Here is a 55,076-nt window from a genome sequence, read left to right as displayed (position 1 = left end):
GCGGCATGGCCAGCATGTCAAAAGCCTCCTCTACGGCCAGGAGATCAACCCCGAGACCTACGCCGTCTGCAAAGCTGACATGCTGCTTAAGGGTGAAGGCGAATCCGCCGAGCACATCGTGGGTGGCGCCGAGTGGTCCACACTGGCGCACGATGCCTTTCCGGCGCAAGAGTTCGATTTCATGCTCGCGAACCCGCCGTATGGGAAGAGCTGGAAGAAAGACCTCGAAGCCATGGGCGGCAAGGACGGCATGCGCGACCCGCGCTTCAAGGTGATGCATGAAGGCGAAGAGCTCTCGCTCGTCACCCGCTCCAGCGATGGACAGATGTTGTTTCTGGCCAACATGGCCGCCAAGATGAACCGCAAGTCGGCCTTGGGCAGCCGCATTGCAGAGGTCCACAACGGGTCGTCTCTCTTCACCGGTGATGCAGGCCAAGGCGAGAGCAACATCCGCCGCTGGATCATCGAGAACGACTGGCTCGAAGCCATCGTCGCGCTGCCACTCAATCTGTTTTACAACACCGGCATCGCCACCTATGTGTGGGTGCTGTCCAACCGCAAGCCAGCGCACCGCCGGGGCTTTGTGCAGCTCATAGATGCGAGCCAGTGGTTTAAGCCGCTGCGCAAGAATCTGGGCAAGAAAAATTGCGAGTTGTCGGCGGAGGACATCGAGCGCATCAGTCGCACCTTCCTGGAATTCAAGCCAACGCCCGAGTCCAAGATATTCCCCAATGCGGGCTTCGGCTACTGGAAGGTGACCGTCGAGCGCCCGTTGCGGCTGCACAGCCGACTCTCGCTGAAAACCATCGAGAGCTTGCGGTTTGCTTCGGGCGATGAGGACATCCGCGCGGCGCTGGTCGACGAATTCGGCGACGCGCTGTTCACCAGCTTTGCCACGGTTTCGGCTGCGCTGGACAAGCGCCTGGCCGAATGGGGCAACGACGACGATGGCGATGACGAAGAAGGCGCGACCTCCAGTACAAAGAAGGGCTTGCCCGAGAAGAAGCGCAAGAAGCTGCTCGACCCCAAGACATGGGAACGCGATGCACGGCTGGTCGACACGGCCATGCAGTTGCGGCAATCTTTGGGTGACGCGCTGTTCGAAGACCACAACGTGTTTCGCATCCGCGTGGACGAAGCGCTGGCCGCCGCGGCCATCCGCTTGCCTGCCGCCGAGCTCAAGCTCATCCTCAAGACGTTGAGCTGGCGTGTCGAGACAGCACCGCCTGTCATCGCCAAACTGCACAAGCCGGGCAAGGGTAGCAAGATCAAGGCCGATCCGATCCACGGCTTGTTCGAGACCCAGTTGGGCGGCAAGCCGTTCGTGGTCGAGTACGAACCCGACAGCGATCTGCGCGACACCGAGCAGGTGCCGCTGCTCGAAGAGGGCGGCATCGAGGCCTTCATTCGCCGCGAAGTGCTGCCCTATACGCCGGATGCCTGGGTCAACAACAACGCCACCAAGATCGGCTACGAGGTGAGCTTTACTCGGCACTTCTACGAGCCCAAGCCATTGCGCACGCTGGCAGAGATCAGCGCCGACATCCTGGCCATCGAGAAAGAAGCCGAAGGCCTGCTCGACGGTCTGCTGGTGGTTGGTTCCGAGGCATGAGCAAGACCGTCAGACCAGCGCGCCGTGCAACAGCGACGACCGCGGAGGCGGCCTTCGGCGAAGTCGTCCAATTGATCCAGGGGGCGCGGCAGCGCGTGACCAGGGCAGCCAATGCCGAAGTGATCGAGCTCTATTGGCGTATCGGACAGTACCTGCATCAGCGCATTGAAGCCGACGGCTGGGCCAAGGGGACCGTGGCCCAGCTCGCCACCTACATCGCTCAACGCGAGCCGGGCCGACGCGGCTTCTCGGCCCAGAACCTCTGGCGCATGCGACAGTTTTTTCAGGCCTATCCGCCAGACTCAAAACTCTCAACGCTGTTGAGAGAAATTCCGTGGTCTTCGCACCTGCACATCCTCAGTCGCACCAAGCGCGAGGAGGAGCGCGAGTTTTACCTGCGCATGACGGCGCAGCAAGCCTGGCAGGTGCGCGAGGTGGCGAGGCAGATCGACAGCGGCCTGTTCGAGCGCGCCGTGCTCCACCCGCCCAAAGTCTCAACGGCATTGAGAGAAATGCAGCCGCAGGCCGCGCAGCACTTCAAGGACGCCTACCTGCTGGACTTCCTGGCCTTGCCCGATCCTCACTCCGAGGCCGAGCTCCACCGCAGCCTGTTGACGAATCTGGGCCGCTTTCTCACCGAGTTGGGGCGGGACTTCTGTTACATCGGCAGCGAGTACCCAGTGCAAGTGGGCGGCCAGGACTTTGCGCTGGACCTGCTGTTCTTCCACCGCGGCCTGAACTGCCTGGTGGCTATCGAGTTAAAGGTCACCGCCTTCGAGCCCGAGCACCTGGGCAAACTGAACTTCTATCTGGAAGCATTGGACCGTGATGTGAAGAAGCCGCACGAGAACCCGGCCATCGGCCTGTTGCTGTGCGCCAGCAAGGACAGCGAGGTAGTGGAATACGCGCTGAGCCGCACGCTCTCGCCTGCGCTGGTGGCGCAGTATCAAATGCAGTTGCCGGACAAGCAGATGCTGGCAGCGAAGCTGCATGAGTTTTATGCACTGAGTGCGCCGGGATTTAAGGCTACTGGGCCAACGGAGCGCAACAAGAAAGATCAAGCAAAGTGATTTCCGATCTAAAGCCCTACGCAGCGTACAAAGACTCAGGCTTGTCGTGGCTTGGGCAGGTGCCAGAACACTGGGGCGTTCGACCGGCATTCGGGGCTTTCACACCCATCCACGAGCACAACCGCGGCATGAAAGAGAAGACGGTTCTCTCCCTCAGCTATGGTCGCATCGTGATCAAACGCCAGGAGAAGCTTCATGGATTGGTACCCGAGTCCTTTGAGACTTATCAGGTAGTCAATCCTGGCGACATCATTCTGCGAACAACTGATCTTCAAAACGACCACACCAGCTTGCGAGTCGGCATAGTTAGCGACCGAGGGATTATCACATCGGCCTATCTCGCACTGCGTGCCGCGAGAGACGTGGTGCCCGAGTTTGGCTTCCAATTCCTTACCGTCTGGGACTCCACCAAGGCAATCTATGGTTACGGATCAGGACTGCGACAGAGCCTGAACTTCTCGCATTTCAAGCGCATGCCTGTTGTTGTTCCACCTCCAGACGAGCAAGCCGCTATTGTGCGTTTCCTAAAAAATGCAAACGCCCGAATGGAGCGGGCAATTCTGGCGAAGCGCAAGGTAATTGCTCTGCTTGATGAACAGAAGCAGTCCGTCATTCACCGCGCGGTTACGCGAGGAATGAATCCGCGCGCCGCGCTGAAGCCGTCCTGCATTCCAGACTTGGGCGAAGTTCCAGCACACTGGGACACGCCACTCAACCAGCGAGTTTTTAAGGAGTTGATCAGACCGCACAACGGCGCTCAAGAGACACAACTATCACTTTCTCAGCGCGATGGTTTGATTCCGACAAAGGACATGCAAGAACGCTCGCTTCAGACGGCTTCATTCGATAACTGGAAGGTGGCACACCCAGGGGACTTGGTGCTGAATCGCTTTAAGGCACACCTCGGCGTCTTCTTTGCAGCCACGATGCGCGGTATCGTCTCGTTTCACTATGGTGTTTTTGCTCCACGGAAAAAGCTTCACACGAAGTATTTCGAACTGTTGTTTCACACCTATCCTTACCGAGCACTTTACGCAGGTAGATCAAATGGGATGACAGTTGGACTTCAGAATCTCTCGAACCAAAATTTTTATGGCGTACGTGTCGTTGTACCTCCCATCGACGAGCAGATTGAAATAGCAAAACACGTAAGTCAAGAGACCGAGACGATCAAGCAAGCCACGTTGCGGCTGGAACGGGAAATTGAACTTTTACGCGAATATCGCACCCGCCTCATCGCCGACGTGGTCACCGGCAAATTCGACGTCCGCGAAGCCGCAGCACGATTGCCCGACGAAGCGTTAGTCGACGAGGCAGACGACGACACCGACCTGAGCGAAGAAACTGACATCGCAGAGGAAGAGGCCATCTCATGACCACCGACACCAGTGAGAATGGCCTCGAAACCCTCATCGTGCGGCACATGACCGGAACGGACGGTCTGGCCGTGGCGCCCAATTTGGTCGCCGAGCCTCGGGCACGCTACGGCGGCACAGGCTATCTCGCTGGCAGTTCCAAGGACTATGACCGCGCCCACGCGCTGGACGTGCCACAGCTTTTCGCCTTCCTTCGCGCCACCCAGCCCGAGAGCTTCAAGAAGTTGGCTATGGCCAATGCCCACGACGCACAGGACATCAACCGCTTGAAGTTTCTCGCGCGGCTTTCTGCCGAGGTGGGCAAGCGAGGTGCGGTAGACGTGCTGCGCAAGGGCGTGTCCCACGGGCCGGTGCATGTCGATCTTTTCTACGGCACGCCCTCCCCCGGCAACGCCAAGGCGGCGGCGCTGCATGCCCTCAATCGCTTCACCGTCACGCGCCAGTTGACGTACAGCATGGACGAGACACGTCGCTCGCTGGACCTGGGCCTGTTTATCAACGGCCTGCCCATCGCCACCTTCGAGCTCAAGAACAGCCTGACCAAGCAGACGGTACAAGACGCCGTAGAGCAGTACAAGCGCGACCGCGATCCGCGCGAGCGCCTGTTCGAGTTCGGCCGTTGCGTGGTGCATTTCGCAGTGGACGATGCCGAGGTGCGCATGTGCACCGAACTGCGCGGCAAGGCCTCATGGTTCCTGCCCTTCAACAAGGGCTACCAGGACGGAGCCGGCAACCCGCCCAACCCCGACGGCTTGAAGACCGATTACCTCTGGAAAGAAGTGCTCACGCCAAGAGGGCTGACCAACATCCTGGAGAACTACGCCCAGATCGTTGAAGAAAAAGACCCACGCACCGGCCGTAAGAAACGCCGTCAGGTGTGGCCGCGCTACCACCAACTGGGTGTGGTGCGCCAGGCGCTGGACCATGTGAGCGCACACGGCACGGGCCAGCGTTACCTCATCCAGCACTCGGCGGGCAGCGGCAAATCGAACTCCATCGCATGGCTCTCGCACCAACTCATCAGCGTGCAGCGCGGCACCGAAGGCCAGCGCAAGCATGTATTCGATTCGGTCATCGTCATCACCGACCGACGCATCCTGGACGAACAGATCCAGACCACCATCAAGCAGTTCATGCAGGTGGGCGCCACGGTGGGCCATGCGCAGCATTCGGGCGACCTGCGCCGTTACATCGAGCAGGGTAAGAAGATCATCGTCAGCACGGTGCAGAAATTCCCGTTCATCCTCGACGAGATCGCGGCCGTGGGTGACAAGCGTTTTGCCATCGTCATCGACGAGGCGCACTCCAGCCAGGGCGGCAAGACCTCGGCAGCCATGAGTCAGGCCCTCGCCGACGAGGCCACCCCGGCCGATGGTGACGGCGGCACCGACCCGGAAGACACGGTGAACGCAGCACTAGAAAAGCGCATGGCCGCGCGCAAGATGCTCACCAACGCGAGCTACTTCGCCTTTACCGCCACGCCGAAGAACAAGACATTGGAGATGTTCGGTACGCCGCTGCCGCCGGATTCCGAGGGCAAGGTCAAGCACCGCCCCTTCCACGCCTACACGATGAAGCAGGCGGTGCAGGAGGGCTTCATCCTTGACGTGCTCAAGCACTTCACGCCGGTTGAGAGCTACTACAAGCTCATCAAGAAGACCGACGACGATCCCGAGTTCGACACCAAAAAAGCCAAGAAGAAGCTGCGCCGCTACGTGGAAAGCCACGACCACGCGATCCGGTTGAAGACTGAGATCATGGTCGACCACTTCCACGAGCAGGTGCTGGCTGCGTCCAAAATCGGTGGCCAGGCGCGGGCGATGGTAGTGAGCAGCGGCATTGCGCGTGCCGTCCAGTACTTCCACGCCTTCAAAGCCTATCTGGCCGAACGCAAGAGCCCTTATCAGGCCATCGTGGCCTTCTCTGGCGAGCATGAACACGATGGCGAGAAAGTCACCGAGTCCTCACTGAACGGCTTTCCCAGCCGCGATATCGCAGACAAGGTGCAGACCGATCCCTATCGCTTTCTGATCTGCGCCGACAAGTTCCAGACAGGCTATGACGAGCCGCTGCTGCACACCATGTACGTGGACAAGGCACTCTCGGGCATTAAAGCAGTGCAAACGCTGTCGCGCCTGAATCGCTCCCATCCGCAGAAATACGACTGCTTCGTGCTCGATTTCCAGAACAATGGTGAGACGGTCACGATCGCCTTCCAAGACTACTACCGCACCACGCTATTGTCAGAAGAAACCGATCCGAACAAGCTGCATGACCTGAAAGCCGACTTGGACAAGGCGCAGGTCTATGCACCGGACCAGATTGCGCAAGTGGTGACGATGTTCCTCGGCGGCGCAGAGCGCGACAAGCTCGACCCGCCGCTCGATGCCTGCGTGGCCGTTTACCTAGACCGGCTCGACGAAGATGGACAAGTCGCCTTCAAGGGCAAGGCCAAGGTGTTCTGCCGCACCTACGCATTTCTCTCGTCGGTCATCCCGTACAGCAATGCGCAATGGGAGGCGCTGTCCATCTTTCTCGATCTGCTGGTGCCAAAGCTGCCCGCGCCAATAGAAGAAGACCTGGCCAAGGGCATCCTCGAAGCCATTGATATGGACAGCTACCGGGTCGAGCGCAAAGCGGTGATGAAGATCGCATTGGTGGATCAAGAGGCCATGATCGCGCCCGTCCCCACCGACTCGGCAGGCCACAAGGCTGAACTGGAGCTTGAAAGGCTGAGCAACATTCTCAAACGGTTCAACGAGCAGTTCGGAACGGCCTTCACGGACTCGGACCGCATCCTTCGGCACATCCGGGACGACATCGCGCCAAAGGTTGCGGCCGACCCTGCCTTCCAGAACGCCAAGGCCAATACCCCCCATACCGCCAGGCTTGCCCATGACCAGGCACTCGCCAAGGCAACACAGGGCTCGATCAAGGACTACACACAGTTCTACAAGCAATTCGTGGAGAACGACGAATTCAAACGCTTCGTTGGGGACATGGTGTTCGCACTGACGAACTCGGGGACGGCCGGCGCATCTCCGCCTATGCACAGAGCTTGAGTAGAAATCACATTCAAGCTGGTACACCGCTTTCGGGGCTTCTGGCTACTGGCACTGCAGTTGGGCACACCCCTAGCTGGAGGACAAGGTCGACGAGTAAGCGGCGCACACCGAAGTCGCGCCAGCGGGTGTGCGGGTGCAGGACCTCGGCTACCGATAAGGGTCATGCGGCAAGTGGGAGTGGCTCTACTTCCGCTGCGCTGCCCCCGGAGAACCGTAGCACCGCGATTTAGAGCTCGATCAACCCGAAACGGAGATCGGACCGATGAAGAAGCGATACACCGAGGAACAGATCATTGGGTTCCTGCGCGAGGCGGACGCGGGATTGCCCATCAAGGAGCTTTGCAGGAAGCATGGCTTCAGCGAGGCGAGCTACTACGGCTGGAAGGCCAAGTTCGGCGGCATGAACGTCTCGGACGCACAGCGACTGAAGGCGCTCGAGGCTGAGAACGGCAAGCTCAAACGCCTGCTGGCCAACTCGATGCTCGAAGTCGACGCGATGCGCGAGGTGTTGAAGGGAAAATAGTGGCCGTGGCGGCACGACGCGAGGTCGTGCGGCAGTTGCAGGGGTTGGGCCTGAGCGAGCGCCAGGCACTGAAGCTGATGGGCATGAGCCCCAGCACCCTGCGCTACCGCCCTTGCGGCGACGGCAACGCCGACCTGCGAGAGCGCCTGAAGGAGCTCGCGGGCCAGCATCGCCGCCACGGCTACCGAATGCTGCACAGCCGGCTGCGTATCGACGGCTGGATGATCAACGTCAAGCGCACGTACCGGGTCTACCGTGAGGAAGGCCTGATGGTGCGCAAGCGCCGACGCAAGAAGCTGCCGGTGCCCGAGCGCCAGCCGCTCGTGCGTCCGATGCAACCCAACGAGGTGTGGAGCATGGACTTCGTGTTCGATGAACTGGCCAGCGGCCGACGCGTGAAGACGCTGACGGTCGTGGACGACTGCAGCAAAGAGGCCGTGCAGATCGCAGTCGACACCTCGATCCCGGCGCTGTACGCCACGCGGGTGCTCGACCAGGTCAAGGCAGAGCGCGTGCGTATTTCGGCGAACGTGACCGCTCATTTCGGTCCATCGTGACCGGCACGCCGAGGGGTGAATTCGGCGTCATTTCGGCAACGTGACCACGCGTTTCGGTGATCGTGACCGCCCAGGTCGATGGCGGTGCTGCGCAGGGGCAGAGTTTAGGGGTGGTCAGGTTCGCTCAGATCATTGGCTGGCCTCCTGAACTGCCTTTGTTGACTTGGCTGCTGCCCGCGCGGCCTTGCCGGTGCGACGCGACTCGCCCTCGAGATTGAAGCGCCGGCAGCTTTGCATCAATCGGTCGAGGATGGCGTCGGCGATCGTGGCGTCGCCCAGCCAGGCGTGCCAATGCTCGATGGGCAACTGGTGCGTGATGATCGTCGCGCGGTGGCCCACCCGGTCATCAATGACCTCCAGCAGGTCACCCCGGGTGACACTGTCCATCGGACCCGTCCCCCAATCGTCCAGGATCAACACGTCGACCTTGGCAAGCTGCTCGAGCCAACGTCGGAAGGTGCCTGCGCCGTGGAGGATGCGAAGCTCCTCGGCCAGACGTGGCACCCTCAGGTACAGCGCCGAGTGTCCCTGGCGACAGGCGTACTGGGCCAGCGCGCAGGCCAGCCACGTCTTGCCCAGCCCTGTGGCGCCGGCGAAGGTCAGCGTCTCGCCCCGCTCGATCCAGGTCGACAGTGCGACGCCCATCAAGGTGGACCTGTCGATGCCGCGCACCGCCTCGAAGCTGGCGTCCTCCAAGGTGGCCGTGGGGTACTTCAGCTGGGCACGCTGCAGCAGCCGAGCCCGCTTGCGGTCGCCTCGGGCGTAGACCTCGCGCTCGACCAGCAGGGCCAGTCGCTCGTCGAACGACAGGTTCAGGCAGTCGGCCTGTTCTTGCTGCTGCTGCAAGGCGTCGGCGAAGCCCTGCAGCTTGAGCGCGCGCAGTTGGGTCAGGGTGGCGTTGTTGAGCATGGCGTGTGGGTGCAATGGATTGGATGGGTTCATGGTGGGCTCTGGGCTGGTGAGGTCGGTCGTCCTCACTGGTAGTAGCCGGGTCCGCGCAGGTTGGCGTGCGTCGGACTGGTCCATTCGGCTTCGGCATCCAGCGGCACCTGGTCACGGTTGTTGGCCAGCAGGTCGCGCACATGGCGGTAGCGGAAGGCGCCCAGAGCGAGGGCCCGTTCGCAGGCCGCCTCCAGCCGTGCCTCGCCATATCGGCGCGACAGGTTCAGCAGTCCCAGGCAGGAGCGGTAGCCGTGTTCGGGATGCTTGTAGGTCTGCAGCAGCCGGGTGATGAGTTCGCCGCATGCCATGCCGATGCGTTGGCCCCAATCGATCAGCCGCTGAGGCGTCCACTCCAGGTGGGCGCGGTGGGCAGCAGGCATGTGGGCCTCCACCGTGGTGTAGCCGCCGCGGCGCTCGTTGCGAGCGTGGGCGGCCACGCGCTGGCCACGCAGCAGCAACTCCACGCCGTGGCGGGTGAGGCGCGCCTCCAGGGCCTGGCCGACGAGCGCATGCGGCACGCTGTAGCGGTGGCCCTCCAGCTCGACGTGGTAGTCGATGTGGACCTTCACCGTCTTGAAGCGGGCAAGCTCATAGGGTTGGCGCGGCAGCGACATCAGTGTCGGCGCATCCAGTTCGGCGAACACGCTGGCGCGGCTGCCGGGCAGCTTCTGGAACGGCCGGTCGTTCACGCTCGATAGCAGTTCGGTGATGGCTGCATCGACCTGGGCGACGGTGTCGAAGCGATGGTGGCGCAGCCGGGCCAGCGCCCAACGGGTGACGACTTGCACTGAAGACTCGGCGGTGGCCTTATCCCTGGGGGTTCGTGGGCGGGCAGCAAGCACCGAGGTACCGTAGTAGCGGGCGAAGTCGAGCACGGTGTCGTTGGCGCGTGGTTCGTAGCGGTCGGGCGAGGCGATGACCGCGCGTGCGTTGTCCGGCACGATCAACTGCGGCACACCTCCGTAGAAGTGCAGCGCACGCACCATGCAGTCGATCCAGTCGTCCAGGCGCTGGGCCGGGGTTGCGCAGGCGAAGACGTAACTGGAGGCGGCCATGGCCGAGACGAACACCTGGGCGCGGGCGCCGTCACTCAGTGGCACGGTGGGGCCGGCGAAGTCGATGAACAGCTTCTCGCCGGCGCGCCGGTGTTGGCGCATGGAGCGCTTGAGCGTGCGGGCGAACTCCTTGTAGTGCTCGCAGAACTGCGTGTAGCGCCAGGTGTGGCCATCGGGATGGGCGGCCACGTACTCCTGCCACAGCAGCATGAGCGTCATGCCCTTGCGGTCGAGCTCCCGATGAATGCGGCCCCAGTCGGGTTCGACGAAGGGCTGCGAGGTGGCGGCCCGGGGAAGAAGCGCGCTCGAGAGTTGCCGCTCGTTCCAGTGCTGCACGGTCTCCCAGTCCAGGCCGGCGACTGTGGCCAGGCTGACGTACTTGGCGACGACGCCTTTGGAGACCTTGAGGGTGGTGGCGATCTGCTCGTAAGAGAGCTGGGCGTGCCACTTCAGGCGGATGACATCCTTGATCATTGGTAGAGACATTCGTTGCTTGGGCATCCCGCTCCTTCGACGGCAAAGCCGCCGAGGCTACGGTGCCCAGGGGTTGAGTTCTCTACGCAGCGCCGCCGACGCCCGGGCGCCTCCTCAGGAAGGCTCCAGACCGGCGGTCATGAACGCCGAAACGGGCGGTCACGATGCCGAAACGGCCAGTCACGATGGTCTGAAACGCGGACCGGTCACGATGCGCCGGAATGACCGGTCACGATGCCGAAATCGGCGGTCACGATGCCCCGAAATACGCAAGCGCGGACTGCCCAAGGTGATCCGCACCGACAACGGTCCCGAGTTCGCGGGCCGAACGATGCAGACCTGGGCCGCAAAGAACGGCGTCGAGCTGCGCTTCATCCAACCGGGCAAGCCCGTGCAGAACGCCTACATCGAGAGCTTCAACAGTCGCTTCCGAGATGAGTGCCTGTCGCAGCACTGGTTCGCCAGCCTGAGTCACATGCGCAGCATCGTCGACAGCTGGCGTGACGACTACAACCACCACCGACCGCACAGCACCCTCGGGTACGTGCCGCCGGCCTTGTTCGCCGCGCGGTGCCGCCAGCTCGCTGGCGGCACCGCGCAAACCACCGCATCAACTACGATGCAAACCCTCGACCTCTAGATCAAAGTGCTACGAAAGCCGGGGGCAGCGCAAGATCCCAACAGCTCACGAATTAGGGTCCGGGCCGTAGCCCGGAACCCGTGGCCTGTGATCTGCTCCTTTGTGTCGTATCCCAGCGTGCGCAGCGCACTGTTGATGGTGTTGTCGCTCATGTAGCGCGTCTTTTCGGAACGCTTCGACATGCTTCGGAAGATCGGCCCACTCGGACCGGTCAGCGGATGGATGTCGCGCAGGATTTCGACCGCCTGCGTCGGTAGCGGCACGAGGTGAGCCGGCGTACGTACATCGCGCTTCTTCCACTCCCGCAGCTTCATCTTCTCGGGTGGGCAACGCCATAGCGCTTGGTCGAGATCCACATCTTCCCAGTGCGCCAGCCGCAACTGACCTGGCCGCTGGAACAGCAAGGGCGAGAGCTGCAAGGCCGCCCCGTGTGATCACGTTACCGTTGTAGGCACGCATGTCTCGAAGCAACTGGCCAAGCTTCTGCGGATCCGTGATGGCTGCATAGTGGCGCGTGCGAGGTGGCGGCAGACCGGCCGTACGGCTGTTCACGAAGTTCTTTGCCGGCTCCAAAGCCCCCACATCGACGGCGTACTGGAACACGTGCTGTACGGCCTCGCGAACGCGCTGCGCCGTCTCCAAATTGCCGCGCTCCTTGATGCGGTGAAGGCATCGGACCACCTCGGTCAGCAAGACGGCGTCCATGGCCAGCGCACCGATCCAAGGGAAGATGTGCAACTCTAGGTGGCGCATCACCTTCTCCGCATAGCCGGCGGACCATGTGCGGTCTTTCCACGCCTGCGCGTGCCATGCACGGGCAGTCCGTTCAAAGGTATTGAGGCGGGCAACGCGAACACGCTCTCCCTCCACCCGTCGCGCCTCGCGGGGATCGACACCCTCGGCGCGCTTCTCGGCCTCGGCACGCGCCTTCCTGCGCGCAGCGGCAAGCGTCACGACCGGGTAGTGCCCGATGCTGAGCTTGGCCTCCTTGCCATGCCGCTTGTAGCGATAAACCCACGCCTTGCCGGTAAGGCGCACGCGAAGGTAGAGACCGTCGCCGTCCGCCAGCAAATATTCCTTGTCCCGCGGCGCTGCCGCCTTGATCAGAAGCTCGTTGAGTTGCCCCATGGTGTACCCAAAATCGACTGCGATTGAAAAGCAGTCTGGGGTACACCGTGGGGTACGCGCAAGAACGGGACTTTGTGAGATTCGGTGATGCCGCTTGAGCCGCCTTTTTGAGGCTAAGTCCTTGATGTATAAGGGCTTTTGAGCTGACTTGGGATCTACCGAGAAAGAAAAATGGTGGCTGGGGCGGAATCGAACCACCGACACCCTTCAGCCGTCACCATAGGTAAGGGAGCGTTGCAGCAGTCAAGCATTCGTTACAAGCGCGCTTTGACAGCCAAGTCAGCCACAGAGACGCCGATGCCGGCCGCAATGTGCACAACGGTCATGACACCCGGATTCTGCAATCCTCTCTCAATGCTGCTCATGTAAGAGCGGTCCACCTTGCTTCTGTACGCAAGTTCTTCCTGCGAGATGCCACGCGCCTTCCGCAACGACTTGATCGCTGCGCCAAGTGCTAGCAGCGACGGGTCGAGCGCGTATTTGGGCGAGGCAATCGGCATAGACAAAATGCTCGCTTTATGTGTACGATTGCACCACGGACAATCTTCCACATACGCTGAAATCCGCTACTGCTCGCGATAGCCGATCTATGGGTGCACACGAGTACGAATCCGACGACAGATGACCTACCGGTATGCCCCTTCTCCACTCCCTACCGCCAAGCCGCTGCGGTTTCCAGTGTCGCTCCGCGAACAAAATGCGCGACCACTTTCGACCCCGCGCGCTACGCGCAGCGCGCCGGCGTCACGCATCGGATCCCAAGTGCGCACCTTGCGTCTGGCCTCAGGAACTTCCGCCGGCAAACTAGCGGAAACTGCCGGCGTCTCCCGCTCCATGCTCTCGCGAATCGAACATGGCCTAACTTCCCCTTCGGTGGAAACGCTCGACCGCATCGCGTCAGGCCTTGGGGTACCCGTCTCGCGTTTCTTCGCAGATCAACCCGGGCGCACGGACTTCTCGTACGTGCCTGCGGGCCGCGGCATACAGGTGCAGCGCCTTGGCGCCGTCACCGACCACCACTACGAACTCCTCGGGCACCTGCTCTCGGGCAACCTGTTCGTGGAGCCATACCTGGTCACGCTGTTGCCGGGCGCAAAGCCATACGCCGCCTTCCAGCATCCAGGTCTCAAGTTCCTCTACGTGCTCTCGGGCCGAGTGACTTACCGCTATGGAGAAAAGAGCCTCTCCCTGGGCCCAGGGGACTCACTGCTTTTCCAGGCCGCCGCACTCCATGGCATTGAGGCCATCGAAGCCGAACCCGTCAGCTACCTGTCCGTCGTATTCACATTGCGCAATTGATAAATCGACTGCAGACGACCGTGCCACCAAGATCCGGTGCCGCGCTGCTATCGGCAAAGCACTTTCCCTGCTCATCCGGGAAGGAAAGTTGCTGCGCGTCGCACTTGGAACCTATGTCGCACCGGGCGAGGCCGCTTTGGGATCCGCACTCCTTCCCCGTGGCACTCACCCTGCATGGCCTCCACTTCTCACCGGGATCCAAGCGAGAGCCCTATGCTGGCGAGCCTGCAAGACCACCGGGTCATCCAGATTGAAATGTGCATCACTTGATCACAAGTAATGCATATATTAAACTGTTCCTCTTGAACCAGTCAGACCACATCCTCGAACTGGCCCGGCACCTGCGCGTGCTGCGGGCTGCGGATGTGCGCGAGCGCGGCTGGTCGCCACAGCTTCTGATTCGCCTGCACCAGACTGGCAAGCTGCAACGGTTCGCCCGCGGCCTGTACGGGCTGCCCGATGCCGAAGTCACAGAGCACCAGACCCTCATCGAGGTATGCCAACGCGTGCCAAAGGCCGTGCTGTGCCTGCTGAGCGCACTCCGATTCCACGAGATCGGCACCCAGTTGCCCCGCGAAGTCTGGGTTGCACTGCCCGAGGCAACGCAGACCCCAAGGCTGGGCTACCCGGCGCTGCGGGTCACTCGCCTGCGTGGCGCCGCTTACAGCGACGGTGTCCAGACCGTGACCGAGCACGGCGCGCCCATCCGGGTGTACAGCCCTGCCAAGACGGTGACCGACTGCTTCAAGTTCCGCAACAAGATCGGCCTGGACGTGGCGCTGGAAGCACTGAAGGATGCCTGGCACAGCCGCAAGGTCACGATGGCTGAACTGAGTCACTTCGCCAAGGCCAATCGCGTCGAACGTGTCATGCAACCCTACCTCGAGGCGGTGACGCAATGACCGGCAACCTCTCCGCATCCATCCTGGCCCGGCTGCTGGCGCTGGCCAAGCAAAGGGGCGACGACTACAGCCTGCTGCTCAACCGATTCGCGATGGAGCGCCTTCTAACGCGTCTCGGCACCTCGCCGCATGCCGACCGCTTCCTGCTCAAGGGTGCACTACTGTTTGCGCTGTGGTACGACACCCCGCATCGGCCGACGCGCGATGTCGACCTGCTGGGCTTCGGCACCGACGATCTGGCAGACCTGGTCGCCACCTTTCGCGACGTCGCCGTCATGGACCTGGGGGACGGCATCGTGTTCGACCCCGCATCCGTGAAGGCCGAAGCCATCCGGGAAGACAACGCCTATGGCGGCTCCCGCATCACGCTGGCCGCACGCATCGGGGCCGCACGTTGCGCCCTGAAGATCGACGTGGGGTTCGGTGATGCCGTGACGCCCGGTCCGCAGACGATGGCATACCCAACCTTGCTCAAGGATTTCCAGGCCCCCACGCTGCGGTCGTACCCGGTCTACACCGTGATCGCCGAGAAATACCATGCCATGGTGGTACTGGGCCGGGCGAACAGCCGCATGAAGGACTTCTACGACCTCGCGGTGATTGCACGGCGCACGGAACTGGATTGCGCCACGCTCTCCACAGCCATCGCCGCCACCTTTGCGCGGCGTCAGACCGCGTTGCCCACGGAGCGCCCGTTGGCTCTGACCAGGCCGTTCGGCGAAGATGCAGCCAAGCGGCGTCAGTGGCAAGCCTTCCTCGACAAGAACCGCATCGAAGCTGCCAGCCTTGGTGATACCGTGGCGCTGCTGGACGACCTGCTGTGGCTTTCCACCGAGGCTGCAGCGACCAACAGGCAGGTGACGGCCACTTGGCATCCTGATGCGTTGCGCTGGGTCCGGTCCCCCCTGATCAAGCCAAGTGCTCATTGAGGCCCCGGCAATGAGATCGTGTAGCTTGGCGTGCGGAGCGCCTGCCGGACACCAGCGCTGCAGCACCCGCGCAACCCGGCCTGAGAAGTTCAAGATCGGTCGGTCGGCCGCCCTTCACCGGCCAGCGCCCGCCCAGTTCTCCACTTCAAGCGCGGGCACGCGCGCCGCCGTCGACAAGAAGCTGCAACACTAGGTCGCGCGTAAGGCGCTGTGCCAAAAATCGACCCGGCTTGTACAACCGCCGGCCCTCAACAGTCTTCCCAAGCTTCAAGCCTCACCGGACTATTGCGGTCGTCGATGCACTCGCACGGCGCCACCGAGCCCGCGTCCTGATCGGCAGGATGACGGAGCCCAGCGACTCGTGGGGACCGCCGCGCGCCTCGGTGCGGCCCTGCAGAACGTCGCGAAGGACTTCTGGGTTGGGCACTCGTGCTTGGTTTCGACGGCCTTGAGGCCGGAAGCCCCCACTCCCTCTTCAAGAGGTTGAGGGCATCCCTCTCGAGAGCCTTCGACCTCATCCCCGCTGCGGGGATCACCCGACAGGACGCGCCGCGAGACATTCAACAAGCAGTTCGCCGGTGGCGCAGATGTGCTGTCGCAGGAGCTGGCATGCATTCACGACATCGCCCCGCTTGCACATTGCCAGGAGCTCCCAGTGCTCCTGTTGCGAGCGATTCCGGTGTGATGTGAACTCCCACGTGTAGCGCAGATAGCGCTCGAAACCCAGGCGCAGCGTTTCGACCATCGTCAGCGTCCGGGGGCGATTGGCCGCTGCATACAGCCCCCGATGAAAGCGGGCGTTCAGCAGGATGATGCGGTCCACGCTTGCCTCGTGGTCCAGCTCTTCCAGCACGCGTTCGGCGTCGGCGAACTCCGCAGCGCTCAGCCGCGGGATCGCCCATGCCAGGGCTTGCGGCTCCACCAGGCTCCTCAACTGCGTCATCTCTTCCGCCTCGGCAGCGGACATGGTGGCCACGCTGACACCGCGCCGGGGCTCCGAGGCCAGAAAGCACTCGCGCACGAGGTCCTTGAACGCTTCCCTCACGACCGTCTGGCTGACGCCGAAGCGTGAGGCCACCGCGTCCTGCCGCAAGCGTTCGCCCGGCCTCAGGCGGCCTTGAATGATCTCGATACGCAAGGCGTCCACCACGGCGCCGGCCGTCGATCGATCTCCGAGGACTTGGCCGGCGAGCGCGGCCTCCATGTGGTCCATAGCTTTTCTCCTGTCAGGGATTGTACGGACCCAGCACCACCTTGACGATTATCGATAATCGATTAAAGTGAGCCAACTTCCACTTTCTTCAAGGTTGCACATGACGCTCCGCCTCTCCGATTTCGACGCAGTGACCTTCGACGTCTACGGCACGTTGATCGACTGGGAACCCTCGATCGCCAGGTTCCTGACCCGCTGGGCACGGGACAACAGGATCGAGGCCGACGCAGAGGCGCTCGTCATGGCCTTCGATGGCGCACGCGCTTCGATCCAGAAGGAACGCCCTGCCCACCTCTACCCCGATGTGCTGAGCAAGTGCTTCGAGCGCATCTGCGCCCAGTTCGACGTGGCCGTGGACCCCGACCTTCGCCGCCAGTTCTCGGCAGCGCCACACACCTGGCCGGCCTTCGCCGACAGCCACGCCGGACTCAAGCGCTTGCAGCAGTCGACCAAGGTCGGCGCCTTCAGCAACATCGACCAGGCATCGCTCAACACCTCGTGCGACAACCTCGATTTCCGCTTCGACCTCATCGTCACGGCGCAGCGCGTGGGTGCCTACAAGCCGGACTGGCCGCATTTCGACACGGGCATCGGCGACCTCATGCGCATGGGCATCCCGCGCGAGCGGATCCTGCATGTGGGCCAAAGCCTGCGGGCCGACATCACGCCGGCCAATCGGCTGGGCGTGCGCTGTGCCTGGGTCAACCGCCCGGGCCGCCTGCTGGGTCTGTCGGGCGAAGGCGCGGCCGAAGCCAGACCGGACCTCACGGTCTCCAGCCTCGCCGAACTCGTCGCCGCGCTGACCGGCACCGATCAACCCGCGGCCGCGCTGGCCTCTTGAGGAGTGTCCGAATGAACACCGCCATCCATTCCATGTCTCGCCTGCTGTTGCGCGTCGTCGGCGTCGCGCTGCTCGCGAGCAGCGGTGCGGCGCTCGCGCAGAGCACCGACCCGGTGCTCGAACGCATCAAGGCCAAGGGCACGATCACGCTGGGCTATCGGGAATCCTCGATCCCGTTCTCCTACCTGAATGCCGACCGCAAGCCCGTCGGCTATGCGATGGACCTCTGCCTGAAGGTGGTCGACGCGGTCAAGCAGAAGCTCCAGATGCCGGCATTGAAGGTCGACCACATCGCCGTGAACCCGCAGAACCGCATCGCACTGGTAGCCAATGGCACCGTCGATCTCGAATGCGGCTCGACGGTCAACACGCTGGGACGCCAGGCACAGGTGGACTTCAGCGCGCCGCACTTCATCTCGACCACCCGACTGCTGGTGCGCAAGGGCGCGGACATCAGGGAGGTCGAGGATCTCGATGGAAAGGCCGTGGCGCTGCCGATCAACACGACGCCGGAGCGGCTGATCAAGGCACTGATCGAAGCGAAGAAGCTGAAGGTCCGCATCGTTGCCGTCAAGGACAACTCGGAAGGCTTCCTCGCGCTCTCGACCAACCGGGTCGACGCCTTCTCGACCGACGACATCCTGCTGTCCGGGCTGCGCAAGACCGCGCCGGCACCGCTCGAGTACGAGGTGGTTGGCCGGCCCTTGTCCTTCGACCCGTACGGCCTGATGCTGCAGAAGAACAGCACCGTGTTCCTCAGCCTCGTGAACGCCACCATCGCGCGCACCGTGCGCTCCGGCGAGCTTGCTGCTTCGTACGACAAGTGGTTCGCGCCTCTGGACGTGCCGCTTTCGAAGGATCTCGCCGCCGCGCTGAAATTGGCCGCGCTCCCGGAATGAAGCAGCCCGCTCGGGACGCCTGATGAACTACGCATGGAACTGGAAGGTCCTTTTCGAGGACCCCTACGCGGGATGGCTGCTGTCCGGCCTGCAAGCGACGGTGCTGATCTCGCTCGCAGCGTGGGCCATCGCCGTCACGATCGGTCTCGGGCTCGGCGTGCTCGGCTCATTGCCCGGCCGGGTGCGATGGCTGTTGACAGGGTACGTCTCGGTGTTCAGGAACGTCCCCCTGCTGGTGCAACTGTTCATCTGGTTCTTCGTGGTGCCGGAACTGTTGCCGAGCGAGGCCGGCCGATGGCTCAAGCGGGATCTGCCCATGCCCGAGATCTGGACGGCCATCGCCGCGCTGGGGTTGTTCACTGCGTCGCGCGTCGCGGTCCAGGTCCGCTCCGGCATCGGCGCACTGCCGCGCGGCCAATGGCTCGCCGCCTCTGCGAGCGGCATGAGCCTGGCGCAGGCCTACCGATTCATTCTGCTGCCGCAGGCATTGCGGCTCGTGCTGCCACCGCTGACCTCCGAGTTCCTCACCGTCTTCAAGAATTCCGCGCTGGCACTGACCATCGGCGTGTTCGAGATGACAGCGCAGAGCCGCCAGATCGAAAGCTACACCTTCAACGGCTTCGAGGCGTTCACGGCAGCCACCGTGGTGTACCTGTCGATCGCGCTTTGCGTGACCGCAGGCATGCGCCGCCTGGAGAAGAAGCTGATGATCCCCGGTACCCAGGGAGAACGGGCATGAGCGGGACATTCGATGCCTCCGTCATCGTGAGCGCGTGGCCATTCCTCCTGGAAGGCCTCGGGCTCAGCCTGATGCTCACCCTGGTGGCGATGGCGGGCGGCCTCGTGCTCGGCCTGTTCCTGGCGCTCGCGCGTCTCTCCCGGCATCGCCTGCTCGCCGGGGCCGCGGCCGTCTATGTCAACGGATTCCGCGCCGTGCCGCTGATCCTCGTGATCTTCTGGTTCTACTTCCTGGTGCCGCTGATCGTGGGCAGGCCCGTGGGGGCACTCCCCTCTGCACTGATCGCCTTCACGCTCTTCGAAGCCGCGTACTACTCGGAGATCATCCGTGCAGGCCTGCAGAGCGTGCGCGCGGGCCAGTGGCAGGCGGCCGCGGCATCGGGGCTGCGGCCGGCGCAGGCGCTGCGCTTCGTCGTGCTGCCGCAGGCGGTGCGCAACATGATGCCGGTGCTCATCACCCAGGCGATCGTCCTGTTCCAGGACACCTCGCTCGTCTACGTCATTTCGCTGAGGGACTTCATGACCTCCACAAGCATCGTGGCCAACCGGGACAACCGGCTGGTCGAGATGTACCTGTTCGCAGCGCTCGTCTACTTCGTGCTCTGCGCATCCCTTTCCCTGGCGGCCCACCTGGCCGCCAACCGCAGGAGCGCCCCATGACGACCAGCACCAATACCGACGCACCGATCATCGAGGTGCGCGGATTGCACAAGTCCTATGGATCGGCGCCCGTGCTCAACGGTTGCGACCTCGCGATCCAGCGCGGCGAGGTGGCCGTGATCTGCGGGCCCTCCGGCTCCGGAAAGAGCACGCTGATCAAGTGCTTCAATGGCCTCGAGCCCTTCCAGCAGGGCAGCGTGCGCGTCGACGGCGTCGAACTAGGGGAAGCGAAGGCCGACCTGAGCCGGCTGCGCAGCCGTGTGGGCATGGTGTTCCAGCACTTCGAGCTGTATCCGCACCTGACCGTGCTGGAGAACCTCTGTCTTGCCCCGATGAAGGTGCTCGGCCGCACGCGCGAAGCGGCACATCAGAAGGCCAGCGAACTGTTGGGCCGTGTCGGACTGCCGGGGAAGATCGACGCGTATCCGGCCCAGCTCTCCGGCGGTCAGCAGCAGCGCATCGCGATCGCCAGGGCGCTGGCGATGGAGCCGATCGTCATGCTCTTCGACGAGCCGACCTCGGCGCTGGATCCGGAAATGATCGGCGAAGTGCTCGCGGTGATGCTGGAACTCGCCCGGGACGGCATGACGATGGCCGTCGTCACGCACGAGATGGGGTTCGCCCGCCGCGCCGCGGACCACGTCATCTTCATGGATGCCGGGAAGGTCGTGGAGAACACGCCGACGGACGCCTTTTTCGCATCCCCGGCCTCCGCGCGAGCGCGCGAATTCCTCTCGCGGCTCGTCTCCCACTGAGGGCACCGGGCACGAACGCACACCATGACACCACACCTCTCGAAACCCCGCGCGGTCATCACGCACGAATCGCTGGGCCGCATGCGCGTGCCGACCTTCGCCGACGTCCAGGCAGCGCTCGACCGCATCAGCGCGCACGTGGTGCGCACGCCCCTCATTCGCTCGACAGCTCTCGATCGCATCGCCGGCGCGCCGGTCTGGCTGAAGGCGGAGAACCTGCAGGTGACGGGATCGTTCAAGGCGCGCGGCGCCTTCAACGCCATGCTGCGCCTGGACGATGCCGAGCGGCAACGTGGCGTCGTGGCCTATTCCACGGGCAACCATGGCCAGGCCATCGCCTGGGCCGCCCGGTGCCTCGGCATTCCAGCCACGATCGTCATGCCCGCGGATGCGCCGCGCAACAAGGTCGCTCGCGCGCTGGCCCATGGCGCCCGCGTAGTCCACTACGACCGGCGACGCGAAAGCCGAGAGGCGATCGGAATGCGCTTGCTGCACGATTCCGGCGGCACGCTCATACCGCCGGGCGATCACCCCGACGTGCTGGCTGCGCAGGGCACCGTGGCACTGGAAGCGCTCGATGCACTGCCGCCCGCGGCCAAGGCCAACCTGGGTACCTTTGCCGCACCGTGCGGCGGTGGCGGCCTGCTGGCGGGATGCGGCCTGGTGCTGGAGGCCCTACTTCCGGCTGCACGGATCGCCGCGGTCGAGCCTTTCGGTTTCGACGATACGGCGCGCTCGCTCGACAGCGGAACGCGGGAGGTCAACAGCCCTGCCGCGAGCACGCTCGCCGACGCCCTGCAGGCAACCACGCCCGCCGAATTGCCATTCGAGATCAACCGGCACTGCCTGACCGACGCATTGACCGTGACGGACGCGGAAATCGCGGCAGCCGTGCGCTTCGCGCTCGCCGAACTGCGCATGGTCGTCGAACCAGGCGGCGCCGTGGCCCTGGCTGCCGTTCTGACCGGCCACCTCCAGCTCGGCAACAGGGATGCCGTCGTGGTGCTTTCCGGCGGCAACGTCGATATGCCGCTGCTCGCCGCGCTGATCCAGGGCGACGACGGGGCACCCTACACCGAGCGCGACACGACATCGGGCCTACGCACCGCCTGACACCTTGCGCGAACGCGCACGTGTACGCGCTTTTTCTACAACACAGCGAGAACGCCATGAAGACGATTGAAGAGAAATTCCTGAAGCTGGGTATTGACAACGCGCCAGGTCAAGAGGTGCGCGAAAGCCCGAGCGACGACAGTCCGACGAGACCCGGTGAAAGCCTCCCGGGCGCCGCGGTCGATTTCTCGCACGGCGACGTGAACGCTACCGGATTCGAGCCGACGCCCGGTGCACTCGATGCATTCGTCCAGGGGGCGCATCGCGGCGGTTCCCAAGCCTACACGGAGTACCGCGGCGATGCAGCCATTCGGGAGAAGCTCGCGATCGCTCTGAGTGCGTTTTCCGGGCACCCCGTTTCGGGCGCCGAAGAAGTCATCATCACTCCCGGCACGCAAAGTGCCCTTTTCCTGGCCGTCGCGAGCACCGTCACCACAGGCGACAAGGTAGCGATCGTTCAGCCGGACTACTTCGCCAACCGAAAGCTGGTCGAATTCATGGGTGCGCAGATGATCCCCGTGCGGCTCGACTACTTGAACGGCACCGTGCACGCCGGCCTGGATTTGCAGCAACTCGAGTCCGCTTTCAAGGCAGGTGCGAAGGTCTTCCTGTTCTCGAACCCGAACAACCCGACCGGAGCGGTGTACTCCCGAAGCGAGATCGCGCAGATCGCGGGCCTCGCCGAGCGCTTCGGTGCAACAGTGATCGTCGATCAGCTCTATTCGCGGCTGCTCTACGAGGGACAACCGTACGTCCATCTTCGCCGCCTTGCGACCGGAATCGACAACGTGATCACCATCATGGGACCGTCCAAGACGGAATCGTTGAGTGGCTACCGGCTGGGAGTGGCCTTCGGCAGTGCACGCCTCGTGCAGCGCATGGAGAAGCTCCAGGCTATCGTTTCCCTGCGCGCTCCCGGTTACTGCCAGGCCGTGTTGCAGACCTGGTTCTCCGAGCCCGCCGGATGGCTGGGCGAACGCATCGCCAAGCACCAGCAGATTCGCGACTCATTGCTGGCGGTCTTCCGAGACACGGACGGCGTGGTGGTCCGCACACCGCAGGCGGGCAGCTACCTCTTTCCGCGCCTTCCGAAGCTGCACCCGCCCCTGCCGGTCTTCGTCAGAGCACTGCGGCTGCAGGCGAACGTCACTGTCACGCCCGGAACCGAATTCAGTTCGGACGCACATGACAGCATCCGCTTGAACTTCTCGCAGAATCACGATGCAGCAGTGGCTGCGGTCCAGCGCATCGCTGCCATGGTCGAGCGGCACCGGGTTTCCTGAGCATGAATCAGCACATGATCAGAAAAGCCTTCAGCAGCGAATCCTCGCCGCCGCCAGCCGGCACTTACAGCGTCGCGGTGCAATCGGGCCACCTCGTGTTCCTATCGGGCCAGACCCCACGTGATCGCGACAACGTCAGGCATGGTGACAAGCCCTTTGCCGTACAGGCAAGGATGGCGCTCGACAATCTCGAGGCAGCCGCGAACGCAGCAGGATCGAGTCTCCGCGACGCAGTCAAGGTGGGTGTATTTCTCAGGGATATGGCGAACGCCGCTGAGTTCGATGCAATCTACGCGACTTACGTCGGGTGGCCCCCGCCCGCGAGAACGCTGACCCATTCGGGCTTTGCGGCGTTTGACATCGAGGTCGACGCAATACTCGACCGAGGCTCTGCGAGCCAAACGTCGAGGTAGAGCAGCGGCAACCACCGTTTTTCGTCAAGGCTGCGATCACGAGGAGAGCGAGGAGGTTGAGCGACGCGCCTTCGATCTCGGCTAGAAGAGCCCATGTTGCGACGTCGTCAAGGCCACGAAGCTTTCTCCCATGGGCTGGAGAATGGCGTCGGCAATCGGCTGGAGCTGCCTGGTGAGGTAGTGTTCGTAGTCGATGCGCGCATGGCGGGTTTCCAGCGGCTCCGGACCGTTCTGCGTCATGACGTACTGAATCCAGCCGCCTTTCTGATACTGCTTGGGCCGACCGATGCGGGCGTTGTGTTCGTCGGCGATGCGCGCGGCCCGGACCTGCGGCGGCACGTTGACCCGGTAGGCGTCGAGCCGATGGCGCAGGCGCTTGCGGTAGATGAGCAGGTCGTCCTTGGCGCCAGCCAGCGTCGACTTCGCATAGTCGACCACGAACTCCTTGTACGGCGCCCCCTGGAAGATGCGTGAAAGCAGGCCCTCCTGGAATTGCCGCGCCAGCGGGGTCCAGTCGCTGCGCGCCATCTCCAGGCCGCGGTACACCATCTGCTCCTTGCCCGCGGCGTCTACACCGAGACCCGCGTAGCGCTTCTTGCTGCCGACCTCCGAGCCGCGAATGGTGGGCATGAAGAACTTCTTGTAGTGGGTGTCCACCTCGATCTCCAGAAAGCTCTCCAGCCCCTGCTCGTCGCGGAGTGTGCGGGTCCACCAGTCGTTGATGTCCGCCGCCAGGCTGGCCGCGACGGCGTGCGCCTCCTCGTTGGCATGGGTGCGCTTGAGCCAGATGAAGATGGAGTCGGTATCGCCGTAGATGGGCTCATACCCCCGCTTCTCCACGAACTCGCGCGTGAGCTTCATCATCTCGTGGCCGCGAAGCGTGACGGCGGACACCAACTCGGGGTTGAAGAACCGGCACTCGCTCGCGCCCAGCACGCCGGCGAAGGAGTTCATGAGCAGCTTCAGCGCCTGCGACAGCGGCTCGTTCTTCGCGCGCTTGGCCTCGTCCCGGGCGCGCCAGAGCGTGGTCACGATCTCGGGCAGGCAGTGCCTGTCGCGCGAAAAGACAGTCCCCTTCGGTCCCCTGACGCACCCGGCCAGATCGCTGGCGTCCGAGCCCTCGACGAGGCCCACCGGATCGACCAGGAAGGTCCGGATGATGGAGGGGTAGAGGCTCTTGTAGTCCAGCACCACGACGGAGTCGTAGAAGCCCGGTTTCGAGTCCATCACGTACCCGCCGGGATAGGCCTTGCTCGCAATCTCGCCCACATTCGGCGCCACGTAGCCCAGCCGGTGCATCCGCGGCATGTAGTGGTGGCTGAACGCGGCAATCGAGCCGCCGAAGTGGTCGGCCTGCAGTCCGGTGGTCTGGGCCCGCTCCATCACGAACTGCAGCAGCTTCGCCTTGTCGAAGATCCGCAGGACCAGCTCGCAGTCGCGGATGTTGTAGAGCGCGAGCGCAGGCTTGTCTTCCTGGTAGCGACGCTCGATCTCGGCCATCTTGTCGTATTCGTCGCCGATGGCCTTGCCCTCACCGAGCAGCGCTTGCGAGACGGTCTCGAGGCTGAAGGACGGGAAGCTCCACACCGCGGCCTTCAGCGCGTCGATGCCGTCGATGACGACCCGGCCCGGTGTCGGCGCGAACAGGTACCCCTGCTTGCCCGGATGGGTGCGCCATTCGATGGGACGGCGCTCCCGCCCGAGCAGGAGCTGCACGCCACAGTCGTTGGCTGTCTTCTGAAGCACCCGCAGGTCGAACTGGACGACGTTCCAGCCGATGATGACGTCGGGGTCGTTCCGCTCGAACCAATCATTGAGCTTCTCGAGCATCGCCCGGCGCGACGGGCAATAGACGAGCGCGAAGGGCTTGGGCGCATGCGATCCGGATGACGCCCCTTGCGGCGGCTCGCCCAGCATGAAGACGACACGCTCCAGCGTGCCGTCCAGCGCAATGGAATAGAGCGCTTCGTCCTGGCTCGTCTCGATGTCCAGCGACACGACCTTCAGCACCGGCCGGAATTCGGGCGCGGGCTTGAGTCTGCAGTCGGCGATGGTGGCGCCCTCTGTGCGCCCTCCTTCCACCCGCACGCCGGCGGTGATGAAGCGTTCCATCAGGTAGCGGTCATGCGGGCGCACGTCGGCTTCGAGCAGGGGAATGTTTTGTGCCTGGAGGGCGCGAGCCAACCGGCCGAGCTGGCGGAAGTGCTTCGCGTAGACACCGAGCACCGCTTCCTGCTGGAAGGTCTTGAGCTCGAGCTCGCGCAACTGCACGCCTTGCATGGCCGCAAGGTGGTCTTCGACCGCCGCCTTGTGCCGGGTGGCAACGAACGCAACGCTGCTGCGGGAGGTCAGGACCACTTTCCTCGGCCCCGCATCGGTTGCCAGCCAGTATTCGATCACCGTACCGGCGGGCGCATCCCGCCAGTGACGCGTGAGGATGAAGCCCTTGAGTTCGGCGGATGTCACGGGATTCTGGAGAGAGTCGGGCAAGGAGGGAAGACGGACTTGGGCACAGACGATTCTCGCCGCGCAACGTGCGTTGATCGATCGTAGGCGCGGGACCTGCGAAGGTTCATGGAGCTCGCCACTACGCAGGGCGCGCGTCTGTGCCCTCTGGTACGCAGGGCCTATGTGCTCGGCGCGCGCTCCCAACCCGATGCCTTGCATCTGCTGGGCCGGTATGCCGTCAGCAACTGCTGGCCACATGCATTCGCCGCTGTGGGCCTGTCGAGACAAGCCCCGCATACATGCGCGAGATTGCCGGCAAGCCGTGCCGCCTGGCGCCGCCGCCGGCCTGTTGCTCCCTTTCCAGCCGCGGCAGGCTCGCGCTCGCAACGAAGAACGCTCTCACTGCGCCGGGACGATTCTCCGCGCCTTGACGACCTCGCCCCACATCTTCGTCTCAGTGCGGATCAGTTCATTCAGTTCCTCCGCCGTGCTTCCCACCGCGACGGCCGACACTGCGGCGAGGCGCTCCTTGACCTCGGGCATCGATGCCACCGATCGCCAGGCGTCCGTCAATGCCGCGACGACCTCCTTCGGCGTTCCCGCGGGCGCCCAGACGGCATACCACCCATCGATCACGAACCCCGGCACTGTCTCCTTGACGGTAGGAATCCCGGACATTCCCTCGGCCCGGCGCGAGCCCGTCTGCGCCAGCGCGCGCACCTTGCCGCTGGCCACCAGGGCCGGAACCTGTGCGGCAGGGCTCATCGAGAGCTGGACCACGTTCGACATCAGGTCGCCGCTGAAATTGCCCGCGTAGTTCACCGGCAGAACTTCCGCACCTGCCTGGTGAGCGAGAAGCTGCGAGCCGAGATAGGCGGCAGAGGCGAATCCGGTGACGCCCATCGCGAGCTTGCCCGGATGCGCCTTCGCGTGAGTCACGAGCTCCGCGAAGGTTGCGATCGGGGCCTGCGCGTTCACCATCCAGACGAAGGGCGAAGCCGCGAATCTGGAGACGGGGACCAGTTCCTTTTGCGGGTCGTACGGCAGATTGGCGACCATGTGAGGATTCATCGTGATCGTCTGATTGAAAGCGAAAAGCAACGTGTATCCGTCCGGCTTCGCGCGCGTCACCTTCTGGACGCCGATGACGCCGCTGGCCCCCACCACGTTGTCGACCACCACCGGTTGGCCGAGCAGTTCGGACAGTTTCTGGGCGCCGAGCCGCCCGATGATGTCGACGCCGGTGCCCGCGCCGGCCGGCAGCACGAGCGTGATGGGGCGGGAGGGGTACTTGGCTTGCGAGGATGCGGCCAGGGGGACCCCGAGCGCCGCGGTGGCCAACAGTGCCGCGACGTACCGTCTTGCTGCGTTCTTCATGGATCTGTCTCCTGGTTTTTTGCTCACGAGGCGGGTTGGTGTTCGGCGCGCAGGGGCCGCAGGCTGCGGGCCACCCGATCGATCTCTCGCAGCATCGGCTCGACTGCCGCGACGATTGCATCGGTGGCCACGAAGGATCGGGCCGCATCCAGCCGGCTCGCAATGTCCGCAACCGCGATCGACTCCACGACCGGCACCATCCGCAGCGCGCACAGCAGCGGCTTGGCCGCCTGTACCGCGCGGATGCCTCCCGAGATGCCGCCGTAGCTCACGAAGCCGGCCGGCTTGTAGTGCCACTCCCGTGACAGGAACGTGAGTGCATTGACGAAGGACGACGGAGGAAAGTGGTTGTATTCGGGAATGACGAAAACGAAGGCGTCGGCTTCCTGCACCTTGGCAGCCCATGCCCGTGTATGCGCATGGGCGTATTCGCCCAGTCGAGGGTGCCTTGGTTCGTCGAAGACGGGTAGGTCGAATGTCTTCAGGTCGACCCGTTCGACCGCGAGCCTGCCGGAGCGGCCCGCTTCCCCGGCGAACCATTGGGCCACTGCATCCCCTACCCTGCCCGCGCGGGTGCTGCACGTCACGACATGCAGCCTCGGCGCCTGCTCGATGGTGTTTGAAAGCTGCATGTTTCAGCCTTCCAGGACCTTGGTGGCTTGCCAATGCAGCAGCCTCAACCCGTCCTCGGCCCGGATCCAGACCGTGACGAAGGCGTTGTCCATGACCTTGATCTGGCCGGCGACGTCCAGGGTCGTGCGGGTCTTGCCGCTCAACAGCGCAACAGGACCGCTCGTCCGGACGCACTGGCCGGAGCGCAGCGCTTCGACGAAGCGGTACCTGCCTGCCGCGATCGACGCGAGGAAAGCGGCCTTGTCGTCGGTCTTTCCGTTCGCGTGGGTGTGGCGGTAGTCGGGCGCGAGCATCTGCTCGAGCGCGGCCAGGTCCTGCCGGTACAACGCCTGGTATCTGGCTTCGTCGGCGGCGAGGACCTGCGATTCGATGGTGGAGTTCGTCATGGGCGTCGTCATGCGCCCTGCGCGACCACGTCGTTGCTCAGCACCCCCACGCCCTCGATGTCGACCTCGAAGGTGTCGCCGGGCCGAAGCGGTCCCACGCCGCCCGGCGTTCCGGTCATGATGAGGTCGCCCGGCATCAAGGTGATCGACCTGCTCAGGTAGGCCACGAGCGCGTCGACGCCGAAGAGCAGGTCGGAGGTGTCGCAGTCCTGGACGACCGCGCCGTTCAAGCGTCCTCGCATCCGCAGCTTCGACGGGTCCGCCGACGTCTCGATGCAGGGGCCGATCGGCGCGAAGGTGTCGAACGCCTTGCCGATGGTCATGAGACCCATCGCCATTTCCTGTCGCTGGATCGTGCGTTCGCTCACGTCATTGCCGCAGGTGTAGCCGAGGACATAGCTCAGCGCGTCCGCCCGCGCGATGTTCCTCGCTTGGCGCCCGATCACCGCGACGAGTTCGCTCTCGTAGTGCACGATGGTGCTGCCTTCGGGGTAGACGATGCGCTCGCCATGGGCAATCAACGCGGTGTCAGGCTTCATGAAGAGCGGCGCAATCTCCGGGAGCTCGCGACCGGTCTCGAGGATGTGGGCCTTGTAGTTGAAGCCGACGCCGAAGATGCGCGGATGCGCCACGGTCGGCGGCAGGAGCGCCAGGCTCGCGAGTGGCCAGGTCTCCTCGCCCGGCTCGATCGCCCCCTCGAAGGGCGACGCCTTCAGCGCCCGCACCGTTGCCGGCCCGTCCAGCACGCCGAACCGCGGTCGCCCTGCCTCCAGAAACTTGTAGATCTTCATGTCGTCGCTCCTATGGTTGAACCTTGATGGCCAGTTTGCGAAGCGCGGCCAGCACGCCGTTGCAAAGCAGCACCAGCGCCGTCGCCAGGACGATGCCGTAGTACACCCCGGCCGAGTCGCCGAGCTGCCTGGCCTGCTCGATGCCGTGTCCGATCCCCACCTTCGCCGCGAGGTACTCGGCAACGAGCGCCGCGCTGACCGCCCACGGCAAGGCGACCTGAAGTCCCGTGAACATGAAGGGAAGCACGCTCGGGATGACGACATGCCGCGTGAGCTGCAGCGGACTGGCACCGAACACTCTCGCAGTCATGACCAGGCGCGCGTTCACGGTGGCCAGGCCCGCATAGGTCAGCGAGAAGACGATGAAGAGGACCGTCAGCGCGACCAGCATCACCTTGGGCGCCCATCCGGTGCCGAACCAGAGCACGAGAAGCGGGACCAGGCCCAGTTTCGGAATGCTCATGAGGGCCGTGATGAACGGCTGCACCATCGTGTCGAGCCGCGGAGCGAGCCTGAGCACGCACGCGATGGCGCATCCGCACACGGCGCCGACCGACGTGCCCGCCAGCAGCAGGTGACCGGTCGCGGCCAGGTCGGCAAGGAGCCTGCCCGCCAGCAGTTCCGACCAGACCCGCGCGGCGACCTGTCCGATGCCGGGGACCCAGTAGTCCCCGACACCACGGCTCGCGAGCTCCCACGCCGCTGCGAAAGCGGCCAGGCCCAGCGACCTGGCCAGAAGCACCTCCTGCCGCGTCATGGCTGGCATGCGCGGCGCAGGCAATCGCGCACGGCGTCATAGTGCCCCGCGAACGTCGGGGCCTTGAAGATCAGTTCCGGATCGCGCGGGCGGTCGATGTCGATGTGGCGCTCCAGCACGATCCGCCCCGGCGAACCCGACAGCACGATGATGCGGTCGCCCAGCGCGATGGCTTCGTTGATGTCGTGCGTCACGAACAGAATCGTCTTCTTCTCGGTCGCCCACAGCGCGAGCAGATCGCTTTGCAATTGCGCCCGCGTCTCGGCGTCGAGTGCCCCGAAGGGCTCGTCCATGAGGACGACCGGCGGGTTGTAGGCGAGCGTACGGGCCAGGGATGCGCGCTTGCGCATCCCGCCCGACAGCTGATGCGGGAAATGCCTCGTCCATTGGGCGAGCCCGACCCGGTCGATCAGATGCCGCACGCGCTCGAGCTCCGACGGCGAAGGCCTGCCGGCGAGCGTGAGCGGAAACATCACGTTGTCCCACACGGTGCGCCACGGCAGCAGGTTGTCATCCTGCGTGACGTAGCCGATCTGGCGGCTGCTGCCGGGGTTGGGCGGCATGTCCGCGCCCCCCACGACTTCGCCCCGGAAGGCGATCTGACCCGCAGACGGTTGCAGCGTCTGTGCCACCAGGTTCAGAAGCGTCGACTTGCCGGCGCCGGAGGAACCCATGACGGTCACGAATTCGCCCTCCCGGACGCTCAGGTCCAGGTCGCGCAGGATCCAGTGGCGCTCGCCGGCAGTGCGCGCAGCGTACGAGATGCCCAGTTGCCGCAGTTGCAGCAGCACGTCGGCCATGGCCGCCTCGGGGATGTCTCTCTTCATGGTCATGCTCCGACGGTGCGCGCGCCCTGCGACGGGTCGGCTTGCCACCCCAGCAGGCGCTTCTCGATCTGCGACAGGACCGCGCTCACCGAAAGAACGATGAGCATCACGGTCACGAGCGAAACGAACACCAGGGTGGTGTCGAAATCCGTGGCGCCGTACTGCGCCAGGTAGCCCAGGCCGCGATTCGACGAGATGATCTCTCCGACGATGGCACCGGCGACGGCGTAAGGGACGGCCACGCGCAGACCGCCGAAGACGTACGGGGCGACGGCGGGCCAGACCACATGCCTGAGCAACTGCGATTCCGAGGCACCGAGAACGCGCACCGACAGCAGGAGCTTCCGGTCGACGGCCTCGACGCCGTCGAGGGTGCTGTAGAAGACGATGAAGAAGATCGCCGCCGCCACCAGGGCGACCTTCGCACCAGGCCCGACCCCGAGCCAGAGGATGAACAACGGCACGAGCGCCGTCTTGGGGATGGCGTATCCGATGGCGGCCACACCCACGAACGCCGCGCGCGAAAAGGGATGGCGGCGCAGCGCCATCGCGACCGCGCAGCCGGGGATCGCACCGAGGAGGAAGCCGCCGAATGCCTCGCCGAGCGTGAACCGGCCGTGGAACCAGAGATCGCCATTCAGCACCAGCATCCAGATTCGTTCCACGACCAGCGTCGGCGAACTGATCCAGTAGGCTCCCCGCAGGCGCCCCACCACCTCCCAGGCGATCAGGACCACGCAGGCCAGAACGACCCGGTCCGTCCACACGCGACGATGATTCATCTTCGGCCCGCCTATCTGCCGGAGCCCACGAACTCGTCGGTGAAGAGGGTCTTGGCGAGCGCCTTCAGTGCTGCCTTGTCATCCTGCGGACCGAACATCACGTCCACCGTGTGGTCGAACGCCCTTCCCATCGGCATGGCGCGCGCGGGGGTGTTGCGCTGGAAGCTCTCGAACGCCTGCTTCAGCAGATCGGGGTCCATCTTCTCGAAGCGCCTGCCCAGCAGCGCCAGCGCCTTCTGCGGCTCGGCGGCGATGAGCGCCAGACTGCGGTCGAGGGCGCCGACCATCTGGCGGCAGGTGGCCGCGGCACTGCTGCACAAGCCGGCGCGGGCGACCAGCACGTTGTACGTCGTCGGATTCACCTGGGGGAAATCGCCGCCGGGGCCGCTGATCCAGAGGCGTGCGCCCCGACGGACGGCTTCCAGCGTGAACGGGCTGGAGAAGACGAAGCCATCCACCTCCTTCTTCTGAAGCGCCGCGTCCATCCCGGGCGGCGCAATGAAGACCAGGCGGATGTCCCGGTCGGCGTCGATGCCCGCCTGCCGGGCGACGAACCGCAGATAGGCCTGCGGCAGGCCGTTCGCCGTGTCGACGGCCAAGGTCAGGCCCTTGAGTGCGCGGGCCCGGTCCATCGGCGACTTGGCGGACGCCAGGCGTTCGGCCGTGGGCCCAGACAGCACGATCTCGGTGGTCGCGTTTTCCTGGAGCCCGGCGATGGCCAGCGTCTTCTGGCCGCGCTGGGCCGCGCGCAGCTGGATGAGGCCGGCGATCGTGGTGAAGTCGGCGCTGCCGCCGATCAGCGCATTGAGCGCAGCGGGGCCCGCCAGCTGGCTGAGCTCCACGTCGAGGCCCGCGTCCTTGAAGTAGCCGGCGTCCTGGGCGATGTAGACCGGCGCGAAGAGGACGGAGACGGCGGGAAGCACCAGCTTCGTCGTCGCGGGCTGGGCCGCCGCGGTGAGCGCCGCAGCCGCAATGGTCAAGCCGATGGCGGCTTTCCTCAGATACCTGTTGAGCATGCCATGTCTCCTTGCTTGAATGACTCAGAGGACGGAATCGGGGCGCCGCATCAATTCCACTTCGGGAACCCCGCCGCGCAGCTTCTGCAGCATCTCGTCCGCGTCGAATTCGATCCCGATCGGGTTGCGCTTGAACGCTTCGCTCTGGAGCCAGGCATTGGTCGTCTCGGGATCGGGAAAGCTGTCCACCTGCAGCTCGATCTGGTTGCCCTCGGGGTCCGCGTAGTAGAAGGAAACGGTGGGCCCGTGGTTGATCGCGCGATGGGGAACGATCCCGAGCTGCCGAAGCCGCACGAAGTTGTCGAGCAGGTCGGCGAGCGAGTCGTAGGCGAAGGCCGTGTGGAAGTGGCCGGCACGGACCGTCGCGTCTGGCGGCGGATAGTCTTGCAGCGCGATCAGCGCGATCCGGTGGTGCTCATCGTCGTAGGTCAGAAACGCGACCTTGTCGGACGCGTGGGCCACGTGCGCACCGAGAACCGTGCAGTACCAGTCCACGAGCTCGCGCAGCCGGTTGGTGCGCAATGCGACGTGGGCCAACCGCCGGGGCGGCTTGGTGGCGATGGCAGCGACTGAAGTCATGCGTGTACCTCCTGGTGTTGTGACGCGGGCTCGGCATCCCGCTCGTCTGGTTTCGAGGCGAAGGCACCGATCACTTGCGCCATCGTTCGGTCTGCTTGGGGCAAGGCGTCCCTGGCGCGCCATGCAACATGGCCGTCGGGCCGGACGAGGACGGCACCGCGCGGAGAGATTTCGTAGAGGTCGTGGAACGCCCCCAGGTGGTCCAGCAGGTCGCGATGCGCCCCCACGACAAATGCCTGTGAGCGGATGCCTGCCTCGGAGGTCGCCTTCGTGAACGCTTGCACCCATGGCTGGGCATCGCGCCCTGCGAGCAGGGTGAAGCGCAGGTCCTTGAACAGGTCCACGGTCGAGATCGTGGGCCCGCCTTCGGGCAGCTTCAGCCAGCAGTGGGGCGCGCGTGCGCCCGGCGCGGCGCTTGCGTCATAGGTGTTGACGTCCGGCGGCTGCGCCGGATTTCCCTCGTCGAAGACCAGCGCCGAGCGATAGGCATAGCCGAAGGTCTGCCCGTGGTATTCGAAATGATCCCGTTGGCCGGGAATGGCGTCGCGCATGCGCGAGATGTCGTCTTCGCAGAAGTCCTCGTGCGTCTTCATGATGCCGCCCAGCCCTGCGGCCTCCATGCGTCGCGCATTGCGCACGCTCTGCGCCACGTTGAACCGGATCACCGGCAGGCGTTCGGCTTCATACGAGTCGAGAATCCCCTCCCCCGCCACGCCCCTGAGGACCAGCGCGAGTTTCCAGCACAGGTTGTGCACATCGCCGATCGCCGTGTTCATTCCCTGCCCGCCGGTAGGTGGCAAGGGGTGGGCGGCATCGCCTGCAAGGAAGATGTTGCCGACGCGCAGCTTCTGCGCGATACGCGCCTGCATGCGCCATGCGCGAACGTCCCTGACCTGCAATCGAAGATCCTCGACGCCGATGGCCGCCTTGACGATGTCGGCGCACCGCTCGCGGGTGAAATCTCCCGGGGCATTCCTGGTGGCGTCGTAGCCGAAGTTGTAGGTCCAGCGGTTGCGGCCGTCCAGCGCGATCATCACGCCGACGGTCGCCGGGTTGTAGATCCACCAAAGCAGATTCGGGCGATTCGCCACCCAGGGCCACAGGTCGGCCTCGAAGTAGACGCCGATCTGATGGCCGAGCGCCGCTTCGCCGCCCAGAGGAACGCCCACCCGCTCGCGAAGCGTCCCGCGCGCGCCGTCGGCCGCGATGGCGTAGCGGGCGCGGACGACGCGCGTCGCGCCATCGGCCGTGGTGATCTTTGCCGACACACCCCGCTCGTCCTGTTCCAGCGCTTCCAGCAGGGTCCCGAACATGACCTGCACGCTGGTCTGATCTTCCGCGGCGCGTCGAAGAACCGGCTCGAGCGCATCCTGCGGGCAGGATGTCTTCGCACTCGGGCCGTACGTCTCGAAGAGTCGATTCCGCTGCCGATCGGCGCGCGTACGGATCTCGCCGATCACTTCGCCGGCAACGGATCGCACGAAGATGGCGCCCTGATTCCGGTCGTGCGGAATGCCGCGGGCGCGGACCGCGTCCTCCAGTCCCCAGGTCCTGAAGATCTCCATCGTCCTCGCGCTGACGACGTGGCCGCGCGGATGGAAGCTCGTCGACGGGTGCTTCTCGACGAGCAGCGTGCGTACCCCGCAGCGCCCCAGCGCAATGGCCGCCGCCAGACCGCACGGCCCGCCGCCGACGATCAGAACCTCGTAGCCGAGAGCAGACGCGTCTCCTGATTGCATCAACATGATTGAACTTGTTCTTGATTGACTGTCAGTCAGTTTAGAGCGCGAAGCATAACCGCGTCCGCTGGTTTTCCCTGAGGCACGGAATGCCCCGCTTCCGGGCGGTCATATGATCGAAGCGATGACAGACAACGCGATTCCTCCAGGTCGCCGCAACCGGGAAACACCCGATCGGCCGCCCTCGGGCAAGCAACGAATCCTGGAAACGGCAGAGCGCCTTTTTGCGAGCCGGGGATTCCTGGACGTCTCGGCCGCCGAGATCGTTCGCGAGGCCGGCGTCGCGCACGGCCTGCTTTTTCATCACTTCGGCTCGATGGAAGGTCTGTATGCCGAGGTCAGCCGGGCGGCGGCGCAGCAGATGAACAAGACGCAGCAGGACTCGTTTCGCGGACGGACCGCGCGTGAGCAATTGACATCGTTCCTGCGCGCCCATCTGAAGGCCGTGAAGCAACGGCAAGGCGATGCGCTCTTCAGAGCGCGCTCCCACAACCTCGCCATCAATGCGGAGGTGGCCGGGATCTGGGAAGCGTCGCGTCAGCAAGCGATCGATAGGATTTGCGAAGTCCTGGGGATTCCGGGTCCCACCAGGAAGGTTCGAGCCTGCATGCGTGCCTGGATCGGATTCCACGATCAGCTCGTTCTGGCGTGGCTGGCAGACCGGTCAGTGAGCGAATCCGAAGTGCTGGCGCTGACCCTTCAACAACTTGATCATCTGGCCTCTGACGTGATGTCCGTCGAACTGGATCGGAGCGTTTGAGGCCAGCCGCCGGGACACCGATGATGCTCACCGATGCCTCGCTGCCGGTGCAGGTCGAGGGGTATGCCTCTGCTGAAGATCGTGCGTGTCCATCCCTGATCCCGAGCGCGACGGGTCCAGTACACAAAGTGACCCTAACGCCAGAGCGCAGCCGCATCCGATGGACATCCAGGTGATGCCGTCAATGCCCGGCGGCCTGAAAGGTCGACCGTCGCAAGGGCCCGCGCGGAACCCGCCCGCTCGCGCTCAGCGCCCGCTCAACGCCGCAACCACGGCATCCCCCATCGCCGCCGTGCCCACGCGCGTCGTCCCCGGCTGGTAGATGTCGCCCGTGCGCAGGCCGTTAGCCAGCACGCGGCGCACCGCCTGCTCCACGCGCTCGGCGTCGCTGGCCCGGCCGAAGGAGAAGCGCAGCATCATCGCCATTGACAGGATCGCAGCGAGCGGATTCGCGAGATCCTTCCCCGCGATGTCGGGCGCGGTGCCGTGCACCGGCTCGTAGAGGCCGAAGCTGCCGGCTGCCATCGAGGCCGAGGGCAGCATGCCGATCGAGCCCGTGAGCATGGCCGCCGCATCCGACAGGATGTCGCCGAAGATGTTGCCGGTGACGATCACGTCGAACTGCTTGGGCGCGCGCATCAGTTGCATCGCGGCCGCGTCGACGAACAGGTGCGTGAGTTCCACGTCCGGGTATTCGGCGCCCACGCGCGTGACCACCTCGCGCCACAGCTGCATCACTTCAAGAACGTTCGCCTTGTCGACCGAGCACAGCCGGCCCTTGCGCTTTCGTGCGGTGCGAAACGCCACATGGGCGATGCGCTCCACCTCGGGCTCCGAATAGCGCATGGTGTTGAAGGCCTCGCGCTCGCCTGCGGCGTTCAGGCCCGAGCCGCGCGGCTCGCCGAAATACACGTCGCCCGTGAGCTCGCGCAGGATGAGGAGGTTCAGGCCTTCCACCACCTCGGGCTTGAGCGTGGAAGCGCCGAGGAGCTCGGGGAACAGGAAGGCGGGCCTGAAATTGGCGAAGAGCCCGAGCTCCTTGCGCAGGCGCAGCAGGCTCGCGCCCGGGCGCATCGCGAACGCAATCGTCTCGTCGCCCGGCATGCCGGCGGCACCGAACAGGATGGCATCGGCCTTGCGCGCGATCTCGCTCGTGGCGGCGGGCAGCGGGTCGCCCGCGGTGTCGATGCCGGCCTGGCCGATGGCTGCATGCGCGAACTCGATCGGTTGCGTGGAGCCCACCACGGCCTTGAGCACCTTGAGCGCTTCGGTCGTCACCTCGGGGCCAATGCCGTCGCCCGGCATCACTGCGATCTTCATTTCGAAAGGCCTTTCTCGCCCCGTCAGAGGGGCTGCTGGTTGGAATGTGCGTCTGCGCCTGCATGGCGAAAGCGTTCGAACGCGTCGATGCGGTCGCGCTGCGTGAGCGTGTAGGCGATTTCGTCGAGCCCTTCGAGCAGGCAATGCCGCGCGAACGGATCGATGGCGAACGGCACCGCCTCGCCGCCGGAGCGGGTGACGGTCTGCGTTGCCAGGTCGACGCGCAGACGGGCACCGGGTGCCGACGCAAGCTCGGCCAGCATCGCCTGTACCGTGTCTTCGGCCAGCCGCACCGGCAGCAGTCCGTTCTTCAGCGCGTTCGAATAGAAGATGTCGCCGAAGCTCGGGGCGATCACGCAGCGGAAGCCGCCGTCATGCAGCGCCCAGACCGCATGCTCCCGGGAGGAGCCGCAGCCGAAGTTGCGCCCCGCCACGAGGATGCGCGCCTGCGCGTACGCCGGAGCGTTGAGGACGAAGTCGCTGCGCGGCGCGCCGGAGACGTCGCGCCGCACGTCGTGGAACAGGTAGCGGCCGAAGTCGTCGGAGCGCGGCTTCTGCAGGTAGTGCGCGGGCACGATCTGGTCGGTGTCGATGTTGCTGCGCGGCAGTGGCGCGGCCACTGCATCCAGAGAGATGAAGGCTTCCATGGGGTCCGTGTGTCTTGGCTTGTCGTGCGTCGCTCAGCCTGCGGGCAAGAGGCCGCGTACGTCGGTGAGCCGCCCGGTCACGGCGGCGGCCGCGGCCATTGCCGGGCTCATGAGGTGCGTTCGCGAGCCCGGCCCCTGGCGGCCGACGAAGTTGCGGTTGGAAGTGGACGCGCAGCGCCGACCCGCAGCGACCTGGTCGCCGTTGGTGCCCAGGCACATCGAGCAGCCCGCGTGCCGCCATTGCAGCCCGGCCTCGCGGAAGACCGCGTCGAGCCCCTCGGACTCGGCCTGCTGCTTGACGAGCCCCGAGCCGGGCACGACCCACGCCTCCACACCCTCCGCCACGCGCCGGCCGCGCACCACCTCGGCGGCGCTGCGCATGTCCTCGATGCGGCCGTTGGTGCACGAGCCGATGAAGACGTGGTCGACCCGCACATCGGCCAATGCCTGGCCCGGGACGAGGCCCATGTAGGCGAGCGTGCGCTCGAGCGCTTCGCGGCGTTCGGCGTTCGAGGCCTGGGCGGGGTCGGGCACGCGGCCCGTGATCGGGAGTGCGTCTTCCGGGCTGTTGCCCCAGGTCACCATTGGTTCGATCTCACCGGCGTGCAGGCGCACCTCGCGGTCGAATGCCGCGCCCTCGTCGCTCGGCAGTTGCCGCCAGCGCGCGAGTGCCGCGTCCCAGGCGGCACCCCGTGGCGCCTCGGGGCGGTCGGCGAGCCATTCGAAGGTCGTGTCGTCGGGCGCGACCATGCCGGCACGGGCGCCGGCCTCGATCGACATGTTGCACACCGTCATGCGGCCCGCCATCGGGAGCGCGCGGATCGCCTCGCCCCCGTACTCGATCACGTGGCCCGTACCGCCCGCGGCACCGATGCGCGCGATCACCGCGAGGATGATGTCCTTGGCCGAGACGCCCTGCCCCAGGCGCCCGTCGACGATCACGCGCAGCGTGCGCGGCCGGCGCTGCCAGAGCGTCTGTGTCGCGAGCACATGCGCCACTTCGGAGGCGCCGATGCCGAAGGCCAGCGCACCGAGTGCGCCGTGCGTGGCGGTATGACTGTCGCCGCAGACGATCACGCTGCCCGGCAGGCTCAGCCCCTGCTCGGGCCCGACCACGTGCACGATGCCCTGGCGGATGTCGTCGATGCCGATGAAGCGGATGCCCGCCGCGGCGCTGTCATCGCGCAGCGCATCGGCCATCGCGCGCTTCTCGGCATCGGGAATGTCTGCGAGCGTGCGCGAACTCGTGGGAACGTAATGGTCCGGGGTCGCGAACGCGCGATCGGGCCGGCGCACCGGAAGCCCCCGCTGGCGCAGCATCTCGAAGGCAGGCGCGGAGCCGTCCTGCACCAGGTGGCGATCCACGTACAGCAGGCTCTGGCCATCGTCGCGCTGCATGACCACATGCGGCGTCCAGATCTTTTCGAACAGGGTGCGGGGGACGAAGGCGGGCATGGCGCGTGGGTTCTCGGACGGAGGTTGGATTGCGCTTCTTGCTGTCAGTCGAGCTTCACGCCGGAGATGCGCACGATCTCCGCATAGCGTTTCGTCTCGCTCGCCATGAAACGGGCGAACTCCTCGGGCGTGCCGCCGCCGATCTCGGCACCGAAGGCCAGCATGCGCTTCTTGAACTCGGGCGAGCCGAGCACCGCATTGGCCTCGGCATTGAGCTTCGCGATGATCGGCTTGGGCGTGCCCGCCGGGGCCGAGAGGCCATACCACGACGAGGCGTAGATGCCGGGCAGGCCCACCTCGTCGAAGGTGGGCACGTCGGGCAATGCGGGGTTGCGCTGCTTCGATGCCACCGCCAGCGCGCGCATCTTGCCGCTCGCGATGAACGGCAGGCAGGTCGTGGTGTCGAGCATCAGCGACACATGGCCCGCCGCCAGGTCCGCCTCGGCCGGGGCGGTGCCCTTGTACGGCACGTGCACGATGTCGATCTTCGTGGCGCTGGCGAACTGCACGGCCGCCAGATGCTGCGATGAGCCGACGCCACCCGACGCGTAGTTGAGCTTGCCGGGGCTGGCGCGCGCCGCGTCGATCACGTCCTTCACCGTCTTGAACGGCGAGTTGCCCGGCACCACGAGGATGTTGGGCACCGCCGAGACGTAGATGATCGGCTCGAAGTCCTTCACCGGATCGAAGCCCAGCTTGCCATACAGACTGATGTTGACCGCGTTCGGGCTGATCGAGGCCATCAGGAGGTTGTAGCCGTCGGGCTTCTGGCGGGCGGCGAGCTCGGTGCCGATGTTGCCCCCCGCGCCGCCCCGGTTGTCGATGACGAACGGGTGGCCCATGCGCTGTCCGAGCAGGTCCGCGAGGATGCGGGCGGTGGTGTCGACGCCGCCGCCCGCAGGCCAGGGCACCATGAGCTTGATGGGCTGGTTGGGATAGGTGTCCACAGCCTGCGCCTGTGCCGAGGCCACCGTCACCGCCAAGCCGCCGAAGAGCGCCGCGGCCAGGGTGCAGGCATGCATTTTCTTCATCATCTCTTTGTCTCCTTGGCTTGTAGTGGCCGAATGCTAGTTCTGCACAGGAGCACGCCGCAATCACAATTAACGCATGAGCTCATGAGTTAAAGTCAGACCCCATGACCCGCCGCCTGCCCCCGCTGAACGCCTTGCGCGCCTTCGAGGCGGCGGCGCGCTGCGGCAACTTCACGCGCGCGGCGCAGGAGCTTTGCGTGACCCAGGGCGCGGTGAGCCGCCATGTCGCCACGCTCGAAGGCTGGCTCAAGGTGCAGCTCTTCGAACGCGGGCGCCACGGCATCCGGCTCACACCGGCGGGGCAGGAATACCACGCGAGCATGCGCGTGGCCTTCGACCAGATCGAGCATGGCACGCGGCAGTTGCAGCAGAGCCCCGACGAATGGCTGCTGCGCGTGAAGGTGCCGCCCACCTTCGCGATCCGCTGGCTCATTCCGCGGCTCGCGCGCTTCCATGCGCTGCATCCACGCGTCGACGTGCAGATCACCACTTCGCACAAGCCGACCGACTTCGACCGCGACGATGTGGACGTCGGCATCCATTCCGAGCCAGCGCCGCCGGAGGGCCCCGGCTACCGGCTGCTGTTTCGCGAGACGCTGCTGCCGGTCTGCGCGCCGGCACTGCTGCTGCGCAAGCCGCCGCTCGCGCAGCCGGCCGACCTGGCGAAGCACGCGCTGTTGAGTTCGCTGAACCGGCCGCAGGACTGGCCGACGTGGCTGAAGGCCGCCGGCGTGCGCGGCGTGGACACGCGCCACGGACTCAAGTTCGAGAACGCCGCAATGGCCTACCAGGCTGCAGCCGAGGAACTGGGCGTGATGATGGGCCTGCTGGCTTTCGTGCGCGACGATCTTGCGAGTGGGCGGCTGGCTGCGCCCTTCGAGCTGCGCGTGCCGACCGGCGGCGGCTATTTCATGGCGTGGCGCGCCGACCGGCCGGTGCCGCAGCGGGTGCGGGACTTCGAGAGCTGGATCGCGGCGGAGACCGCCGAGGCGGACGCCTGAAGGATCGGCAAGCAGGCGCCGACCGGGGCGCGGATGACGGAAGCGCGCGCCGGGACGATGAGGTTTACTCATGTCTCGCATGACTTAATTGTGGTTGAAGCGCAGCAACGGGGCAGCTATCTTTGGCGCCCGAATCATCCATAGAAAAGCCTTCGCCGACGTCACGCACATCGGAGCGGGTGGCGCGAGATCATGACAATCCTGGCTGGCGGTCTGCAATTTCCTGAGGGGCCCGTGGCATTGGGCGATGGCTCGGTGGTGCTGGTCGAGATGCGTGCGGGGCGCATCTCGCGGGTCGCGCCCAACGGGCGCGTGCAGACGGTGTGCGACTGCGGCGGCGGCCCCAACGGCGCTGCCTTCGGTCCGGACGGTGCGCTCTATGTCTGTGACAACGGGGGCAGCGCCTATGTGCCGGGCCGCTTCACCTCGACGGGGCCCGCACTCGGATACGACGGCGGCAGCATCCGCCGCGTCGACCTCGCCGACGGCGCCGTCTCGACGCTCTACACCCGCTGCGGCGAACACCGGCTGTCATCGCCCAACGACCTCGTGTTCGACGCGCAAGGTGGCTTCTACTTCACCGACTTCGGCAAGAAGCATGCGCGCATGCGTGACACCGGCGGCGTCTACTACGCGCTACCCGATGGCTCTCGCATCGTCGAGGTGGCGTACGGGCTGCTTTCGCCCAATGGCATAGCCCTGTCGCCGGACGGCCGGGTCCTGTACGTCGCCGAAACCGAGACCGCGCGTCTGTGGGCCTTCGATGTGGTGGAGCCCGGCGTCGTCGACAAGCACCCCTTCCCTTCGCCGCACGGCGCACGCCTGGTCTGCGGCCTGCCGGGCTTCCAGCGCTTCGACAGCATGGCCGTCCAGGCGAGCGGGCACGTGTGCGTCGCCACGCTGGTCACGGGCGCGATCTCGGTCATCGCACCCGACGGCGAACTGGTGCGCCAGCAGGCATTTCCCGACATCTACGTGACCAACATCTGCTTCGGCGGACCGGACCTGCGCACCGCCTACCTGACGCTGTCGGGCACGGGCCAGCTCGTCTCGCTGCCATGGCCCGAGCCGGGCCTGCGGCTGCATTTCAACGCCTAGCCGCCCGTACCGTACCTCTCGCTTGCCTCGTCCCCATCACGCGTCACCACGCCATCACCGGAGAACACCATGAACCGTCGAGAACTCATCACTGCGCTGGCGGGGGCCTGCGGGGCCGGTGTCCTGGGCACGTTGCCGTCGCGCGCCGCCAGCCCGTCCTATCCCAATCGCCAGGTTCGCGTCGTGGTGCCCTTCACCGCCGGCGGCGGAACCGACGTGGTGGCGCGGGCGCTCGCGGCAAGCATGTCCGAATCGCTCGGGCAGACCTTCTACATCGACAACAAGCCAGGCGCCAGCACAGTCATCGGCTCGGAGTACGTGGCCAAGTCGGCGCCCGACGGCTATACCCTGCTGGTGGCGAGCGTGCCGCATGCAACCAATCCGTCGATGATGAAGAACCTGCCATTCGACACGGTCAAGGCGTTCGTGCCGGTGAGCCTCGCGGTGCAGTCGCCCTTCATCATGGTCGCGTCGGCTGCGTCCCCGATCCACTCGATGGACGAAGCACTCGCGCAGGCCAGGGCGCGCCGCCTGTCCTTTGCATCCACGGGCAGCGGCACCGCCGATCACCTGTCGATGGAACTGCTTGCGCTGCAATCGGGCGTGTCGATGACGCACGTTCCCTACAAGGGCACCGGCCCCGCACTCGCCGATGTGATGGGCGGCCACGTCGACCTCATGTTCGCCAACGTGGTGGCCGCCGCGCCGCTCGTGAAGTCCGGCAAGCTGCGCGCGCTCGCGGCGTCGACCGCCAGGCGGTCAGCGTCGCTGCCAGAGGTGCGCACGGTCGAAGAGATCAGCGGCAATCCCTTCGACGTGAGCGCCTGGACCGGCGTGCTCGCACCCGCGGGCACCGATCCCGCGCTCGTCGAGCGCCTGGGCGCCGAGGTGCGCAAGGCCCTGCAGACGAACGTCACGCGCGAGGCCCTGGTGGCCAACGGCGCCGAGCCGGTGGGCAGCACGCCCGCGCAGTTCCGGGCCTTCATCGCGCGCGAGATGCAGACCTGGAGCGCCATCATCGCGAAGGCCGGCATCACGCCGAGCTGAGCACGATGCCGCATCGACCGTCGAGGAGCCCATGCCTTTCGCCATCATCGCTTTCGACAAGCCGCAGGCGCAAGCGCTGCGTGCGGCGCTCAAGCCCGCCCACCTGGACTACCTGGTTGCGCGCGAGCACATGATGCTCGCCGGTGGTGCGCTGCTCGACACTGAAGGCCAGCCGATCGGCGGCCTGATCATCCTGGACACCGAGGATCGGCAGACCGCGCAGGCATTCGCGAGCGGCGACCCATTCAACACCGGACAGCTGTTTGCTACTGTCGATGTCGTGCCTTGGCGCCAATCATTCTTCGATAGGAAGCGAACGCGATGATCCGGCTCTCTGAAGTGCCCCGGATTCCGTGGAGGCCGGTTGGCTTGCCACCACCCATCCCATGCATGCCGTTCTACTCTTCTGATGACCTGAGAAGTAATCGACCGGAGGGGGCAGTCACGCTAATGTCGTCGTGAGCTGAGACCGATCACCGCAACCTTCTTCAATCAGACAGGAAACTCAATGAACATCACGGTAGAAACCAAGGTCAGCGCACCCATCGAAAAGGTCTGGCGCTGCTACACCTCTCCTGAAGACATCAAGCAGTGGAACGCCGCGTCCGACGACTGGCACACCACGACGGCGGCCGTTGACCTGCGCGAGGGCGGTGCGTTCAGTTCGCGAATGGAAGCGAAAGACGGCAGCATGGGGTTCGACTTCGCAGGGACCTACACCAAAATCGTGGAGCCAGAGCTCATTGAATACACATTCGGCGATCGCTCGGCACGCGTCGACTTCATCCAGGCCGGCCAAGGGGTGACGGTGCGCGTCAGCTTCGAGGCCGAGTCGACCCACTCCGTCGAGCAGCAACGGGACGGCTGGCAGGCGATTCTGGAGAGTTTCGCTCGATACACCGAAGCCAAGCCATGAATTGACCCAGCGGGCGCTCAGCAAGCTTCCGGCAACCCTCCTATCTAGCTCGCGGAGCCTTCCTCAATACCCGTTGCGTACGAATGCTCCGGCGATAGCAGAAACGCCCGAGTAAACGAATCGGCGGGATGCCAAAGCGTCACGCGTGGCGCAGCGGCGGTGATGTTCTGGGGCAGGCCGACCAGCAGCTGGGTCGAAAGAAACGACAGGCGGCCAACCGCGGTATCGAACACCAGGCCGAGCTGCGTCACACCACTCGATCGCAGCACGCACGGCGCCGGCTCCGCATAGCGAAGGCGCAACCGTTGCTCGAGCAGTTTCGCCCGCGGCCTGAGCGCGTGGTTGGCCCAGGCTTCGGCTTCAAGCTGGCGCAGCACGCTCCAGCCGATCTGCGCGGCATTGCGCAAGCTGTCGAGCATGCCCCCGGGCCGCGCGAACAGGTCGACCATGTCGACGCCGCTCGAGGCCTCCTGCAAGGCGGCGGGAAGCTGCGGCATCACGATCCGGTGAAGCCTGCGCCTGGCACGGTTGCTGGCGAGCAGCATCCAGTCGGCATCGACGCAGATGGCCGGACAGGGCTCGTGCGCTGCCAGCAGCTCCAGCGCGCATGCGGGCGCTTCAGTGACCGGTGCGTCATGCGCCTGATCGCCAAGGCTGGAAAAACCGCCGTGGAGCAGCGCTGCGTTGCGAAGCGCATCGGAAGCCTGAACCTCGTCGAGCCAGGCCCGAAGCAGCTGCCGGCCAGGGCGCGAGAGACCCCGCTCGACAAAGCTGACGTGGCGCTGCGATACGCCGAGGCGCGTCGCCAGCTCGATCTGGCTCAGGCCTCGCTCCAATCGGACTTCGCGCAGCAGTCGAGCCAGGTTCGTCGCTATGTCTGTCGTCTTCGTCATTGCGTTTCAACTCGCCCTGTCGTGCTTCTCGACTTCCGGGTGCGAATGATCACACAGGACGCCCGAAATCCGCCAGCCGGGCAACCCTCGTCGTCACAACGAGGCGGCATGGCTCATGACCTGAAAGGTCGTTGCACGCCGTCACGCGCTCTGGTCCAGTCCGGGAACGCCAAGAACTGGCCATCCACTCACTGCATGAATTCAATGTGAACACGAAACTGTTGGAGGTCGTCATCGGAGCGCTTTGGGGCATGACGGCCGGCGGGTCGGCAGCGCAGCATGCCGCCTTCCCGGGACCGGTGCGGACCGTGGTCGGCTTCCCGGCCGGCGGCTCCTCGGATGTGCAGGCGCGCACCATTGCCGAGAAGCTGGGTCCGGCGCTCGGGACACAGGTGGTGGTAGAAAACCGCTCCGGGGCAGGTGGTCAGATTGCCGCGGAGCACGTGCGAGCGGCGGCGCCGGACGGCACGACCGTCCTGCTGGGCAGCACACATATGCTGGTCATGCTGCCGCTGGTTTCACGTTCCGTACGGTACGACCCGCGCAAGGACTTCCAGGCCGTCGGGCGCATCCAGAGTTTCACGCTGGCGTTCGCAGTGCCCAACGCATCGACGGCACAGACGCTCGGGCAATGGCTCGACTTGGCGCGCGCCGCCCCGCTGCACTCGACCTACGGCGTGCCGGCACCCGGCAGCGTGCCCCACTTCGTCGGCTATCAACTCGGCAGGAGCGCCGAGGTCGATCTGCTTGCCGTGCCCTATCGCGGCGGAGCGCCGCTGGTGCAGGATCTGCTCGGCGGCCAGGTCAGCGCCGGCATCGTCCCCGTGGCAGACATCGCTTCCCATCACGCGGACAGCAAGATCCGGGTGCTGGCCGTGAATGGCACCACGCGATCACCGCTGCTGCCGCAGGTGCCCACGCTGACGGAACTCGGAAAGCCAGGGTTTGAGAATCTCGAATGGACCGGGATGTTTGTGCCGGCAAGAACGCCGCGCGCCGTCATCGAGCGGCTGAACGCCGCATTGGTGCAGACGCTCAACGACTCCGAGGTTCGCGCGCGCATGCGCAAGCTGGGCACCGAGCTGCAACCCAGCACGCCCGACGAACTTTCATCGTTGATCGAGCTTGAGTTGCGCCATTGGGGCGATGTGGTCGAGGCCTCCGGCTTCAAGGTTGATTGACGTAGGCGCCATGGTCGCTCGGTGGCCCAGGGCGCTTCGCGATCTGCTTGACCGACTCGGTCTTGGATCGTCGCACCCCTTACTTCGGCCGGCGGGCGCCGCTGGTCGTGCGCGCCAGCTGCTCGACGCCTCCCAGGATCACCGACAGGCCGAACTCGAACGCTTCGTCGAAGTCCCAGCCGTCGAACGCGAGGTCACGCTCGATGTGCTCGAAGCCGCCGCCGCTCAATCGGCCTTGCGCGAGTGCGGTCGCCGGATCCATGCCCTTGAACGGCCCCTTCACCTCGTACGAGGCCTGCCCAAGCGTGAAGTTGGTGAGCAGGAAATAGACCCTAAACGCATCGTCACCGGTCACCCCCGCCTCGCCAAGAGCCTGCAAGGTCAGGTCCAGTGGCCGGAAGATCGCCAGCGGGGGCTCTTCAAGCGCCTCCATCAACCGCACCGAAGCGGGGTGGGCGCGCACCGCAGCGCGCAGGCTGCGAAAGCAGTAGCGAATGCGCTCGCGCCAATCCGCATGGTCGCAGGAGAAGTCGATCTGCTGCGCAAGGTGCTCGGCCATCGCGCGCAGGAGCTCGTCCTTGCCCGCAAAGTGGTTGTACAAGGCCATCGGACTGACCTTCAGCGCCTCCGCCAGGCGGCGCATGGTCAGCGAGTCCAGTCCCTCCCGATCGACCAACCCCAGTGCGCACTGCAGTACGCCGGTGGGGTCCACAGCCGCCTGCCGGGGCCGGCCCCGCGGTCGTTTGCGCTCGCTCGTCATGACCGCATTGTCACCGGGCGCTTCTGCTTGACAAAATGTACGCCGTATATAAATTGGAGTGCCGGCCACTGCAAGGGAGTTCCACCGTGATCACTTCTCTACACGTCCTGACCGCCTTTCTCGTCTCGATCGCCTGGGCACTGGCGCTTTCGCATGCGCTGGAGTGGCCCGGCAAGCTGAGGCTGGACGAGAAGGCGTACGCCGCCACTCAGACGATCTACTACCCGGGCTTCACCATCGGAGGAGCCATCGGTGAAGCGGGGGGCATCGTGGCCACATCCGTGCTGCTGCTGTTTACAGAGCCTGGCGCGCCACAGTTCGCATTCACGCTCGCAGCCCTGCTGGCCCTGCTGGCGATGCATGCGACCTACTGGCTGATGACGCACCCCGTGAACAAGTTCTGGCTGCGCGGACAGCAGCTGGAGGGCGCGGGCGCCGGCTTCTTCGGTATTGGCGAGCGGGGGCGCGAGACAGCCAACCACGCGGACCGACACCAGGTCTGGGTCGGGCTGCGCCGGAGGTGGGAGTGCTCCCACGCCGTGCGCGCCGCATTCTCCGGTGTGGCGCTGGCATGCCTGCTGGTGGCGCTGGCGCTGTGAGGGAATGAGCCGACAAAGTCGTCAGCCCTCTATGCTGGCCGAACTCCGGCGCCCGGCGGACTTTTCATCTGTCGCTCATGAGCCGCGGCACATCGAGTCGCACCATTGGCAATCTCGCTTCCATGACGGCCGACCCAGCGGCTTGCGGGTTATCGCTGGACGTTTTTGGATTTCAGGTATCGGCGAGCTCCTGGCGCGATGGGCGCCAAGTCGGCGACGCTCGTCCATCGCGTCCGCAGGTACTCCGCGCGTGGCGGACTCCGCAGCACCTGAAAACCTTCGCAAGCATGAGGGCGACCATTCGTGAACCGGGATGCCCGACCAACAATGCGTTGAAGGGCTGGCCGTGAGTACGAGCAGCGGCTCGACCCACCGGAGAGCTATGCACGCTCGAAGCGCCTACGCACTCAAAGGCTGGCGAACGGCTATCGCATGACCCGCATGACCCGCATGACCCGCATGACCCGCATGACCCGCATGACCCGCATGACCCGCATGACCCGCATGACCCGCAGAAAAGAATAGCGCCTCGGACGATGCGATGTGTCGCCTTAGGAAGGGCCTGCCTCGCCATCGGCAGCGTACCGGTGCGCACGAGCAAGCCTTTTTGCTGAGCTCGGCATGACAGCATTGCAACCGTCTGTGGAACCCGCGTGCCGACGCCTGATGCGCGAACGACGCAGCGCAAACTCAACCTCGAAGGTTCCGGCACTACACGGACTGCTGCGACTTGCGATGAGGCGCGCAGGCAGCGGATGTCCGTCGCCCGGCGAGTGCAGCCCAGTCGAAAATGAACTCCCGCTCGGACCGAGCCTTGCGGATTCGTCCCCGGGATGGACCGGCCTTCCCCGCCGATTGGCTGGTCCGCTTTTCGAGAGGTTCTCGCTGATTTGGCTTGTTTTCTCGCCCGTGCAAGAGTTCAGTCCTTGGAGTATGTGAGTCAAAAATGAATCCTTACGGTCCAAGTTTCGTCTTGACGTGTACGGCAATACGCCGTACATTTTGGAGAAAGTGAGGTTTCTATGTCCACTGAGATCGTCCGAACCGAGCGTGTCGAAGCCCGCATTGCGCCTAGCGTACTGGCTTTGGTCCGGCGCGCAGCAGAGATCGAAGGGCGCAGCCTGAGTGACTTTCTCGTTGGAGCCGCGCAAGAAGCGGCACGCCGCACGATTGAGCAGACGCAGATCATCCGGTTGTCGATGGAAGAACAGCAACGCTTTGCTTCGTTGCTGCTCGACCCTCCCGCGCTCTCTCCGGCGATGGCGCGGGCAGCCAAGGCCCACAAGAAACTGATCGCCTTGCGCGGTGACTGATCAGTTCCGCATAGAGGCGCTTGCGGCTGAACATGACCGCGCGACCTTCGCCTGCGGCAGCGATCCACTCGACAAGTATCTGCGAGAGCAAGCGTCTCAGGACATGCGCCGCCGCACCAGCGCCTGCTACGTCGCTATCGACAAAGCGACAGATGCGATCGCCGGGTACTACACCCTCGCAGCAGGCAGTGTGCCTCTTGCTGACCTGACCGAGGCAACCGCGAAGAGGCTGCCGCGGTATCCCCTCGTCCCAGTCGCGCGCGTTGGCCGCCTTGCGGTGAGCCTGGCGTTTCAGAAGCGTAAGCTCGGTGCGGCGCTTCTGTGGGATGCAAGCCTGCGCGCCATGCAGTCAGGCATGGGCGTCTTCGCACTGGTTGTCGACGCCAAGGACGAGACCGCCGCCGCGTTCTACGAGCATCACGGCTTCGTCAGTTTCAGTAGCAACCCGCTAACCTACATGCTGCCGATTGCAACTCTTGCAAAGACGACCTGAGCGCTTGCGGGCGATAGTCCGACTACCCCACTCTTGGCGATCAGTCTTTGCTCTTGCCAATTGGGTTTTTTTACTTGCCCAACCCAAGCCGCCCTTCCATGTTCATAGATTCGCCGCGCTTTTCAAAGATACGTGTCTGAGACTTTTCAATTCGCTGTACCAGCCGCGCAACACCCCCGCGTCATTCCGCTTGCGTTCTACCAGCTCTCGCAACTCGGCCATTGCATCCTCCTCCCACGACGTTTTCGCATGCCTCGCAACGGTCTCCAGTAGCGTCAGCAGGTGATTGGACAAGCACATCCGCTCGGTCGACACGGGGTCGATATACACAGCATCTAGGCCAAACCGCGACGCCTGGAACTTGTTGTATGCGTAGACAAGGTAGTCGTCTCGGCACGGCACGAACGGCTTTTCCGTCAGCAGCCATGCGCCCAGAAGTTGCGCAAAGCTCGCGAGAGACGCGGCCCGTGTGAGGCTCAGCGGGCTGTCCAGCACACGGATTTCAACTGTCCCGAACTCCGGTTTCGGCCGGATGTCCCAGTGAAGATCCTTGACCGACTCGATGATCCCGCATGCGAGCCATCTGGAGAGGTGGCTGGTCAGCTCATCCCATGAGAGCGCGAACGGGGCGCAAGGCCCCGTCGGAAATGGGCTCGGGCAGTTCAGCCGGGTCGAGTCAAAAGCGGTGTCGAAGCCCTCCATGAAAGGACTGGATGCCGACAATGCGACTAGATGCGGTACGTACCTCGCCAGCTGGTGCATCAGCAGAGGGACGCGTCCGACGTCGTCGCAGCCCAGATGAATATGCTGCCCGAACACCGTGGTTTGCTTCAACACCTCTCCATACAAAACGGAAAGAGCCCGGTATCGTGGGCTGTCGAACACGTGCTGGTCCGACCAGCGTTGGAAAGGGTGCATCCCGCCGCCAGCGATGACCACACCATGCTCAGCCGCGGCCGCTGACACATGGGCCCGCAGCTCCTTCAGGTCAGCCAACACTTCGCGGGCACCCTTACAGATGCCCGTCGAGATTTCAATCATTCCCGAGGTGACCTCAGGGACGATGGCTCCGCGAGTCGGGGGCGAAGCGTGGCCCACTGATTCCATGATCTCCCGGGACACCTGAGCCAGATCACCCGTGTGGATGTCAATGATTTGCAGCTCCAGTTCCACGCCCAGGCTGAGTTGCGCGGACGGCGCGAAGTCGAATTGCGAAGTTCGCGCAGGAGCGAAGAGGTCTGCTATTCGTTGCATGGCCTTCTGAGAATCTCGTAATCGATTGGCTTGAACGCTCCGTTGTTGGAATTTTCGGCCGAACACGACGTCAAGCCGCATACTAGATTCATCTCCGCGCGTAGGTCTATGTAGTCGCCTGCCCTGGACAATGGCGGCAGGACTTTCACCTCACCGCCGGGCGCCACGACCACGTTCATGAACACGTTGAATGTGGTGCTAATTTGGCTCGGCGCAATGCCGAATTCCGCCAAGGCGCAATAGAGGTTCTCGAAGCAGCTTGGATGATGGCCCCGATGCTTGTAGAGGATCTCGAACATCTCCTGGCTACATGGCGTCAACATGAAGTCGTGCCGGCCCACGGTGTCCTCGAGAATCCGGAACATGGGCCGGCTGTCGTTCGAATAGAGAACATCGCCCTGGGTCAAATAGATCTTGGAGGCGTAGTCGATCGTTCGACCCGACGACAGGCTGCAGCGATGATCCTCCTCCGCAAACGCGAAGAGGTCGGCAACCTGCTCCCCGAAGGGATCGAAGATGCGCAGAACCTCGCTGGCGCGCAGCTTGAAGGCAACGCCTGACTGAGGTGGAATGCGGCAGCAACCGGTGGAGCGGGTTTCGGACATGGGTCAGTCTTTGTGGCGGAAGGGACATTTCCATTCGGCGCCTACGGCGCGGCCCGAGTACTGACGGGCCTCCGAAGACTCGCCGAACCGCGAGAGAACAGGATTGAGCGAGCCTTGAAGCGCAACATCGCGGGCGCGGATCGCTTCCTGCATGGACTGGTATCTGCCAGACGCCTTCAAGGCTTCGAACTGATCGTGGAAGTTGAAGACCAGGCTCGGCAATGGAGCGCGGCGCGCAAGGCGCGATGCACGCGGGTGCATGCCCACGACAAAGTAAGCCCGCCCGCCAGCACTGAACGAGAAATCCTCGCGTTCAGGATCTCGGCTGACATCGCAACTCCAGGCATGGCCTTCGGCGAGGTCGTGGTCATGCAGAGACTGCAGTTGCTTCCACAGCAGGACCTCGAACTCCTGTTCGTCGGTAGCCGGACTGTCAGCGCCATCGAAAAGCGACACAAAGCTTACCGGCGCACTGCCGGGATCGGGGAATTCAGCAGCGTATTCGAGCAGCGCCTCGTGCAATGCCGGCGTGCATCCGGGGTCTCCCAGCTTCCCAAACCTGCCGAAGCGCATCCGGCCCTTGTTGAGCGCCGATTTCGCGCCGACGCACGGAAAGCTTTTGTCCGCAAGGAACGCTCGCAATTTGTCTTGGCCAGCTGCGCCAGCGACTGCAAGTGAAGATAGTGTTTGTACCATCGCTGCAACGGTAGAGGCTTCTATCCGCTTCAACGAAGGTCACCGGACTGCATGCGCGTGAGCTGATACCGATACGCAGGTAGGGCGGACGCCGCCTCGCCGTGGTCCTGGACCTACGAGTTAGGGTGATTGTGGCCTCGTTCGACCATCAAACCCTCCTGGACAGACCGTGCGAATGCACCTACGACGAGGGGACCGACCAACTCCAGTCTGCAGGCCCGCGCATGCCGCTCGTTCCCGCAGCATCAGGATGGCCCGGAGCCAGCGCGTCCGGCTCCAAGGTTGGCACTGGGCGGCCAAGTTGCTCTCCGGCCAGCGGAGTTGTACCAACGCGCCGAAAATCGTTCTGGGATTCCGGGGGGATTGCAGGGCCGCGGTTCGTCACCGATAGCACAACGTCGTGTAGCCCTGGGCGGTGTCTCCCATGTTCGAAGCGTTGGCGACGTCGGCATCTTGCCGCCAAGCTGCGGGGCGCGAGCATTTTCGCAAGTCGTTGACCATCGTCGACATGGTGGCCGTGCTGCGTAAGCCGCTTTCCGGGCGCCGCGTTGTTGTCCGATGAACTTGACCGCTCGCGAAACGAGCCGGTCATGCTGATGCACCCACAGACGTAGGCAGGGCGTGTTCAGCGATCGCGAGGAAACGCTCCGTGTCTGGGGAGGCGGCACTTCGCCGGAACTTGGTGGGGCCGCTACCATGTGATCTGACAGCCCGAACCGCGGAAGAATGGACCAGCTTCATGACGACCTTGTTTCCCGGCGTGAGCCATTGCTTCGCCGGATCGAAAGGTGGTCTCCATGGCAATGCGTGTTCGGAACCGTCGCGCCCCTAGTGGAAGGGTGCAATTGATCGCCGCCGCTTCTCCGTACCCCGCCGCCTTGGCCTTTGTCAAACGCGAACTTGTCCCACACGCTTCACAGCAGCACCGGGCTAGCTTCACATCATTTCTCCATCTGGCGCAAAGGGACCCGGTGAGACGCCGACAACCAAAAATATTGAACCTCGCTCTGCAGGGAGGGGGCACTCATGGTGCTTTCACTTGGGGCGTGCTTGAGCGGTTACTTGACGAAGAGGATATTGAGATTGAGCGCATCAGCGGCACGAGTGCAGGCGCGCTGAATGGAGCCGCGTTGGCGTCGGGCCACGCCCATGATGGTCGACGCGGCGCGAAGCGTCAGTTGGAGCAGTTGTGGACCCGCGTAGCGCAGGCGGCTCTCCCGATCACTCTCCTGGCTGCGCCGCTGCGCAAACCGGGCATGGGTCTATGGGACGATGCCATGCCACTCGTATCACCCTACCAAATGAACCCCCTCGGGATTTCGCCGCTTCGACGGGTATTGGAGTCGGTCGTGGACATCGATGCGGTCAAGGGTGCTTCTGGTCCTCGCCTGTATGTCAATGCGATCAACGTGCGCACGGCGCAGTCGAGAGTTTTTGGACCGGGCGAAATGTCGTTCGACGCACTTCTTGCCTCTGCTTGCGCGCCTTTGATGTTTCAGGCTGTTGAAATTGAAGGCGACGCCTATTGGGATGGTAGCTACGGGGCGAACCCAATGCTTTCCCCGCTGTACGAAGGAAAGCCGGAAGCGGACATCTTCATGATCGAACTCACGCCCCTCGAGCGTCCGGAAACGCCCACCACCGCGAAAAACATCCTGAACAGAATTAACGAAATTGCCTCGATTTCAGGTCTTGTCACAGAGCTTCGCGCGCTCGACTTCGTCAATCGAAGCGTTCCGGGTTCAGCGCTGCGGCTGCATGTTCTGAGCATGCCGGAAGACGTCGACGTCATGGCGCTTGAACCATCCGTCAAACGGTCCGTTGGTATGGAGCTCTTCGAGGCGCTGCGACGGTCGGGGCACGGCGCGTGCGACCGCTGGCTGAGCAAACACGGAGCGCAGATCGGCGTGAAGCCCTCGGCTGACCTTCACGCAAAGTATCTAGCACCATATGCACAAGGCGCCACCCCGGCGGTCTGACCAAGCTTGTCTCGTGGGTTCGGCGGAACTTTCGAACCGCACGCGAGCATCTGCTTATGCAGACGGTAGAGCTGGGGCCGCCGATGCGCTGATTGTGCGTGGTAGCGCATCGTGGAGGCGTACGTGAAGTTCCGAGTCCTGACATTGCGGTTCAAGCGCCACCATCCACGGGGGTCTGTTGATGATGGACCAGTTCCAGGCACCCTCTTGAAATCGCATAGGTGGAGCTACAGAGCGCGCCGCATCCCGCTTCCCTTCGCTCCGCAAGTGCGCAGTGAACCAGCACCACCACTCCGGGACCTGCACGCAGCCACTGCGCTCGCTCACATCGACCCAGCGCGCGGCGGTCTCCAATGACGCTATACCTCGTTGCTCGTCGACACGCCCCGGGGGATCGGGAAAGACCATCGCCGCATCGATCCGCATGTCGCAACGATACGCATCGATCCCCTGCAGCCAGAAGCCTTCTTCCATGCGCCACAGCGCGAGACCGCGATGGGCGCTGTCTTCATTCATGAGTGTCTGCTGTTCAATGGATTGGGGGACGGGCAGCGCCAGATGCGTATTCCGGCGAACGTGACCGACGATTCCGCTCTATCGTGACCGGTCGCCATGCGTGTTGAGTTGCGCGTTCAGATTGTAGAAGTGGCGGTCACGATGGGTCTTTGTTCTTCTCCTTTTGGGGTGTTTTTGCCGTCTGCCGCAATGACTCACCCGTGAGGGTGAGTCGGTGATTCTGCTGCATCAATCGATCAAGGATCGCGTCAGCGATCGTGGCGTCTCGGACCCATGCATGCCAGTGCTCGAGTCGGCTGCCCTGGGTGGGCCGCGACGTATTCCTCCCACATCAGCATGAGGGTCATGCCCTTACGCCTCAGCTCCTGGTGCACGCGGCCATAGTCGGGCAGCACGCAGTGCGAGGGGTGGTCCAGCCGGCCTTGCGCGACGCGACGCTCCAGTGCCGTGTCGCTCAGCGTTTGAACGGTGGGCCAGTCCAGGCCCGCGACGCTGGCAAGGCCGACGTACTTGGCCACGACGCCCTTGGAGATGCCGAGTGAAGCCGCGATCCGTTCGTGGGAGAGGCGGGCTTCGAGTTTGAGACGAAGGACGTCTCTGATCTTGCGCATGTTGGCCAGCGACAATTATCTTGAGCGGTCGACGACAACTATCGTGAGCGGTTGACGCGCGCGCCCGGGGTGCGTTTGC

55 protein-coding genes and 3 pseudogenes (1 of these 58 running past the window's edge) are annotated in these 55,076 nt (G+C 64.5%); 30 read left to right on the top strand and 28 right to left on the bottom strand.

Annotated features, from left to right (window positions below):
- The 6 genes and pseudogenes from AC3A6G_RS26095 to AC3A6G_RS26070 all read left to right on the top strand — a co-directional run.
- On the top strand, positions 1-1,612 hold the 3' portion of the coding sequence (locus AC3A6G_RS26095) for a type I restriction-modification system subunit M (RefSeq protein ID WP_487874967.1). It extends 707 nt beyond the left edge of the window; 1,612 of the gene's 2,319 nt are visible here — the last part of the coding sequence; its start codon lies off the left edge, out of view; it ends in the stop codon at positions 1,610-1,612.
- Entirely contained in the window at positions 1,609-2,682 is a 1,074-nt protein-coding gene (locus tag AC3A6G_RS26090) for a PDDEXK nuclease domain-containing protein (RefSeq protein ID WP_487874966.1), read from the top strand. The genes AC3A6G_RS26095 and AC3A6G_RS26090 overlap by 4 nt, the downstream gene beginning before the upstream one ends.
- Before the next feature lie 128 nt (positions 2,683-2,810).
- Complete coding sequence (locus AC3A6G_RS26085; protein WP_487874965.1) at positions 2,811-4,058, top strand: restriction endonuclease subunit S; 1,248 nt, start codon at positions 2,811-2,813, stop codon at positions 4,056-4,058.
- Positions 4,055-7,120: a type I restriction endonuclease subunit R gene (locus tag AC3A6G_RS26080; RefSeq protein ID WP_487874964.1), complete on the top strand. Its 3,066-nt coding sequence runs from the start codon at positions 4,055-4,057 to the stop codon at positions 7,118-7,120. Before AC3A6G_RS26085 ends, AC3A6G_RS26080 begins: the two co-directional genes overlap by 4 nt.
- Before the next feature lie 265 nt (positions 7,121-7,385).
- Positions 7,386-7,690 (top strand): annotated as a pseudogene (locus AC3A6G_RS26075) (transposase); the annotation flags it as partial.
- A 33-nt stretch (positions 7,691-7,723) separates the two neighbouring features.
- Entirely contained in the window at positions 7,724-8,203 is a 480-nt protein-coding gene (locus AC3A6G_RS26070; RefSeq protein WP_487874974.1) for a DDE-type integrase/transposase/recombinase, read from the top strand.
- A gap of 129 nt (positions 8,204-8,332) precedes the next feature.
- Here AC3A6G_RS26070 and istB read toward each other — a convergent pair whose 3' ends face one another.
- Positions 8,333-9,112, bottom strand: a complete 780-nt coding sequence (gene istB, locus AC3A6G_RS26065; RefSeq protein WP_440532734.1) for an IS21-like element helper ATPase IstB — start codon at positions 9,110-9,112, stop codon at positions 8,333-8,335.
- Positions 9,113-9,177: 65 nt separating this feature from the next.
- The gene (gene istA, locus AC3A6G_RS26060) at positions 9,178-10,701 is read right to left on the bottom strand and encodes an IS21 family transposase (protein ID WP_487874963.1); all 1,524 of its coding nucleotides are present in this window, start codon (positions 10,699-10,701) and stop codon (positions 9,178-9,180) included.
- Here istA and AC3A6G_RS26055 point away from each other — a divergent pair.
- Positions 10,658-11,314 (top strand): integrase core domain-containing protein, encoded by a 657-nt coding sequence (locus AC3A6G_RS26055; protein WP_487874962.1) that lies wholly within the window; start codon positions 10,658-10,660, stop codon positions 11,312-11,314. The two genes, istA and AC3A6G_RS26055, sit on opposite strands and share 44 nt — an antisense overlap.
- On the opposite strand, the gene AC3A6G_RS26050 is transcribed toward AC3A6G_RS26055, so the two are convergent.
- The 3 genes and pseudogenes from AC3A6G_RS26050 to AC3A6G_RS26040 form a co-directional block, all read right to left on the bottom strand.
- Positions 11,311-11,670: a tyrosine-type recombinase/integrase gene (locus AC3A6G_RS26050; RefSeq protein WP_487874973.1), complete on the bottom strand. Its 360-nt coding sequence runs from the start codon at positions 11,668-11,670 to the stop codon at positions 11,311-11,313. The two genes, AC3A6G_RS26055 and AC3A6G_RS26050, sit on opposite strands and share 4 nt — an antisense overlap.
- Positions 11,671-11,947: 277 nt before the next feature.
- A pseudogene (locus AC3A6G_RS26045) lies at positions 11,948-12,442 on the bottom strand (tyrosine-type recombinase/integrase); the annotation flags it as partial.
- A gap of 254 nt (positions 12,443-12,696) precedes the next feature.
- Entirely contained in the window at positions 12,697-12,942 is a 246-nt protein-coding gene (locus AC3A6G_RS26040) for a helix-turn-helix domain-containing protein (RefSeq protein ID WP_487874961.1), read from the bottom strand.
- 262 nt (positions 12,943-13,204) lie between these two features.
- On the opposite strand from AC3A6G_RS26040, the gene AC3A6G_RS26035 reads away from it, so the two are divergent.
- The 3 genes from AC3A6G_RS26035 to AC3A6G_RS26025 all read left to right on the top strand — a co-directional run bounded on the left by AC3A6G_RS26035 (position 13,205) and on the right by AC3A6G_RS26025 (position 15,572).
- On the top strand, positions 13,205-13,741 hold the full coding sequence (locus tag AC3A6G_RS26035; protein WP_487874960.1) for a helix-turn-helix domain-containing protein: 537 nt from the start codon (positions 13,205-13,207) through the stop codon (positions 13,739-13,741).
- A 302-nt stretch (positions 13,742-14,043) separates the two neighbouring features.
- On the top strand, positions 14,044-14,643 hold the full coding sequence (locus tag AC3A6G_RS26030; RefSeq protein ID WP_487874959.1) for a type IV toxin-antitoxin system AbiEi family antitoxin domain-containing protein: 600 nt from the start codon (positions 14,044-14,046) through the stop codon (positions 14,641-14,643).
- The gene (locus tag AC3A6G_RS26025) at positions 14,640-15,572 is read left to right on the top strand and encodes a nucleotidyl transferase AbiEii/AbiGii toxin family protein (RefSeq protein WP_487874958.1); all 933 of its coding nucleotides are present in this window, start codon (positions 14,640-14,642) and stop codon (positions 15,570-15,572) included. The genes AC3A6G_RS26030 and AC3A6G_RS26025 overlap by 4 nt, the downstream gene beginning before the upstream one ends.
- A gap of 532 nt (positions 15,573-16,104) precedes the next feature.
- On the opposite strand, the gene AC3A6G_RS26020 is transcribed toward AC3A6G_RS26025, so the two are convergent.
- Positions 16,105-16,785: a GntR family transcriptional regulator gene (locus AC3A6G_RS26020; protein WP_487874957.1), complete on the bottom strand. Its 681-nt coding sequence runs from the start codon at positions 16,783-16,785 to the stop codon at positions 16,105-16,107.
- A 100-nt stretch (positions 16,786-16,885) separates the two neighbouring features.
- On the opposite strand from AC3A6G_RS26020, the gene AC3A6G_RS26015 reads away from it, so the two are divergent.
- The 8 genes from AC3A6G_RS26015 to AC3A6G_RS25980 are packed head-to-tail and all read left to right on the top strand — an operon-like array spanning position 16,886 to position 23,487.
- On the top strand, positions 16,886-17,626 hold the full coding sequence (locus AC3A6G_RS26015; protein ID WP_487874956.1) for an HAD-IA family hydrolase: 741 nt from the start codon (positions 16,886-16,888) through the stop codon (positions 17,624-17,626).
- 11 nt (positions 17,627-17,637) lie between these two features.
- Positions 17,638-18,525: an amino acid ABC transporter substrate-binding protein gene (locus tag AC3A6G_RS26010; protein ID WP_487874955.1), complete on the top strand. Its 888-nt coding sequence runs from the start codon at positions 17,638-17,640 to the stop codon at positions 18,523-18,525.
- 22 nt (positions 18,526-18,547) lie between these two features.
- Positions 18,548-19,264, top strand: coding sequence for an amino acid ABC transporter permease (locus AC3A6G_RS26005; RefSeq protein WP_487863099.1), 717 nt, complete (start codon positions 18,548-18,550; stop codon positions 19,262-19,264).
- On the top strand, positions 19,261-19,923 hold the full coding sequence (locus AC3A6G_RS26000; RefSeq protein ID WP_487874954.1) for an amino acid ABC transporter permease: 663 nt from the start codon (positions 19,261-19,263) through the stop codon (positions 19,921-19,923). The genes AC3A6G_RS26005 and AC3A6G_RS26000 overlap by 4 nt, the downstream gene beginning before the upstream one ends.
- A complete protein-coding gene (locus tag AC3A6G_RS25995; RefSeq protein WP_487874953.1) occupies positions 19,920-20,678 on the top strand; it encodes an amino acid ABC transporter ATP-binding protein in 759 nt (252 codons plus the stop codon). Before AC3A6G_RS26000 ends, AC3A6G_RS25995 begins: the two co-directional genes overlap by 4 nt.
- Before the next feature lie 24 nt (positions 20,679-20,702).
- Positions 20,703-21,791 (top strand): threonine ammonia-lyase, encoded by a 1,089-nt coding sequence (locus AC3A6G_RS25990; protein WP_487874952.1) that lies wholly within the window; start codon positions 20,703-20,705, stop codon positions 21,789-21,791.
- A gap of 56 nt (positions 21,792-21,847) precedes the next feature.
- Entirely contained in the window at positions 21,848-23,074 is a 1,227-nt protein-coding gene (locus AC3A6G_RS25985; RefSeq protein ID WP_487874951.1) for a pyridoxal phosphate-dependent aminotransferase, read from the top strand.
- A 14-nt stretch (positions 23,075-23,088) separates the two neighbouring features.
- Positions 23,089-23,487 (top strand): RidA family protein, encoded by a 399-nt coding sequence (locus tag AC3A6G_RS25980; protein WP_487874950.1) that lies wholly within the window; start codon positions 23,089-23,091, stop codon positions 23,485-23,487.
- 81 nt (positions 23,488-23,568) lie between these two features.
- On the opposite strand, the gene AC3A6G_RS25975 is transcribed toward AC3A6G_RS25980, so the two are convergent.
- The 11 genes from AC3A6G_RS25975 to AC3A6G_RS25925 form a co-directional block, all read right to left on the bottom strand.
- The gene (locus AC3A6G_RS25975; RefSeq protein ID WP_487874949.1) at positions 23,569-25,953 is read right to left on the bottom strand and encodes a DNA polymerase II; all 2,385 of its coding nucleotides are present in this window, start codon (positions 25,951-25,953) and stop codon (positions 23,569-23,571) included.
- Positions 25,954-26,334: 381 nt separating this feature from the next.
- A complete protein-coding gene (locus tag AC3A6G_RS25970) occupies positions 26,335-27,312 on the bottom strand; it encodes a Bug family tripartite tricarboxylate transporter substrate binding protein (protein ID WP_487874948.1) in 978 nt (325 codons plus the stop codon).
- A 23-nt stretch (positions 27,313-27,335) separates the two neighbouring features.
- The gene (locus AC3A6G_RS25965; RefSeq protein ID WP_487874947.1) at positions 27,336-27,944 is read right to left on the bottom strand and encodes an NADPH-dependent FMN reductase; all 609 of its coding nucleotides are present in this window, start codon (positions 27,942-27,944) and stop codon (positions 27,336-27,338) included.
- A gap of 3 nt (positions 27,945-27,947) precedes the next feature.
- Positions 27,948-28,331: a nuclear transport factor 2 family protein gene (locus AC3A6G_RS25960; RefSeq protein ID WP_487863090.1), complete on the bottom strand. Its 384-nt coding sequence runs from the start codon at positions 28,329-28,331 to the stop codon at positions 27,948-27,950.
- Positions 28,332-28,339: 8 nt separating this feature from the next.
- Positions 28,340-29,122: a fumarylacetoacetate hydrolase family protein gene (locus AC3A6G_RS25955; RefSeq protein WP_487874946.1), complete on the bottom strand. Its 783-nt coding sequence runs from the start codon at positions 29,120-29,122 to the stop codon at positions 28,340-28,342.
- Positions 29,123-29,132: 10 nt separating this feature from the next.
- Entirely contained in the window at positions 29,133-29,888 is a 756-nt protein-coding gene (locus AC3A6G_RS25950; protein ID WP_487874945.1) for an ABC transporter permease, read from the bottom strand.
- Positions 29,876-30,679 (bottom strand): ABC transporter ATP-binding protein, encoded by an 804-nt coding sequence (locus AC3A6G_RS25945; RefSeq protein WP_487874944.1) that lies wholly within the window; start codon positions 30,677-30,679, stop codon positions 29,876-29,878. Before AC3A6G_RS25945 ends, AC3A6G_RS25950 begins: the two co-directional genes overlap by 13 nt.
- A gap of 29 nt (positions 30,680-30,708) precedes the next feature.
- Positions 30,709-31,488 (bottom strand): ABC transporter permease, encoded by a 780-nt coding sequence (locus tag AC3A6G_RS25940; protein ID WP_487874943.1) that lies wholly within the window; start codon positions 31,486-31,488, stop codon positions 30,709-30,711.
- Positions 31,489-31,499: 11 nt separating this feature from the next.
- Positions 31,500-32,504, bottom strand: a complete 1,005-nt coding sequence (locus AC3A6G_RS25935; RefSeq protein WP_487874942.1) for an ABC transporter substrate-binding protein — start codon at positions 32,502-32,504, stop codon at positions 31,500-31,502.
- 24 nt (positions 32,505-32,528) lie between these two features.
- Entirely contained in the window at positions 32,529-33,083 is a 555-nt protein-coding gene (locus AC3A6G_RS25930) for a VOC family protein (protein ID WP_487863084.1), read from the bottom strand.
- The gene (locus tag AC3A6G_RS25925; RefSeq protein WP_487874941.1) at positions 33,080-34,828 is read right to left on the bottom strand and encodes an FAD-dependent monooxygenase; all 1,749 of its coding nucleotides are present in this window, start codon (positions 34,826-34,828) and stop codon (positions 33,080-33,082) included. The genes AC3A6G_RS25930 and AC3A6G_RS25925 overlap by 4 nt, the downstream gene beginning before the upstream one ends.
- 118 nt (positions 34,829-34,946) lie before the next feature.
- Here AC3A6G_RS25925 and AC3A6G_RS25920 point away from each other — a divergent pair, with 118 nt between their 5' ends.
- Positions 34,947-35,582 (top strand): TetR/AcrR family transcriptional regulator, encoded by a 636-nt coding sequence (locus tag AC3A6G_RS25920; RefSeq protein ID WP_487863082.1) that lies wholly within the window; start codon positions 34,947-34,949, stop codon positions 35,580-35,582.
- A 246-nt stretch (positions 35,583-35,828) separates the two neighbouring features.
- Here AC3A6G_RS25920 and leuB read toward each other — a convergent pair whose 3' ends face one another.
- The 4 genes from leuB to AC3A6G_RS25900 are packed head-to-tail and all read right to left on the bottom strand — an operon-like array spanning position 35,829 to position 40,038.
- Positions 35,829-36,902 carry a 3-isopropylmalate dehydrogenase gene (gene leuB / locus AC3A6G_RS25915; protein ID WP_487874940.1) on the bottom strand — a complete coding sequence of 358 codons (1,074 nt, stop codon included), beginning with the start codon at positions 36,900-36,902 and terminating at the stop codon, positions 35,829-35,831.
- A 23-nt stretch (positions 36,903-36,925) separates the two neighbouring features.
- Positions 36,926-37,549: a 3-isopropylmalate dehydratase small subunit gene (gene leuD, locus AC3A6G_RS25910; RefSeq protein ID WP_487874939.1), complete on the bottom strand. Its 624-nt coding sequence runs from the start codon at positions 37,547-37,549 to the stop codon at positions 36,926-36,928.
- A gap of 33 nt (positions 37,550-37,582) precedes the next feature.
- On the bottom strand, positions 37,583-39,004 hold the full coding sequence (leuC, locus tag AC3A6G_RS25905; RefSeq protein ID WP_487874938.1) for a 3-isopropylmalate dehydratase large subunit: 1,422 nt from the start codon (positions 39,002-39,004) through the stop codon (positions 37,583-37,585).
- A gap of 44 nt (positions 39,005-39,048) precedes the next feature.
- Positions 39,049-40,038 (bottom strand): Bug family tripartite tricarboxylate transporter substrate binding protein, encoded by a 990-nt coding sequence (locus AC3A6G_RS25900; RefSeq protein WP_487874937.1) that lies wholly within the window; start codon positions 40,036-40,038, stop codon positions 39,049-39,051.
- Between the two features lie 101 nt (positions 40,039-40,139).
- Here AC3A6G_RS25900 and gcvA point away from each other — a divergent pair, with 101 nt between their 5' ends.
- The 5 genes from gcvA (at position 40,140) to AC3A6G_RS25875 (ending at position 44,097) form a co-directional block, all read left to right on the top strand.
- The gene (gcvA, locus tag AC3A6G_RS25895) at positions 40,140-41,036 is read left to right on the top strand and encodes a transcriptional regulator GcvA (RefSeq protein ID WP_487863077.1); all 897 of its coding nucleotides are present in this window, start codon (positions 40,140-40,142) and stop codon (positions 41,034-41,036) included.
- A 192-nt stretch (positions 41,037-41,228) separates the two neighbouring features.
- A complete protein-coding gene (locus AC3A6G_RS25890) occupies positions 41,229-42,134 on the top strand; it encodes an SMP-30/gluconolactonase/LRE family protein (RefSeq protein WP_487874936.1) in 906 nt (301 codons plus the stop codon).
- A gap of 69 nt (positions 42,135-42,203) precedes the next feature.
- Positions 42,204-43,181, top strand: a complete 978-nt coding sequence (locus tag AC3A6G_RS25885) for a tripartite tricarboxylate transporter substrate binding protein (RefSeq protein ID WP_487874935.1) — start codon at positions 42,204-42,206, stop codon at positions 43,179-43,181.
- A gap of 31 nt (positions 43,182-43,212) precedes the next feature.
- Positions 43,213-43,506, top strand: coding sequence for a YciI family protein (locus AC3A6G_RS25880; RefSeq protein ID WP_487874934.1), 294 nt, complete (start codon positions 43,213-43,215; stop codon positions 43,504-43,506).
- Positions 43,507-43,689: 183 nt separating this feature from the next.
- Positions 43,690-44,097 (top strand): SRPBCC family protein, encoded by a 408-nt coding sequence (locus tag AC3A6G_RS25875; protein ID WP_487863073.1) that lies wholly within the window; start codon positions 43,690-43,692, stop codon positions 44,095-44,097.
- 44 nt (positions 44,098-44,141) lie between these two features.
- Here the strand turns inward: AC3A6G_RS25875 and AC3A6G_RS25870 are convergent, their stop codons facing one another.
- Complete coding sequence (locus AC3A6G_RS25870; protein WP_487874933.1) at positions 44,142-44,990, bottom strand: helix-turn-helix domain-containing protein; 849 nt, start codon at positions 44,988-44,990, stop codon at positions 44,142-44,144.
- Between the two features lie 206 nt (positions 44,991-45,196).
- On the opposite strand from AC3A6G_RS25870, the gene AC3A6G_RS25865 reads away from it, so the two are divergent.
- Positions 45,197-46,171 carry a Bug family tripartite tricarboxylate transporter substrate binding protein gene (locus AC3A6G_RS25865; RefSeq protein ID WP_487874932.1) on the top strand — a complete coding sequence of 325 codons (975 nt, stop codon included), beginning with the start codon at positions 45,197-45,199 and terminating at the stop codon, positions 46,169-46,171.
- Between the two features lie 79 nt (positions 46,172-46,250).
- Here the strand turns inward: AC3A6G_RS25865 and AC3A6G_RS25860 are convergent, their stop codons facing one another.
- Positions 46,251-46,931 carry a TetR/AcrR family transcriptional regulator gene (locus AC3A6G_RS25860; RefSeq protein ID WP_487874931.1) on the bottom strand — a complete coding sequence of 227 codons (681 nt, stop codon included), beginning with the start codon at positions 46,929-46,931 and terminating at the stop codon, positions 46,251-46,253.
- 86 nt (positions 46,932-47,017) lie between these two features.
- On the opposite strand from AC3A6G_RS25860, the gene AC3A6G_RS25855 reads away from it, so the two are divergent.
- The 3 genes from AC3A6G_RS25855 to AC3A6G_RS25845 all read left to right on the top strand — a co-directional run bounded on the left by AC3A6G_RS25855 (position 47,018) and on the right by AC3A6G_RS25845 (position 49,336).
- Positions 47,018-47,530, top strand: coding sequence for an anthrone oxygenase family protein (locus tag AC3A6G_RS25855; RefSeq protein WP_487874930.1), 513 nt, complete (start codon positions 47,018-47,020; stop codon positions 47,528-47,530).
- 1,022 nt (positions 47,531-48,552) lie between these two features.
- Entirely contained in the window at positions 48,553-48,843 is a 291-nt protein-coding gene (locus tag AC3A6G_RS25850) for a type II toxin-antitoxin system TacA family antitoxin (RefSeq protein WP_487874929.1), read from the top strand.
- Positions 48,836-49,336, top strand: a complete 501-nt coding sequence (locus AC3A6G_RS25845; RefSeq protein WP_487874928.1) for a GNAT family N-acetyltransferase — start codon at positions 48,836-48,838, stop codon at positions 49,334-49,336. The genes AC3A6G_RS25850 and AC3A6G_RS25845 overlap by 8 nt, the downstream gene beginning before the upstream one ends.
- 102 nt (positions 49,337-49,438) lie before the next feature.
- Here AC3A6G_RS25845 and AC3A6G_RS25840 read toward each other — a convergent pair whose 3' ends face one another.
- The 3 genes from AC3A6G_RS25840 to gntA are packed head-to-tail and all read right to left on the bottom strand — an operon-like array spanning position 49,439 to position 51,891.
- Complete coding sequence (locus AC3A6G_RS25840) at positions 49,439-50,590, bottom strand: YbdK family carboxylate-amine ligase (RefSeq protein WP_487874927.1); 1,152 nt, start codon at positions 50,588-50,590, stop codon at positions 49,439-49,441.
- A complete protein-coding gene (locus AC3A6G_RS25835) occupies positions 50,578-51,195 on the bottom strand; it encodes a DUF1989 domain-containing protein (RefSeq protein WP_487874926.1) in 618 nt (205 codons plus the stop codon). The genes AC3A6G_RS25840 and AC3A6G_RS25835 overlap by 13 nt, the downstream gene beginning before the upstream one ends.
- Positions 51,196-51,198: 3 nt before the next feature.
- Positions 51,199-51,891 carry a guanitoxin biosynthesis heme-dependent pre-guanitoxin N-hydroxylase GntA gene (gene gntA / locus AC3A6G_RS25830; RefSeq protein ID WP_487874972.1) on the bottom strand — a complete coding sequence of 231 codons (693 nt, stop codon included), beginning with the start codon at positions 51,889-51,891 and terminating at the stop codon, positions 51,199-51,201.
- A gap of 995 nt (positions 51,892-52,886) precedes the next feature.
- On the opposite strand from gntA, the gene AC3A6G_RS25825 reads away from it, so the two are divergent.
- Both AC3A6G_RS25825 and AC3A6G_RS25820 read left to right on the top strand, forming a co-directional pair.
- Entirely contained in the window at positions 52,887-53,870 is a 984-nt protein-coding gene (locus AC3A6G_RS25825) for a patatin-like phospholipase family protein (RefSeq protein WP_487874925.1), read from the top strand.
- A 369-nt stretch (positions 53,871-54,239) separates the two neighbouring features.
- Positions 54,240-54,473, top strand: a complete 234-nt coding sequence (locus tag AC3A6G_RS25820) for a hypothetical protein (RefSeq protein WP_487874924.1) — start codon at positions 54,240-54,242, stop codon at positions 54,471-54,473.
- Positions 54,474-54,522: 49 nt separating this feature from the next.
- Here AC3A6G_RS25820 and AC3A6G_RS25815 read toward each other — a convergent pair whose 3' ends face one another.
- Both AC3A6G_RS25815 and AC3A6G_RS25810 read right to left on the bottom strand, forming a co-directional pair.
- Positions 54,523-54,630, bottom strand: a complete 108-nt coding sequence (locus tag AC3A6G_RS25815) for a hypothetical protein (protein WP_487874971.1) — start codon at positions 54,628-54,630, stop codon at positions 54,523-54,525.
- A gap of 67 nt (positions 54,631-54,697) precedes the next feature.
- A pseudogene (locus AC3A6G_RS25810) lies at positions 54,698-54,997 on the bottom strand (IS21 family transposase); the annotation flags it as partial.
- Positions 54,998-55,076: the final 79 nt, after the last annotated feature.

The sequence above is a fragment of the Variovorax sp. Soil_C_26 genome (genome assembly GCF_057657075.1).
Note: the sequence above shows the minus strand (reverse complement) of the source record. Positions and strands in the feature narration are given on the sequence as shown.

Excerpts from the sequence above, each read along its gene's own strand:
- AC3A6G_RS26005 (WP_487863099.1), top strand. The coding sequence starts at position 18,548 with ATGAACTACGCATGGAACTGGAAGGTCCTTTTCGAGGACCCCTACGCG.
- AC3A6G_RS26040 (WP_487874961.1), bottom strand. The coding sequence starts at position 12,942 with ATGCCGATTGCCTCGCCCAAATACGCGCTCGACCCGTCGCTGCTAGCA.
- AC3A6G_RS25925 (WP_487874941.1), bottom strand. The coding sequence starts at position 34,828 with ATGTTGATGCAATCAGGAGACGCGTCTGCTCTCGGCTACGAGGTTCTG.
- AC3A6G_RS26055 (WP_487874962.1), top strand. The coding sequence starts at position 10,658 with ATGACATCCTTGATCATTGGTAGAGACATTCGTTGCTTGGGCATCCCG.
- AC3A6G_RS26000 (WP_487874954.1), top strand. The coding sequence starts at position 19,261 with ATGAGCGGGACATTCGATGCCTCCGTCATCGTGAGCGCGTGGCCATTC.
- AC3A6G_RS25990 (WP_487874952.1), top strand. The coding sequence starts at position 20,703 with ATGACACCACACCTCTCGAAACCCCGCGCGGTCATCACGCACGAATCG.
- istB (WP_440532734.1), bottom strand. The coding sequence starts at position 9,112 with ATGCTCAACAACGCCACCCTGACCCAACTGCGCGCGCTCAAGCTGCAG.
- AC3A6G_RS25980 (WP_487874950.1), top strand. The coding sequence starts at position 23,089 with ATGATCAGAAAAGCCTTCAGCAGCGAATCCTCGCCGCCGCCAGCCGGC.
- AC3A6G_RS25840 (WP_487874927.1), bottom strand. The coding sequence starts at position 50,590 with ATGCAACGAATAGCAGACCTCTTCGCTCCTGCGCGAACTTCGCAATTC.
- leuC (WP_487874938.1), bottom strand. The coding sequence starts at position 39,004 with ATGCCCGCCTTCGTCCCCCGCACCCTGTTCGAAAAGATCTGGACGCCG.
- gcvA (WP_487863077.1), top strand. The coding sequence starts at position 40,140 with ATGACCCGCCGCCTGCCCCCGCTGAACGCCTTGCGCGCCTTCGAGGCG.
- AC3A6G_RS25880 (WP_487874934.1), top strand. The coding sequence starts at position 43,213 with ATGCCTTTCGCCATCATCGCTTTCGACAAGCCGCAGGCGCAAGCGCTG.
- AC3A6G_RS25900 (WP_487874937.1), bottom strand. The coding sequence starts at position 40,038 with ATGATGAAGAAAATGCATGCCTGCACCCTGGCCGCGGCGCTCTTCGGC.
- AC3A6G_RS25960 (WP_487863090.1), bottom strand. The coding sequence starts at position 28,331 with ATGACGAACTCCACCATCGAATCGCAGGTCCTCGCCGCCGACGAAGCC.
- AC3A6G_RS25965 (WP_487874947.1), bottom strand. The coding sequence starts at position 27,944 with ATGCAGCTTTCAAACACCATCGAGCAGGCGCCGAGGCTGCATGTCGTG.
- AC3A6G_RS25995 (WP_487874953.1), top strand. The coding sequence starts at position 19,920 with ATGACGACCAGCACCAATACCGACGCACCGATCATCGAGGTGCGCGGA.
- AC3A6G_RS26090 (WP_487874966.1), top strand. The coding sequence starts at position 1,609 with ATGAGCAAGACCGTCAGACCAGCGCGCCGTGCAACAGCGACGACCGCG.
- leuD (WP_487874939.1), bottom strand. The coding sequence starts at position 37,549 with ATGGAAGCCTTCATCTCTCTGGATGCAGTGGCCGCGCCACTGCCGCGC.
- AC3A6G_RS25945 (WP_487874944.1), bottom strand. The coding sequence starts at position 30,679 with ATGGCCGACGTGCTGCTGCAACTGCGGCAACTGGGCATCTCGTACGCT.
- AC3A6G_RS25955 (WP_487874946.1), bottom strand. The coding sequence starts at position 29,122 with ATGAAGATCTACAAGTTTCTGGAGGCAGGGCGACCGCGGTTCGGCGTG.
- AC3A6G_RS25870 (WP_487874933.1), bottom strand. The coding sequence starts at position 44,990 with ATGACGAAGACGACAGACATAGCGACGAACCTGGCTCGACTGCTGCGC.
- AC3A6G_RS25920 (WP_487863082.1), top strand. The coding sequence starts at position 34,947 with ATGACAGACAACGCGATTCCTCCAGGTCGCCGCAACCGGGAAACACCC.
- AC3A6G_RS26020 (WP_487874957.1), bottom strand. The coding sequence starts at position 16,785 with ATGGACCACATGGAGGCCGCGCTCGCCGGCCAAGTCCTCGGAGATCGA.
- AC3A6G_RS25875 (WP_487863073.1), top strand. The coding sequence starts at position 43,690 with ATGAACATCACGGTAGAAACCAAGGTCAGCGCACCCATCGAAAAGGTC.
- istA (WP_487874963.1), bottom strand. The coding sequence starts at position 10,701 with ATGCCCAAGCAACGAATGTCTCTACCAATGATCAAGGATGTCATCCGC.
- AC3A6G_RS26025 (WP_487874958.1), top strand. The coding sequence starts at position 14,640 with ATGACCGGCAACCTCTCCGCATCCATCCTGGCCCGGCTGCTGGCGCTG.
- AC3A6G_RS25985 (WP_487874951.1), top strand. The coding sequence starts at position 21,848 with ATGAAGACGATTGAAGAGAAATTCCTGAAGCTGGGTATTGACAACGCG.
- AC3A6G_RS26085 (WP_487874965.1), top strand. The coding sequence starts at position 2,811 with ATGAAAGAGAAGACGGTTCTCTCCCTCAGCTATGGTCGCATCGTGATC.
- AC3A6G_RS25885 (WP_487874935.1), top strand. The coding sequence starts at position 42,204 with ATGAACCGTCGAGAACTCATCACTGCGCTGGCGGGGGCCTGCGGGGCC.
- gntA (WP_487874972.1), bottom strand. The coding sequence starts at position 51,891 with ATGGTACAAACACTATCTTCACTTGCAGTCGCTGGCGCAGCTGGCCAA.
- AC3A6G_RS26010 (WP_487874955.1), top strand. The coding sequence starts at position 17,638 with ATGAACACCGCCATCCATTCCATGTCTCGCCTGCTGTTGCGCGTCGTC.
- AC3A6G_RS25835 (WP_487874926.1), bottom strand. The coding sequence starts at position 51,195 with ATGTCCGAAACCCGCTCCACCGGTTGCTGCCGCATTCCACCTCAGTCA.
- AC3A6G_RS26080 (WP_487874964.1), top strand. The coding sequence starts at position 4,055 with ATGACCACCGACACCAGTGAGAATGGCCTCGAAACCCTCATCGTGCGG.
- AC3A6G_RS25850 (WP_487874929.1), top strand. The coding sequence starts at position 48,553 with ATGTCCACTGAGATCGTCCGAACCGAGCGTGTCGAAGCCCGCATTGCG.
- AC3A6G_RS25860 (WP_487874931.1), bottom strand. The coding sequence starts at position 46,931 with ATGACGAGCGAGCGCAAACGACCGCGGGGCCGGCCCCGGCAGGCGGCT.
- AC3A6G_RS25940 (WP_487874943.1), bottom strand. The coding sequence starts at position 31,488 with ATGAATCATCGTCGCGTGTGGACGGACCGGGTCGTTCTGGCCTGCGTG.
- AC3A6G_RS25970 (WP_487874948.1), bottom strand. The coding sequence starts at position 27,312 with ATGAAGAACGCAGCAAGACGGTACGTCGCGGCACTGTTGGCCACCGCG.
- AC3A6G_RS25890 (WP_487874936.1), top strand. The coding sequence starts at position 41,229 with ATGACAATCCTGGCTGGCGGTCTGCAATTTCCTGAGGGGCCCGTGGCA.
- AC3A6G_RS25935 (WP_487874942.1), bottom strand. The coding sequence starts at position 32,504 with ATGCTCAACAGGTATCTGAGGAAAGCCGCCATCGGCTTGACCATTGCG.
- AC3A6G_RS25950 (WP_487874945.1), bottom strand. The coding sequence starts at position 29,888 with ATGCCAGCCATGACGCGGCAGGAGGTGCTTCTGGCCAGGTCGCTGGGC.
- AC3A6G_RS25930 (WP_487863084.1), bottom strand. The coding sequence starts at position 33,083 with ATGACTTCAGTCGCTGCCATCGCCACCAAGCCGCCCCGGCGGTTGGCC.
- AC3A6G_RS26015 (WP_487874956.1), top strand. The coding sequence starts at position 16,886 with ATGACGCTCCGCCTCTCCGATTTCGACGCAGTGACCTTCGACGTCTAC.
- leuB (WP_487874940.1), bottom strand. The coding sequence starts at position 36,902 with ATGAAGATCGCAGTGATGCCGGGCGACGGCATTGGCCCCGAGGTGACG.
- AC3A6G_RS26070 (WP_487874974.1), top strand. The coding sequence starts at position 7,724 with ATGGGCATGAGCCCCAGCACCCTGCGCTACCGCCCTTGCGGCGACGGC.